51 protein-coding genes (2 of these 51 cut by a window edge) are annotated in these 57,671 nt (G+C 33.0%); 28 read left to right on the top strand and 23 right to left on the bottom strand.

The window, feature by feature from the left end:
- Nucleotides 1–101, top strand: partial view of a valine--tRNA ligase gene (locus DZ60_RS0112085; RefSeq protein WP_025742329.1) — the final stretch only. It extends 2,530 nt beyond the left edge of the window; 101 of the gene's 2,631 nt are visible here — the last part of the coding sequence; the start codon falls outside the window, past its left edge; its stop codon occupies nt 99–101.
- A gap of 286 nt (nt 102–387) precedes the next feature.
- Here the strand turns inward: DZ60_RS0112085 and DZ60_RS0112080 are convergent, their stop codons facing one another.
- The 6 genes from DZ60_RS0112080 to rsfS form a co-directional block, all read right to left on the bottom strand.
- The gene (locus DZ60_RS0112080) at nt 388–654 is read right to left on the bottom strand and encodes an acyl-CoA-binding protein (RefSeq protein WP_025742328.1); all 267 of its coding nucleotides are present in this window, start codon (nt 652–654) and stop codon (nt 388–390) included.
- 12 nt (nt 655–666) lie between these two features.
- Complete coding sequence (locus tag DZ60_RS0112075; protein WP_025742327.1) at nt 667–1,314, bottom strand: phosphatidylserine decarboxylase family protein; 648 nt, start codon at nt 1,312–1,314, stop codon at nt 667–669.
- Nucleotides 1,304–2,113, bottom strand: a complete 810-nt coding sequence (locus DZ60_RS0112070) for a phosphatidate cytidylyltransferase (protein ID WP_025742326.1) — start codon at nt 2,111–2,113, stop codon at nt 1,304–1,306. Before DZ60_RS0112070 ends, DZ60_RS0112075 begins: the two co-directional genes overlap by 11 nt.
- Nucleotide 2,114: 1 nt before the next feature.
- A complete protein-coding gene (locus DZ60_RS0112065; RefSeq protein ID WP_025742325.1) occupies nt 2,115–2,729 on the bottom strand; it encodes an LUD domain-containing protein in 615 nt (204 codons plus the stop codon).
- A 118-nt stretch (nt 2,730–2,847) separates the two neighbouring features.
- Entirely contained in the window at nt 2,848–4,800 is a 1,953-nt protein-coding gene (gene ftsH, locus DZ60_RS0112060; RefSeq protein WP_025742324.1) for an ATP-dependent zinc metalloprotease FtsH, read from the bottom strand.
- Between the two features lie 14 nt (nt 4,801–4,814).
- Nucleotides 4,815–5,186, bottom strand: coding sequence for a ribosome silencing factor (gene rsfS, locus DZ60_RS0112055; protein ID WP_025742323.1), 372 nt, complete (start codon nt 5,184–5,186; stop codon nt 4,815–4,817).
- 87 nt (nt 5,187–5,273) lie between these two features.
- Between rsfS and DZ60_RS0112050 the strand changes: the two genes are divergently transcribed.
- Entirely contained in the window at nt 5,274–6,005 is a 732-nt protein-coding gene (locus tag DZ60_RS0112050; RefSeq protein ID WP_025742322.1) for a biotin--[acetyl-CoA-carboxylase] ligase, read from the top strand.
- A 78-nt stretch (nt 6,006–6,083) separates the two neighbouring features.
- Here the strand turns inward: DZ60_RS0112050 and DZ60_RS0112045 are convergent, their stop codons facing one another.
- Both DZ60_RS0112045 and pyrE read right to left on the bottom strand, forming a co-directional pair.
- The gene (locus DZ60_RS0112045) at nt 6,084–6,476 is read right to left on the bottom strand and encodes an SRPBCC family protein (protein WP_025742321.1); all 393 of its coding nucleotides are present in this window, start codon (nt 6,474–6,476) and stop codon (nt 6,084–6,086) included.
- 15 nt (nt 6,477–6,491) lie between these two features.
- On the bottom strand, nt 6,492–7,133 hold the full coding sequence (pyrE, locus tag DZ60_RS0112040; protein WP_025742320.1) for an orotate phosphoribosyltransferase: 642 nt from the start codon (nt 7,131–7,133) through the stop codon (nt 6,492–6,494).
- Nucleotides 7,134–7,141: 8 nt separating this feature from the next.
- Here pyrE and DZ60_RS0112035 point away from each other — a divergent pair, with 8 nt between their 5' ends.
- Entirely contained in the window at nt 7,142–7,750 is a 609-nt protein-coding gene (locus tag DZ60_RS0112035; protein ID WP_025742319.1) for an NUDIX hydrolase, read from the top strand.
- A 392-nt stretch (nt 7,751–8,142) separates the two neighbouring features.
- On the opposite strand, the gene DZ60_RS0112030 is transcribed toward DZ60_RS0112035, so the two are convergent.
- Nucleotides 8,143–9,888 carry a M14 family metallopeptidase gene (locus tag DZ60_RS0112030; RefSeq protein WP_025742318.1) on the bottom strand — a complete coding sequence of 582 codons (1,746 nt, stop codon included), beginning with the start codon at nt 9,886–9,888 and terminating at the stop codon, nt 8,143–8,145.
- Between the two features lie 277 nt (nt 9,889–10,165).
- Between DZ60_RS0112030 and DZ60_RS0112025 the strand changes: the two genes are divergently transcribed.
- The 4 genes from DZ60_RS0112025 (at nt 10,166) to DZ60_RS0112005 (ending at nt 14,437) form a co-directional block, all read left to right on the top strand.
- The gene (locus tag DZ60_RS0112025; protein ID WP_025742317.1) at nt 10,166–11,764 is read left to right on the top strand and encodes a SulP family inorganic anion transporter; all 1,599 of its coding nucleotides are present in this window, start codon (nt 10,166–10,168) and stop codon (nt 11,762–11,764) included.
- Between the two features lie 81 nt (nt 11,765–11,845).
- Nucleotides 11,846–12,607, top strand: coding sequence for a prolipoprotein diacylglyceryl transferase family protein (locus tag DZ60_RS0112020; RefSeq protein ID WP_025742316.1), 762 nt, complete (start codon nt 11,846–11,848; stop codon nt 12,605–12,607).
- The gene (locus DZ60_RS0112015) at nt 12,579–13,973 is read left to right on the top strand and encodes a radical SAM protein (RefSeq protein ID WP_025742315.1); all 1,395 of its coding nucleotides are present in this window, start codon (nt 12,579–12,581) and stop codon (nt 13,971–13,973) included. The genes DZ60_RS0112020 and DZ60_RS0112015 overlap by 29 nt, the downstream gene beginning before the upstream one ends.
- 245 nt (nt 13,974–14,218) lie before the next feature.
- Nucleotides 14,219–14,437, top strand: coding sequence for a hypothetical protein (locus DZ60_RS0112005; RefSeq protein ID WP_025742313.1), 219 nt, complete (start codon nt 14,219–14,221; stop codon nt 14,435–14,437).
- A gap of 241 nt (nt 14,438–14,678) precedes the next feature.
- Here the strand turns inward: DZ60_RS0112005 and DZ60_RS0112000 are convergent, their stop codons facing one another.
- The 5 genes from DZ60_RS0112000 to DZ60_RS0111980 all read right to left on the bottom strand — a co-directional run bounded on the left by DZ60_RS0112000 (nt 14,679) and on the right by DZ60_RS0111980 (nt 20,264).
- Complete coding sequence (locus DZ60_RS0112000; protein WP_025742312.1) at nt 14,679–15,872, bottom strand: DUF1501 domain-containing protein; 1,194 nt, start codon at nt 15,870–15,872, stop codon at nt 14,679–14,681.
- Nucleotides 15,873–15,883: 11 nt separating this feature from the next.
- On the bottom strand, nt 15,884–17,284 hold the full coding sequence (locus DZ60_RS0111995; RefSeq protein ID WP_034229546.1) for a DUF1800 domain-containing protein: 1,401 nt from the start codon (nt 17,282–17,284) through the stop codon (nt 15,884–15,886).
- 143 nt (nt 17,285–17,427) lie between these two features.
- A complete protein-coding gene (locus DZ60_RS0111990) occupies nt 17,428–18,633 on the bottom strand; it encodes a porin family protein (protein WP_025742310.1) in 1,206 nt (401 codons plus the stop codon).
- 110 nt (nt 18,634–18,743) lie between these two features.
- Nucleotides 18,744–19,211, bottom strand: coding sequence for a pantetheine-phosphate adenylyltransferase (gene coaD, locus DZ60_RS0111985; protein ID WP_025742309.1), 468 nt, complete (start codon nt 19,209–19,211; stop codon nt 18,744–18,746).
- Between the two features lie 78 nt (nt 19,212–19,289).
- Nucleotides 19,290–20,264, bottom strand: a complete 975-nt coding sequence (locus tag DZ60_RS0111980; RefSeq protein ID WP_034229544.1) for a D-alanine--D-alanine ligase — start codon at nt 20,262–20,264, stop codon at nt 19,290–19,292.
- 173 nt (nt 20,265–20,437) lie between these two features.
- Between DZ60_RS0111980 and DZ60_RS0111975 the strand changes: the two genes are divergently transcribed.
- The 7 genes from DZ60_RS0111975 (at nt 20,438) to DZ60_RS0111945 (ending at nt 26,680) form a co-directional block, all read left to right on the top strand.
- Nucleotides 20,438–21,034: a PASTA domain-containing protein gene (locus DZ60_RS0111975; protein WP_025742307.1), complete on the top strand. Its 597-nt coding sequence runs from the start codon at nt 20,438–20,440 to the stop codon at nt 21,032–21,034.
- Between the two features lie 20 nt (nt 21,035–21,054).
- Nucleotides 21,055–22,104 (top strand): RluA family pseudouridine synthase, encoded by a 1,050-nt coding sequence (locus DZ60_RS0111970; protein ID WP_034229542.1) that lies wholly within the window; start codon nt 21,055–21,057, stop codon nt 22,102–22,104.
- A 241-nt stretch (nt 22,105–22,345) separates the two neighbouring features.
- Nucleotides 22,346–22,537: a cold-shock protein gene (locus DZ60_RS0111965; protein ID WP_024770737.1), complete on the top strand. Its 192-nt coding sequence runs from the start codon at nt 22,346–22,348 to the stop codon at nt 22,535–22,537.
- Between the two features lie 214 nt (nt 22,538–22,751).
- Complete coding sequence (yaaA, locus tag DZ60_RS0111960; protein ID WP_025742305.1) at nt 22,752–23,513, top strand: peroxide stress protein YaaA; 762 nt, start codon at nt 22,752–22,754, stop codon at nt 23,511–23,513.
- A 129-nt stretch (nt 23,514–23,642) separates the two neighbouring features.
- A complete protein-coding gene (locus DZ60_RS0111955) occupies nt 23,643–24,140 on the top strand; it encodes a TRAP transporter small permease subunit (RefSeq protein WP_034229541.1) in 498 nt (165 codons plus the stop codon).
- Entirely contained in the window at nt 24,140–25,486 is a 1,347-nt protein-coding gene (locus DZ60_RS0111950) for a TRAP transporter large permease (RefSeq protein ID WP_025742303.1), read from the top strand. Before DZ60_RS0111955 ends, DZ60_RS0111950 begins: the two co-directional genes overlap by 1 nt.
- A gap of 90 nt (nt 25,487–25,576) precedes the next feature.
- Nucleotides 25,577–26,680 (top strand): TRAP transporter substrate-binding protein, encoded by a 1,104-nt coding sequence (locus tag DZ60_RS0111945; protein ID WP_152537423.1) that lies wholly within the window; start codon nt 25,577–25,579, stop codon nt 26,678–26,680.
- Between the two features lie 65 nt (nt 26,681–26,745).
- Here the strand turns inward: DZ60_RS0111945 and DZ60_RS0111940 are convergent, their stop codons facing one another.
- A complete protein-coding gene (locus tag DZ60_RS0111940) occupies nt 26,746–27,657 on the bottom strand; it encodes a hypothetical protein (RefSeq protein WP_025742301.1) in 912 nt (303 codons plus the stop codon).
- 695 nt (nt 27,658–28,352) lie between these two features.
- On the opposite strand from DZ60_RS0111940, the gene DZ60_RS0111935 reads away from it, so the two are divergent.
- From DZ60_RS0111935 to DZ60_RS0111905, 7 genes are all read left to right on the top strand, one after another.
- A complete protein-coding gene (locus DZ60_RS0111935; protein WP_025742300.1) occupies nt 28,353–31,805 on the top strand; it encodes a pyruvate carboxylase in 3,453 nt (1,150 codons plus the stop codon).
- Nucleotides 31,806–31,982: 177 nt separating this feature from the next.
- Nucleotides 31,983–32,546: a CDC27 family protein gene (locus DZ60_RS0111930; RefSeq protein ID WP_161634397.1), complete on the top strand. Its 564-nt coding sequence runs from the start codon at nt 31,983–31,985 to the stop codon at nt 32,544–32,546.
- A 555-nt stretch (nt 32,547–33,101) separates the two neighbouring features.
- A complete protein-coding gene (tssD, locus tag DZ60_RS0111925) occupies nt 33,102–33,803 on the top strand; it encodes a type VI secretion system tube protein TssD (RefSeq protein WP_025742298.1) in 702 nt (233 codons plus the stop codon).
- Between the two features lie 8 nt (nt 33,804–33,811).
- Nucleotides 33,812–35,293, top strand: a complete 1,482-nt coding sequence (locus DZ60_RS0111920; protein ID WP_025742297.1) for a hypothetical protein — start codon at nt 33,812–33,814, stop codon at nt 35,291–35,293.
- A 10-nt stretch (nt 35,294–35,303) separates the two neighbouring features.
- Nucleotides 35,304–36,365, top strand: a complete 1,062-nt coding sequence (locus DZ60_RS0111915; RefSeq protein ID WP_025742296.1) for a hypothetical protein — start codon at nt 35,304–35,306, stop codon at nt 36,363–36,365.
- Between the two features lie 197 nt (nt 36,366–36,562).
- Nucleotides 36,563–37,285, top strand: a complete 723-nt coding sequence (locus DZ60_RS0111910) for a hypothetical protein (protein WP_025742295.1) — start codon at nt 36,563–36,565, stop codon at nt 37,283–37,285.
- Between the two features lie 233 nt (nt 37,286–37,518).
- A complete protein-coding gene (locus tag DZ60_RS0111905) occupies nt 37,519–38,022 on the top strand; it encodes a hypothetical protein (protein ID WP_025742294.1) in 504 nt (167 codons plus the stop codon).
- 632 nt (nt 38,023–38,654) lie between these two features.
- Here the strand turns inward: DZ60_RS0111905 and DZ60_RS0111900 are convergent.
- From DZ60_RS0111900 to DZ60_RS0111885, 3 genes are all read right to left on the bottom strand, one after another.
- Entirely contained in the window at nt 38,655–39,284 is a 630-nt protein-coding gene (locus tag DZ60_RS0111900) for a hypothetical protein (RefSeq protein WP_025742293.1), read from the bottom strand.
- Between the two features lie 424 nt (nt 39,285–39,708).
- On the bottom strand, nt 39,709–40,869 hold the full coding sequence (locus DZ60_RS0111890; protein ID WP_025742291.1) for a T9SS type A sorting domain-containing protein: 1,161 nt from the start codon (nt 40,867–40,869) through the stop codon (nt 39,709–39,711).
- A 127-nt stretch (nt 40,870–40,996) separates the two neighbouring features.
- Nucleotides 40,997–42,679: a tetratricopeptide repeat protein gene (locus tag DZ60_RS0111885; RefSeq protein ID WP_025742290.1), complete on the bottom strand. Its 1,683-nt coding sequence runs from the start codon at nt 42,677–42,679 to the stop codon at nt 40,997–40,999.
- A 404-nt stretch (nt 42,680–43,083) separates the two neighbouring features.
- Between DZ60_RS0111885 and DZ60_RS0111880 the strand changes: the two genes are divergently transcribed.
- The 4 genes from DZ60_RS0111880 (at nt 43,084) to DZ60_RS24260 (ending at nt 49,219) form a co-directional block, all read left to right on the top strand.
- Nucleotides 43,084–44,592, top strand: coding sequence for an SGNH/GDSL hydrolase family protein (locus DZ60_RS0111880; RefSeq protein ID WP_152537420.1), 1,509 nt, complete (start codon nt 43,084–43,086; stop codon nt 44,590–44,592).
- Entirely contained in the window at nt 44,579–45,859 is a 1,281-nt protein-coding gene (locus DZ60_RS24265; RefSeq protein ID WP_081740482.1) for a GDSL-type esterase/lipase family protein, read from the top strand. The genes DZ60_RS0111880 and DZ60_RS24265 overlap by 14 nt, the downstream gene beginning before the upstream one ends.
- A complete protein-coding gene (locus tag DZ60_RS0111870; RefSeq protein ID WP_025742287.1) occupies nt 45,852–47,510 on the top strand; it encodes an MBOAT family O-acyltransferase in 1,659 nt (552 codons plus the stop codon). The genes DZ60_RS24265 and DZ60_RS0111870 overlap by 8 nt, the downstream gene beginning before the upstream one ends.
- A 404-nt stretch (nt 47,511–47,914) precedes the next feature.
- A complete protein-coding gene (locus DZ60_RS24260; protein ID WP_025742286.1) occupies nt 47,915–49,219 on the top strand; it encodes an RICIN domain-containing protein in 1,305 nt (434 codons plus the stop codon).
- Between the two features lie 422 nt (nt 49,220–49,641).
- Here DZ60_RS24260 and DZ60_RS0111860 read toward each other — a convergent pair whose 3' ends face one another.
- Nucleotides 49,642–51,270, bottom strand: coding sequence for an RICIN domain-containing protein (locus DZ60_RS0111860; protein ID WP_025742285.1), 1,629 nt, complete (start codon nt 51,268–51,270; stop codon nt 49,642–49,644).
- A 300-nt stretch (nt 51,271–51,570) separates the two neighbouring features.
- On the opposite strand from DZ60_RS0111860, the gene DZ60_RS0111855 reads away from it, so the two are divergent.
- From DZ60_RS0111855 to DZ60_RS0111845, 3 genes are all read left to right on the top strand, one after another.
- Entirely contained in the window at nt 51,571–52,224 is a 654-nt protein-coding gene (locus DZ60_RS0111855; protein WP_025742284.1) for a uracil-DNA glycosylase family protein, read from the top strand.
- A gap of 234 nt (nt 52,225–52,458) precedes the next feature.
- Nucleotides 52,459–53,340, top strand: coding sequence for a hypothetical protein (locus tag DZ60_RS0111850; RefSeq protein ID WP_025742283.1), 882 nt, complete (start codon nt 52,459–52,461; stop codon nt 53,338–53,340).
- Between the two features lie 277 nt (nt 53,341–53,617).
- Nucleotides 53,618–54,484, top strand: a complete 867-nt coding sequence (locus DZ60_RS0111845) for a hypothetical protein (RefSeq protein WP_025742282.1) — start codon at nt 53,618–53,620, stop codon at nt 54,482–54,484.
- A 120-nt stretch (nt 54,485–54,604) separates the two neighbouring features.
- Here the strand turns inward: DZ60_RS0111845 and trpA are convergent, their stop codons facing one another.
- From trpA to trpC, 4 genes are all read right to left on the bottom strand, one after another.
- Nucleotides 54,605–55,366 carry a tryptophan synthase subunit alpha gene (trpA, locus tag DZ60_RS0111840; protein ID WP_025742281.1) on the bottom strand — a complete coding sequence of 254 codons (762 nt, stop codon included), beginning with the start codon at nt 55,364–55,366 and terminating at the stop codon, nt 54,605–54,607.
- Nucleotides 55,367–55,485: 119 nt separating this feature from the next.
- The gene (gene trpB / locus DZ60_RS0111835; protein WP_025742280.1) at nt 55,486–56,667 is read right to left on the bottom strand and encodes a tryptophan synthase subunit beta; all 1,182 of its coding nucleotides are present in this window, start codon (nt 56,665–56,667) and stop codon (nt 55,486–55,488) included.
- 56 nt (nt 56,668–56,723) lie between these two features.
- Nucleotides 56,724–57,386 carry a phosphoribosylanthranilate isomerase gene (locus DZ60_RS0111830; RefSeq protein ID WP_034229538.1) on the bottom strand — a complete coding sequence of 221 codons (663 nt, stop codon included), beginning with the start codon at nt 57,384–57,386 and terminating at the stop codon, nt 56,724–56,726.
- On the bottom strand, nt 57,383–57,671 hold the end of the coding sequence (gene trpC, locus DZ60_RS0111825) for an indole-3-glycerol phosphate synthase TrpC (RefSeq protein ID WP_025742278.1). It continues 497 nt past the right edge of the window; only the last 289 of its 786 coding nucleotides appear in the window; its start codon lies off the right edge, out of view — the gene reads right to left on this strand; the stop codon is at nt 57,383–57,385. The genes DZ60_RS0111830 and trpC overlap by 4 nt, the downstream gene beginning before the upstream one ends.

Raw genomic sequence — 57,671 nt, 5'->3', positions numbered from 1 at the left:
CGAATGCCCCTGAGAAGGTAATTGCAATTGAAAGAAAAAAAGAGGCAGATGCAGAAGCTAAAATTGCTACTATAAAATCTAGTTTGGCTAGCTTAAAATAGAGTTTCTAAATCATTTTTTTTATTTCTTTTGCAAGATTACTATGTATAATACCATTTTAAATCAGAAATGGTATAAATAGCGCTAGCTTGCGTAGTAAGATAATTTAATAAAAGAATACGTTTAAAAAAGGAGTATGTCAAACATGCTCCTTTTGTTTTTTTTCTTTTTGTAAATATCCCAAAACAGTTGGTTTTTGATTTTATTATTGCACTTAAAAAGTGTAAAGGTTGCTATGTTTAAAATGAAGGTGTAAAAATATTGCTCTGGAAATAGGGTAGAGAAGAATTAGTCAATAATGTATTTTTCAACTAGTTCTATATATTTTTTTTTGGCTTCTTGAGGAGTGATATTTTGAGTTTGAAAAAAAGCATTTAGTTTAAAAGCATTTCTAAGCTGACTATCTCCAGAGGGGGTGTAAAATCCTTCTGTATGTGTGGCGCGCTTGTAATATGCATAAAAATAGAGCATAACATCAGGGGGCAGTTGTATTTTTGTGCTAGAGGCACGATGATAGGCATTGTCGAAGGCTATATTTAATTCTTCTTCAGTCATCGTTACGTTAAATTAGAGGTTTGCAATCACACTTTCTCCTCCCTTTACTTTTTGATTAAGTTCAACACTTATTTCAGTACCTATTGGTAAAAATAAGTCCACTCTAGAGCCGAATTTTATAAATCCGCTATCAGAACCCTGAACAACTTTTTCGCCCTCTTTGGCGTAGTTGACAATTCGTTTTGCGAGAGCACCAGCTATTTGACGGTATAATACCTCTATCGAGTTGTTTTTTACAACTACGGTAGTTCTTTCATTTTCTTCTGAAGCTTTAGGATGCCAAGCAACTAAATATTTTCCGGGATGATATTTACTTAGAACTACTTCTCCGTTAATAGGGTGTCTAGTAACATGTACATTTATAGGGGACATAAAAACCGAAACCTGTAGTCTTTTTTCATTAAAAAATTCTTTTTCAAATACTTCTTCTATAACAACAACTTTTCCGTCTACAGGAGAAACGACCGTTTTTTCGCTAACAGAAGTTGTTCTTTTTGGGTTTCTAAAAAATTGTAAAATTAACAGTAAAAAAACCAATGTCACTACAGTGATAGCAATTCGAATTTCTTCTACTTGAATTGCTAAATACGAAGCTACATTAATACCTAAGAACAGGACTAATGTGATAGATATTATTTTAAATCCTTCTTTATGAAACATGTGCTAAGATTTGTAAAAATGCATATAAAAACGGGCTTGCAAAGATTACACTATCAAGTCGATCATAGATGCCTCCATGACCGGGCATTATGGTGCCGCTATCTTTGACTCCTGCTTGTCTTTTAAACTTTGATTGGATAAGATCACCCAACATTCCAAAAATACTCATAATAATGCTTATAATCAACCAAATGCCTATAGATAAAGTATGAGAAAAAATGGCTATCAAGTATCCTGCTAGTATTGAGAATATAAACCCGCCAATAAAGCCTTCTATTGTCTTTTTCGGAGATATTCGTTCTAACAACTTATTTTTTCCAAAATTTTTGCCCACTAAGTAGGCAAATGTATCATTTACCCATGTGATTAAGAAAGCTCCCGCTATAATCAATGGTTGATATTTTCCTGAATAATTAGGGATAAGTGTTAAAAATATAATCGAGGTAATAAGATAAAAAATACTCGTGAAGTATTTTCTTTTCTCAAACATTGGAATAATTCGAATAGTGACTAGGTCTTTTACCAGAAATAATTCTGTAATAATTGTAAGCGTCAAAACCGGAAGAGTTACATAAAAATAAATTTTATCTTCGAAAATGTGTAAGATTGCCAAAAGGCCTATAAATATTATATACAGTCTTTTGTTTTTGAGATGAATTAATTTTTGAAATTCATATATAGCGATGATTCCAAAAATTAAAAATATGCCTATAAAGGTGTATTTGTTTATAAAAATAGATACGAGTAATAAAGAGATATATAGAAATCCCGATAAAGCCCTTGTAAGTAATTCTTTCATGTTATAAATCTTCCAAGAGGAGCAAATATAAATTTTTTGAACTACTTCCGTAGCTTAAGAAATCCTTTTCTTTTTGAGGTTCGAAATCCTTGATGGTAGTTATATTAGAAGGTATTGCATTTTTGTTTTTACTTTTAATACCCTTTAACCCTTCTCCGATACTTTTAACTAGTTGACTTGTAGCAGCCAGAATCACGAAATTATCAGGTAATTCTGTTAGTTTTTTTTCTTTTAATTGATTTGAGGAGATTAAAATAGCTCCGCTGTCGGCAATTAAATATTCACAAGTAGCAAAAAAGAAAGAGGAGGAGGTAGCTTGTTTTGTGTAATTTAGATTAAAGCCTGAAAATTTGTGTTCTAAACTTATTTCAAAAGTACATACATCTTTTTCATACCAATCATTTTCCAAAAGAATTTTGTCAAAAGAGTCTAAAACTTCATTGTCATTGTCACAATATAAAAATTTGCCTCCATTTCTTTTAAAATTGATCATGAAACTTTCGTCAACAGGTAGATCAATCTCCGGCATATATTTACTACGATCTTCAACGTGTCGTTCTTTATTCTTTTGGTCTGATTTAGATTTTGATGAAAAGATTCTTCTAAATAGACTCATTTGTTTGATCTAGTGTTGGGGATTACGAATTTACTGTACGAACAAAGGTAAAAAAAATCTTAACCTAAAATTCTGTTAGGTTAAGATTTTTTATATTATTCTAGAAAATAGTATGCTTTTAAGATGGTTCAGGGATAATTTCTTCCTCTTTTTTCCCAAAAGGTCTTTCTCCGAAGATTTTTTCTAAATTATCTTTAAAAATAACTTCCTTTTCTAATAAGACTTCTGCAAGTTCTGTAAGTTTATCCTTGTGGTTTTCTAATAAATCGATGGCTCTTTGATACTGAGCTTCTACAATGTTAGAAATTTCTTTGTCGATAAGTTCACTTGTTTGTTCACTATATGGTTTTGTAAAGTTGTATTCACTTTGCCCCGAAGAGTCATAATACGTAAGGTTACCAACTTTTTCGTTTAATCCATAAATAGTAACCATTGCTCTTGCTTGCTTTGTTACTTTCTCTAGATCACTTAAAGCTCCTGTCGAAATTTCGTTGAATATTACTTTTTCTGCTGCACGTCCACCTAATGCGGCACACATTTCATCAAGCATTTGATTAGGTCGTACAATGAGTCGTTCTTCTGGTAAATACCATGCTGCTCCCAAAGATTGTCCTCGTGGTACGATAGTAACTTTTACTAACGGTGCTGCATGTTCAAGCATCCAGCTAACAGTTGCGTGTCCAGCTTCATGAAAGGCTATGGCTCTTTTTTCTTCTGGAGTTATAATTTTATTCTTCTTTTCTAGACCTCCAACAATTCTGTCAACGGCATCTAGAAAATCTTGTTTTCCTACTGCACTGTTTCCTTTTCTAGCAGCAATAAGTGCAGCTTCGTTACAAACATTGGCAATGTCTGCTCCCGAAAATCCAGGAGTTTGTTTTGCCATGAATTCTGTGTCTAGCTCATTTTCTACCTTTTTGAGGGGTTTTAAATGAACATCAAATATTTCTTTACGTTCTCTTATATCTGGTAAATCTACATATATCTGGCGGTCAAAACGACCTGCACGAAGTAATGCTTTATCTAGTACGTCGGCACGGTTAGTTGCGGCAATAACTATTACGTTTGTATTTGTTCCAAAACCATCCATTTCTGTAAGGAGTTGGTTTAAGGTATTCTCTCTTTCGTCGTTTGATCCAGAAAAATTGCTTTTTCCCCTCGCTCGTCCAACAGCATCAATTTCATCAATAAATATAATTGCAGGAGACTTTTCTTTAGCTTGTTTGAATAAGTCTCTTACACGTGAAGCTCCTACACCTACAAACATTTCTACAAAGTCAGATCCTGATAACGAGAAGAAAGGTACTTTTGCTTCTCCGGCTACAGCTTTTGCTAATAAAGTTTTCCCTGTTCCTGGAGGTCCAACTAAAAGAGCTCCTTTGGGAATTTTTCCTCCTAAAGAGGTGTATTTTTCTGGATTTTTTAGGAAATCTACAATCTCTTGTACTTCTTCTTTTGCACCTTCAAGGCCCGCTACATTTTCAAAAGAAACTTTTACTTCTGTATTTTGATCAAAAAGCTTTGCTTTTGATTTTCCTATGTTAAAAATTTGACCACCAGCTCCACCACCAGAACCACCACTCATTCTACGCATAATGAATATCCATACACCAATAATAAGGGCAAAAGGTAATAGAGTAATTAATATTTCACCCCAAACATTGCTTTCGGTATCATAGTTTACTTGTGTACTTAAACCATTTTCATTTTTAATGGTAGCAATTTTGTTTTCAAAATTTTGTAAGTCACCAAATTCAAATTGATAATCGGGATCACTAGGAGTTGCTGGTAAAATAGAGTTTTTCTTGTTCTTTTTGTGCTTTTCTAAGGCTTTAGCTTCTTGTGTTAGAAAAACTTTGGCTTGTCTACGATTGATTATTACAACTTTATCAATCTCTCCATTGCTTAAAAACTTCTGAAACTCAGAAGGGGAGGTTGTAGGAGCAGATCCTAACCCACTGCCACCAACAAAATTCAATACCAAAAAGCCAATTATAATAACGGCATAAATCCAGTAGGCATTAAATTTTGGTTTTTTACTCGGTTCTATTTTCTTATTTTCTTTGGCCATCTAAGGTTTTCTTTTTAATAATTTGTTTCAATGATTGTGGTTTTCGCATCTCCCCAAAGTCCTTCTATATCATAGAATTCTCTTATGTGCTTTTGAAAAACATGTACGACCACATTTACATAATCTATTAATACCCATTCTGCATTATCACTCCCTTCTACATGCCAAGGTTTGTCTTTAAGTGCTTTGCTTACTGTTTTCTGGATAGAGTTAACAATTGCATTTACCTGTGTATTAGAAGTTCCATTACAAATTACGAAGTAACTGCAAACTGTATTTTCGATTTCTCTGAGATCTAGAATGTTAATGTCATTACCCTTAACCTCTTCAATACCTTTCAATATTTGGGCAATTAATTGATCGTTTCCGATTTCTTTTTTAGTCATGCATTTTTTTAATTTGCGTAAAGTTATTACTTTTTATGATTTTAATGTCGGTATTAAGACGACATTTGTAAATTTTTACACATTTATATGCATATAATCAAAGTTGATGCCATTGACTCAACAAATACATATCTTAGAGATCTTCATAGGAAAAAGGGATTAACTACTCCTGTATGCGTTATAGCAAGACAACAATTGGCAGGAAAAGGACAGATGGGAACTGTTTGGGAAAGTAATGCTGGTGAAAACCTTACATGTAGTGTGTTTATGGTAGTTCCCGAATTAAGGTTGAAAGATCAGTTCTTTATTTCGATAGCAACATCTTTGGCTATTTGGGATGTTTTAGATGGATTTATGGTACCCAAACTATCGATAAAATGGCCTAACGACATTCTGTCATACAAACAAAAAATTTGTGGTATTTTGATAGAAAATGTGGTGAAAAATGGCAGACTAACCGGAGCTATTTTAGGAATAGGAATGAATATTAATCAAATTACTTTTGATAATCTTCCTCAGGCAGGGTCTCTTAAACAAATTTTCGGACGAAATTTTGATATTGATGAAGTAGCGAATTTAATACTTTCTAGATTAAAATACAGGTTCGATACCCTATATGATTCTAATTTTGAAAAACTTAAAAAAGAATACGAGAGTTTGCTTTTTAGAAAAAATAAACCCTCTACATTTCTAGATATAGAGGGAGATCCTTTTGTTGGAATTATTCAAACCATTACAAATGAAGGTAAACTTCAAGTTCTGTTAGAGGATGAAATAATTTCTGACTTTGATCTTAAAGAAATTAAACTTTTATATTGAAGAAGTTTATACTTTTTTAATGAATTACGTTTAGATTCTTTGTTTTCAGTGAAACAAAAACGTTTACATGAATTCTGACTAAAGTTTTCCTATATTTTCACTAAGAGTATTAATAAAATTCTGAATAGGTTTTTTGATCATCATAGCCATCATTGCATTAAACTCTCCATCAAATGTTAGTTTCGTGTTGCTTGTGCCATCTCCGCAGTCTGTTATATCCGCGGTTAATGTAAAAGGAAGTTTGTCACTTGCTGCTCCTAATACTACTTGGCTCGAAGGGGTATTTCCTTTTTGATCTAAAACAAGTTCTGGCATTCCTTTCAATTGAAAAAGAAAACGAGAATCACTTATTTTTTCAAATTTTTCTTTACTCTCAGGCATTAATTGCTCGAAGTTTTCAACTTTGGTTAAGAATTCAAATACTTCTTGAGGAGATTTATTAACTACTACGGTAGGGCTTTCTAAGTTCATTATATGTTCTAAAAATTATATATTCCATTCTGCTGGGTTTGTTCGCCAGCTTTGTAATGTTTTTTGTTGTTCTTGTGTTATGTACGAACTCTCAAGTGCTTGATCAAGTAAGTTATCATAATTACTTAATGTGTGCAATGATAGTTGTGCATTGTCAAAGTTCTGAACCGCGATATCAAAACCATAATCAAATATTGCTACCATACCTTTTACATCTGCATTTTCTTCTTTTAAGGCTTTAACCGCATTAAGACTGCTTTTTCCTGTACTGATAAGATCTTCTACAACTACTACACTCTTATTTTTGGGAATAATACCTTCAATTTGATTTTTTCGCCCGTGTTTTTTGGGTTCAGGTCGAACATATATAAAAGGAAGATCTAATTGCTCAGCTACAAGCATACCTATACCAATAGCACCAGTCGCTACACCTGCTATTACATCAGGCTTCCCATATTTTTCTTCAATATATTGAGCAAGATTTTTACTTAAAAAATTTCTTATATCTGGATAAGAAAGGGTAATTCGATTATCGCAGTAAATCGGAGATTTCCATCCTGAAGCCCATGTAAAAGGATCTTGTGGTTGTAATTTAATTGCATTTATTTGCAATAGTAATTCAGCGGTTTTTTTTGCCGTATCTTTATCAAAAATCATAGTTGCAAATGTATAAAGTTTTTGTGAATAATACGCCTATTATTCTATCGACAAAAAAGAGTATTGAAGGGTATATCAAAATTTCTATAAAAGAGGTTGATTTGCCTTCAGTTATTAGAGATATTTTACAAAAGGAGGCGGCAAAAATTGAGGTGAAATATCATTTATATCACAAAAGTGAAGACAAACTTATAGAACAATTGTATACAAAGCTTCCTGTGGTTGTTGCCGGAGGCGGAAAAGTATATAATGATAAAAAGGAGGTTTTGTTTATTCGTCGAAATGATAAATGGGATCTGCCTAAAGGTAAAGCAGAAAAAAAAGAAGATATGGAAACTGCGGCTATAAGAGAAGTAGAGGAGGAGACAGGTGTTACGGGTCTAGAGATTACTAAATTTTTATATCGTACACATCATATTTTTAAAAGGAATGGCGAGTTTCGTCTTAAAGTAACCTATTGGTTTGAAATGAAAACGGACTATAAGGGAGAATTAATTCCGCAACTGAATGAAGGAATTACAAAAGTGAAGTGGAAAGATAGGAAGAAAGCAAAGAAGGCACTATTAGATTCTTATGAGAATATTAAACAATTGTTTTCTTATGAATATTTAGGTTGAATCCTGTAAGGAATTGTTAATGAAATAAAGTAAATAGCGACCATAAAATTTCTTCCAGTATTTTGAAATTGTATGATTTTAGTATTGTTTTTTTTCTGATCCTGATTATTTCTTGTAAAAATGAGAGCCCAAAAAATAGTGTTTAAAAAATACGATACCATTCAAAAAGGGGGACATAATTATATATATCAGAAGAATTTTCTACATATAAATTTACTACAGAGGACCGACGGATAGTTTGCTTATCAAATTTTAGAGCTAAGGATAATGGGTTTTTTGGGATAATCCAAAAGCACTTATAGATAATGTGTTCTCTGTAAAACAATATAAATCAATGGTTTAGGGGTGTTTAATCTAATAAAGTATTACTTACTTGTGGTCTGTCTATTAGTTTAGTCACCTATCCTGTAAACTGGATATCTCATATGCGCATTTTCGTAATGATTTGATTGCTTATGTAGCCAATCTAATTGTTTATACCAGTTATTTGCAAAAGAAGTGTCTTTTCTCTTTTCTTCAAATTCAAGTCTTATTGTATCGTTACTACGCAGTAAATCATAAGCCTTGTCTTCCCATACATAAGGTGAAAAGTTTTCTTTTTGTTGCAGTATAGTGTCAAAAAAATTCCAATTAAAGAATGAATCTGGAGCTTCGGGCTCTAGGGTTTCGATAAGATATCTACATCCTTTTTGATTTGTATACACAATTATATCACCTTTTGATAATCTGACGGTTTGTACGTTTTTTTTGATAGAGGTATCATAATGCAAAAAATGTCCTTCGTATGGTGTATCTCGGCTTTTGAACTCTTCGATATAGTATACTTCGACGGTGGCGCTCGAGTCTTTTTCTAGCACATGGTACTCAATCTTATTAGATGTTAGTTTTTCAAGAATATTCCACCATCCTTTAGGAATTATATAGGCTTTAGGTATAGATACTTGTCTAGTAGGGCGAAAGTAGTTTTTATAAGAGACTTCTTTGGTATATGGAATATTTCTATCATATTTTAATCTTAATGCTCCTGTTACTTTACTTTGGATATATTGACCTTCATATCCTTTGAAATCAAACTTAGTAATTTGAGTACTATCGACTTGCCAATTTAGAGTATAAGTTTTTTGTTTTGTTAGGTTTTGAAAGGCTTGTTCCCGTAATGATCTGATTTTTTCTCCATCTTTTTCTGTAATTTCGATCATTGATTTCATCAATTCATAGGTTCCTTCAACCCTTTGTTTATAAGGTTTAAGCATATGTGTTTCTACCATCATTCCTAAGGTGTTCCATAGTGTTGTATATCCTGTAGAATATCTTGGTGAATCCATAAATTGTGTCCACCCTTTGTCTGGTGTTGTTCCCCACACATTTACATAGGGAGTGATGTCCCATTTTTTTGCAGCGAGTAATTTTTCTAGTTGGGGTTGCATTTCTTTATGTAAGTAGGTACCTAGTTTTCCACCTAATTTATTGTGCTGAGTAAATAAATGTGTCAATGTATATTGATAGTCGGCACCATTACTTACATGATTATCAATGAAAACATCTGGCTGTATTTTATGAAATATTTCTGCAAACGTCTGTGCATTTTTTGTGTCATTTTTTATAAAGTCTCTGTTTAAATCATAATTACGTGCATTTCCTCTAAAACCATATTCAATAGGACCATTTTGATTCGTTCTGGTTCCCGAATTTCTATTTAGAGAACCGCCAATATTGTAAACCGGTATTGCAACCAATACCGTGTTTTTTGGTGGGTCTATAGTTCCTTGAACAATATCTCTAAAAAGTAACATAGTAGCATCAATACCATCACTTTCTCCGGGGTGAATGCCATTGTTAATAAGTAAGATACGTTTGTGTTTGCGAATCTTTTTAAAGTCAAAATTTTGATCTGAATCCCAGGTGAGTATATGTAATGGGTATCCACTATCTGTGTTTCCTATTTTTTGCAAATTGATTTCTGGATAAGTAGCTGCAAGCTTTTGATAAAATTCAATTATTTCGGGATAAGTAGGGGTTTCTGTACCCGTACTTTTTTCAAACTTTGTTGTAAAGTCTGTTTCAATACTTGTTTTTTTTTCGGAAGTATGGCAAGATAAAATAGTAATAAAACTAATGATGAGTATAAAGCTTCGCATAACCTGTATATAAAAAGGTATAAATATAATAATACCATACATAATATGATAAGCTTGCAGCCGCTAGTTTATCTGAATTTTCTATACATTTTTTTGAATAAAAAAATGATACTCTTTGATTTTCTGTTCTATCTGATAATATGTTGACTCAAAATACCCTTGAAAATAAAATAAGGTTATAACGTTTGAGTTTGTCATAATATGTTGATTAGCCTAGCATTTTCTTGTGAAGCTACAAAATAACCGTATTTTTGCAGCCTGAAAAACTGACTGAATTATGACCGAATTTGTAAAGAAACGAGTGGCTAATGCCAAAAATGATATTTTATCAGGATTAACAGTTGCACTAGCACTAGTCCCAGAGGCAGTTGCTTTTGCATTTGTAGCTGGTGTAGATCCTTTGGTAGGTCTGTATGCTGCCTTTATGATAGGGTTAATTACTTCTGTTTTTGGCGGACGTCCTGGTATGATTTCTGGGGCTACCGGAGCATTGGCAGTTGTGATGGTAAGTTTGGTAGCCGAAGGGAATGCTATGGGAGCTCCTGATGAAGGTTTGGGGTTATACTATTTATTTGTGACTGTAATTTTGATGGGTGTTATACAAATGTTGGCAGGAGTACTTAGGCTTGGTAAATTTGTACGTTTGATTCCGCATCCTGTGATGATGGGGTTTGTAAATGGTCTTGCTATCGTGATTTTTTTATCTCAGTTGGGAATGTTTAAAGAGAATATTGGTGGCGAAAAGGTATTTATGCAAGGAACCAATCTTTTTTTGATGATCGGATTGGTGTTACTTACCATGGCAATTATGTGGGGATTACCCAAAATAAAAGCAACAGCAAAGTTACCAGAAGCACTTATTGGCATTGTGGTTGTATCTGCAATTGTAATTTTAGGAAAACTTGATGTAGCAACCGTCGGTAGTTTTATTAGAGATGGAGGAGGAGAAGGTCTTAAAGGAGGTTTGCCACAGTTTCAGTTTGATATTTTTACTAAAATACCAATGAACTGGGAAACGTTTAAGTTTATAGCTCCTTATTCATTGATACTTGCGGCAATAGGGTTGATAGAGTCCTTAATGACCTTGAACCTTATTGATGAGCTGACCGAAACTCGAGGAAATTCTAATAGAGAATGTTTGGCGCAAGGAGGTGCTAATATTATTACAGGACTTTTTGGCGGAATGGGTGGTTGTGCAATGATCGGTCAATCTATTATAAATATTAAAGGAGGCGGTAGAACTCGACTTTCTGGGATTGTAGCCGCAGTTACCTTGCTTTTGTTTATTTTATTTGCTTCTGGATTGATAGAACAAGTTCCTATAGCTGCATTAGTAGGCGTAATGTTTATGGTAGTTATTGGTACTTTTGCTTGGTCAAGTTTTAGGATTTTGAATAAAATTCCTTTAGCAGATGCAGTTGTATTGATTGCAGTTTCTTTATTAACTGTATTTTTTGATTTGGCGATTGCTGTTATTGCTGGGGTTATCATATCTGCATTAGTATTTGCTTGGGAAAATGCAAAACGTATTAGAGCACGCAAGCATGTGCGCGAAGATGGGACAAAGGTATATGAAATTTGGGGTCCACTTTTCTTTGGCAGTATACAAGCATTTAATAATAAGTTTGATGTGGCAAATGATCCAAATAATGTAGAAATTGATTTTATCGAATCTAGAGTAAGTGATCATTCTGCCTTAGAAGCCATTTTTAATCTTGTTGGAAAATATGAAGAAGCGGGTAAAAGAGTACGTATAAAACATCTGAGTGAAGAGTGTCAAGCGTTGATGATCAAAAGTTCCCCTAAGTTAGCAAGTGTTATTGAACACGATATCGAGGATCCTAGATATCATGTGATGGCCGATGTAATGAAATAATATATTTTTTACTCTATTAAAACCCAGAATCTCTTTAAAAATAGAAGAATCGTTTAACTTATTTGTAACAACTATTTACTTATGGATATTCCTTTTGAGCCTATTGTTTTTGGTGTCAAAGTGAATGTTCATCTGATTTTAGAATACGCTGCTTTTTTTATTGGTTTTAGATACTATGTATATCTTAAAAAACGTAGTGTTGATCCCATCTCTTCGTCTCATCGACTATCTATAATTTTGGGAGCAATTTTTGGAGCCTTCTTTGGATCTAGATTTTTTGGTTTTTTAGAAAACCCAGTATTTTCTTTTGGTCTCGAACAGCTTATTAACCTCTTAAGTGTCAAAACGATTATGGGAGGTCTGTTTGGTGGATTACTTGGTGTAGAATTAGCAAAGAAAATTATTGGTGAAAAGAATTCTTCGGGGGATTTATTTACTTTTCCTATTATTTTGGGAATTATTATTGGAAGAATAGGTTGTTTTTTATCCGGAATACGGGAGTTTACTTATGGGAAAGAGACAATTACTATGTTTGGAATGGATCTAGGAGATGGTCTCAATAGATATCCATTAGCTCTGTTTGAAGTTGTTTTTTTAATGATTTTATGGTTTTTTCTAAATCGTTTTTCACGGAAAGTAAATTTAGAAAGTGGCTTGGTGTTTAAAGGGTTTATGATCTGCTATTTTTCTTTTAGGTTTTTTATAGAATTTTTGAAACCTAATGTTTTTTACGTATTTGGCCTAAGTAGTATTCAGTATTTATGTATCTTATGCATTATATATTACTACAAGACAATCAAACGATTCATTATTTATGCCAGTAAGAGATTATACGTATTATGATTTTACATTAAGTCTATGCCCCTCGTGCCTCAAGAGAGTAGATGCCAAAATAGTTTTTGAAAATGATAAGGTCTTCATGCTAAAAAGATGCAAGGAGCATGGTAGGTCGAAGGTGTTGATTGCTGATGATGTTGAATATTACAAAAACATCAGAAATTACAACAAACCATCAGAATTTCCTTATAAATTTGATGCCGTAACGGATTATGGTTGTCCTTATGATTGCGGATTATGTCCAGATCATGAACAACATTCTTGTTTGACTATTGTAGAAGTCACTGATCGATGCAATTTAACATGTCCTACATGCTATGCCTCTTCCTCACCACATTACGGAAGACATCGATCTTTTGATGAAATAAAGAAGATGCTTGATACTATTGTTGCTAACGAGAAAGAGCCGGATGTTGTACAAATTAGTGGAGGAGAACCAACAATACATCCTCAGTTTTTCGAAATTTTGGATTATGCAAAGCAATTGCCTATTAGGCACCTTATGGTTAATACGAATGGTATTCGGATTGCGAAGGATATTGGTTTTGTTGAGCGATTAGCAACATATATGCCTGATTTTGAAATTTATTTGCAATTTGATTCTTTGCAAGCAGGCGTTTTAGAAAAGTTGAGGGGAGAAGATCTTACTAATATAAGAAAACAGGCCATTGAGCATCTTAATCAATTTAATTTGTCAACAACATTGGTAGTAACCTTAGAAAAAGGGTTAAATGATAATGAAATAGGAGAGATACTAGACTTTGCTACCAAGCAATCATGTATTCGCGGAGTTACTTTTCAGCCAACACAAATAGCAGGGAGGTTAGAAGATTTCGATACACAAACCAATAGAATTACTTTGACTGAAGTTCGACGTAAAATACTCGAACAGTTTCCTGTTTTTGAGTCCGATGATCTTATTCCCGTGCCTTGTAACCCTGATGCATTGGTCATGGGGTATGCATTAAAAAATGAAGATGGAATTCTACCATTGACACGTTATATTAATCCTTCTGATTTATTAGATAATGGTAAAAATACGATTGTATATGAACAGGATGAAGAACTTCATGGCAAAGTACTAGAACTTTTTAGTACAGGTAATTCTGTAGAAACAGCTTCAGAAAACTTACAATCAATTATGTGTTGTCTACCCGAAATTGATGCACCCGATCTGGGATATCAAAATCTATTCAGGATTATTATTATGCAATTTATAGATGCATATAACTTTGATGTTAGATCAATAAAGAAATCATGTGTGCATATTGTAAATAAAGATTATAAAATAATTCCTTTTGAAACCATGAATTTATTTTATCGAGATGATAAACAAGAACGATTAGAAAAATTACGAAATGAGTCTTTATAGTGCTATCATTCTTGAACCTAGCTTCAGCAAGTCATTAGATTATGCTCTTAGTTTTTTATTAGTGAGCACTGTTATAGTATTGGTAATGTCTATAACATGCATTATTCTCTTCATAAAGAAAAAAAACAAAGAGGGAGTTAGAGTTTTAATAGCTATGGGAATCTATTTGATAGTAGGATTCGGAGTATGTGCTACATTAATACTGTAGAAACTAGATTAGTTAAATATTTAAGTAATTATACCATATGATATTAGATTTACTTTTTGTCGAAGGAGGTAATTATGATGCTATCCTTTATTTTTTTATTCTCATTCTTTTGGGACCACCTGCTTTATTGGCTTTAATTGGTTTTATTGTTTTCACAAACAAAAAACGTAAAGCTGCAAAAGTACTTTTTATTTTGAGTGGTGTTTATTTAGTTATAGGCCTAGGGATTTGTGGGATGTTGATGTCTGGTTTTTGATTATGTAAGTTAAGTTATATATGTGTATTAATATACTTCGAGTATATCAGTTTTGATTGTATTTAATGATTTAGAATTGTTTATCTGTGGAGTATTTGGTATTTCTATAAACTACATGGCAAAGTATTGTTTCATTATGTTTTTTAATATACTACTAGTAATGTTATACTAAAACAAAGAAAATACTGATGGTTATTTTACTTTTGAGCCTCATTAAAAAGTTTGAATGCATAATGTAGAATCAAACAAACTTTAATTTTTTAAAATTGTTATTCAAGATTGTTTGATCATTTACTTCAAGCCAATTATGAAGTATTGTTGCATAAATACTTCTAAAGTCAATCGTGTACTTGATATCACCATTATTATCAAGATCATTAAGGTTGGGTAATTCGTTATAAACCCCAACTTTCTTTAAACCTCCTCCAATAGCGAGAATAGTATTCGCAGCTCCATGATCCGTTCCTTGACTAGCATTTTGTTTTACTCGGCGACCAAATTCTGAAAAGGTAAGAATTAAAGTGTTTTTAAAACGATTATTTTTTTTGAGATCGGTAACCAAGGCACCAATAGATTGTGAGTAGATACTCAATAGTCTATCTTGACTTTTAAGTTGGTTTACATGACTATCAAAACCACCTAGAGCACTATAATACACTCTGGTTTTGAGTCCAGAGACAATAAAATCAGCAATTGTTTTAAGGTTTTTTGCAAACGCATTTCTGGGGTATTCTGTAGTAGTTGTATATATTTTAGAAGTTTTATGAATGTAAGAAGCAGAAGAATATGTTTCTAACATCGTTTTATAAAGATATCCCTGATTATCCTCATCAAGCATTTCTTTTTGTGTATGATCTACTAATGAGTTAAAAAAAGGCTCTCTTGTAGTTTGGTATAATTGATTAGGGTTAGAAACCGCAATACCATTTAACGAGTTTCCTTTCAAGGCAAGTGATAGAGAGTTATCTACTTCTAGTGCCTGATATGGATGTTGGCAATTAGAATCTAAATAGCGACCAATCCAACCTGTATGCAAATACTCTTGTGTATTGCTAGCTGTTTGCCAGATATCGGTGCTCCTGAAATGGGATCGATTCGGATTCGGATACCCTACATTATTCAGAATCGATACCTCTCCCAAATCGTATAATTTTTTAATTTCTTTTAAACGGTTATTAAAAGCAAGATGATCCGTGATTTTGAGAGTTTCGCTTTGCTTTTTTGCTATTTCTGGTCGAAGTCTATGATAGATGTCGTTACTGATGGGGATAATAGTATTGAGCCCATCATTTCCTCCAGAAAGTTGGATGATTATTACGTTTTTATAACCAGATAATTGATCCGGGGATAAGAATTCCATTCCCTTTAAGAACGATGGGATTAATGTCATTCCTGATGCAAAAACAGATTGTTTTAAAAAATTTCTTCTTTTCATAGGATACAATGTTAGCAAAGTTGATATTCCGGAAGACTAAGTAATTCGATAACAAAGTTTTTTATAGTATTGTTACTCGAATTTGCAATCATAAGCTCAGCTCCTTTTGATGGTTTTGGTTGCAGTACAAGAGAGGCTATATAGTTTTTATCATTGGTCTCGAGGGTGTTTAGGAAAATATCCCAGTTAGGCTGAGCTTTTACTTTTTTTTGAATTTTAGAGGTTACTTTTCTGTAGTGTTCTTGTCTCATCGCAATCACCGTTTCGGGTTCGTTTTTACTTTCATGCCATTCGATTACCCCATTATTTAATACTACCGAGGATAGTTTTAATCGAAGCATAAGTGTAGAATTATCAATCCATGATTTTCCTCCGGGCCATCCCGCTACGTTTGGCGGAAAAAATAACATTTGGTTTAATACACGTTGTAAATAGAGTAGTACTTTTGGATCTTCATAGTGTATGTCAAATGATTTACTGATTCCTACAATAAGTTCTACAGGAGATTTAATTTTGGATCCAATATTTTTTGTGCTATAGAATTTATCACTACTAATAATTTTTCTTAGCAAGGTCTCTAAATTATAATTAGAGTTATAAAAGGTCTCTGTTAGAGTTGCAATATGCTTTGGGTTTATGGTGTCGTTTACAAAATATCGATAGATTTTTTGTGTCAAATATCTGGCGGTTTGCTTTTCTTTTAAAAGAATTTTAATAATATCCTCTCCGGTAAAATTTCCGGTATTTCCGAGAAAGGTTTTGACCCCAAAGTCATGCTGCTTTGTTCTAAAGGAGAAAACACCTTCTTTGTTAAAGTTCCAGCCAGTAAAGGCTCTTGCTGCCTCTTTGATATCAGTTTCGGTATACCTATTGTCTCGTCCTAGTGTAAAAAGCTCCATTACCTCACGAGCAAAATTCTCATTGGGACTATTTTTTTTATTTTGTCTGTTATTTAAAAATAAAAGCATGGCCGGAGATTTTGATACCTCCATCAGCATTTCTCCGAAATTACCAAGGGCATGTTTTCTAATTACATTATTTAGATGTAAACAGGCTCTGGGACTTTTTAATCGTACAGAGAAATGATCATGAAAAAACAGTGTCATTTTTTCACGAAGGGTTTCCTTACCATGAATTAGTTGTTGAATCCACAAGTGATTTAGTTCAAACATTTTTTGGTTACGTAGTTTTCGTAACTCTTTTTTCTCCTCTCGAGTTAAACTTTTTTTGTCTTTTTGTAAGAAAGAGAAATCCATAGAAAGCATAGAAGCATGTTGACTTTCTTCAAATAGTTGATCTATGATTTTGTCTTTAGAGAGATTTCGTAATACTTTTAGTTTTGGAGAAGAAATACCAAAACCACATCGCCAATAAAGATGTTGTATCTGTTTGTCTGTCAGTAGATCTTTCATGTGGTCGCTTTTGAATAAGACTAAAGATACACAGAAAGGTTTAGTTTTTAGGATGGTGCTTTTGTACTATACAATAAAAAAGATGAACTACTTAATGTGATAAAACAAATTAAGTAGTTCATCATACGCAAGGTGTTTTTTCCTTAAAATATTTGATATCCCAGTATAAAAGAAGTTTTTTTAAGTAAGGAATCTCTCCAATCATAATCATATTTAATAAGGGCTTTTGGTGTATAAAAGCGAAGTTCGCTACTCCATCTTTTATATTTATATCCAAGACCAAAGGTAATCGAACTATAATTGAATCTTTTGTCAATAGGTAATGTAATTCCTGATTGGTTTAATTCTGAACTTAGGTTCATGCCCATTAGAGCACCTGCATTAAAAAAAAGTTTAGAATTATCATTAAAGAATGCATAATGTCTGAGTCCAAAAACAAATTCTAGAGAAGAATAATCTATTATAGCCTGTTCCCCATTAGAAGTCGTTCCTTTTTCAGAATTAAATGATGTATATGTAGGTTCTATAGTAATACTCCATTTATTTTTTTTCATCGGAAGTATGAATTCAAATTCGGCCCCTAATCTCCATTTTATTTCAGAGTCAAATTTAGAATTTAATCTACTACGCCGATCATGACGAATTTCAACAGAGGTGTAATCAATACCTGGTCTAATGTTCAGGTTTACAAAATTTCGATTTTTCGATCTTTCATAGTCCTTAAAATTTTGTCCATGGCATTCATTAAAAGATCTGAAATATTTTGTCAATTCATTTTTGTAGTAGTTGAGGTTGTTAATTTTTGTTAGTGAAATGTCTTCACAATACACATCTGATGTAAGTTGCTGCCTATACCTATAATTTGTTCTAATGTTTAGATTGTCAGTTGAATACTTCTTGAAAATAAGTTGATTTATTTCGGTGTTCTCTGTTTTGTAGAAAAATACATTTAGGGCATTAGAGGTATATTTATACAGTGATGCTTTGCCTTCTATCAAAACTTCTAACATTATTTCCCTTTCTTCAGACCATTCAGGGCTTCTTTTTTTACTTAAGTTAGTCAGGTCTGTTTTTGAAGTGTCAATTTTTACTCTAGCCTTAATGTATTTTGAAAATTGATCAATTTGAAACTCTTTTATATTAGTAGTTTCGATTGTCTTTTCATCACTGTCTTCAGTTAGTTTATAAACTAGTTTAGAAGGTGCATACTCCCAGTCAACATTTTTGATAAGACAATCTGTTTTAAGTCCGTTATTGAATATAAAGGAACCTTTTTCAAATTTGATTTGCGCATACGAGTTTATGGCAAACAAAATTAGAAATGCGAACAAAGCATTTGTTTTTGTCATGAATTTTTAACTTATAGAAATTAGTTTTTAAAAATGCATAAGGGTAGGAAACATTCTATGCAGCTGCAAAAATATGAAAAAATAATAGGATTATATAAAGAGAAATAGTTTTATCTCTTATTACTTTTTATTCTAACCGTATCGGGTACTAATCCTGTATAATCTCCATTATTACGAATTACGTCACGCACAATAGAGGATGAGATGTAGCTTTTCCCTGAAGATGTTAATAAAAAAACAGTTTCTATTTCGGTAAGTTGTCTGTTAGTATGTGCAATTGCTTTTTCGAATTCAAAGTCTGCAGGATTTCTTAATCCTCTTAAGATAAATTCTGAATTTTGCTGTTTACAAAAGTCTACTGTAAGCCCCTTGTAGGTCATTACTTTGATTTTTGGTTCATTTTTGAACGCTTCTTTAATAAAATACATACGCTCATCGAGCGAGAACATATATTTTTTTTCAGCATTTACACCAATAGCAAGTATAATTTCATCAAACAATGTAAGGCCCCTTTCTATAATATCATAGTGTCCTAAAGTTATAGGATCAAATGATCCGGGAAAAACGGCTCTTCTCATTACTGAATGATTTTTCGATATATTACAAATATAAAACTACTAATCTATATTTTTAGTTCTTAAGAGAGATTTTTAGTTTTACTTAGTCAAGCATTCCTCTATCACACTAGATAGTAGCTCCTGTAATGAGATACCATGCGCTTGTGCTTGTTGTGGTAAAATACTAGCTTCACTCAATCCTGGATTGGTATTCATTTCTACAAAATGGGGTTCTCCGTTATGAAATATATACTCACTCCTAGAAAACCCTTTCATTTTTAAGATTTGATACACCTGAAGCGCAAGGTTTTTTACCTTTTTAGTGTCTTCATCAGAGAGACGCGCAGGAGTAATTTCTTCGGACTTTCCTAAATACTTTGCTTCAAAATCAAAAAAATCATTTTCGGTAACAATTTCGGTGATTGGCAAAACTGTATCTTTTCCTTTGTACTTAATAACACCAACAGAAACTTCAGTTCCGCTTAGAAAAGATTCAATAATAATTTCATCATCCTCTTTGTAGGCGACTTCAATAGCAGGTAGTAATTCTTCAGCTTTTTTTACTTTAGAAACCCCATAACTACTCCCTGCCTTATTTGCTTTTACAAAACAAGGTAGACCAACTGTATCTATAATTTCTTGTTCATTAACAGCATCTCCTTTATTAAGAAAGTAATTGGTGGCGGTAGGGATCCCATAAGGTTTTAAGGTACTAATGCAATCACGTTTATTAAAGGTAAGCGCCGCTTGATAAAAATCACAGGATGTCTGAGGGATTCCTATTAATTCTAGATATGCTTGAAGCAAACCATCTTCTCCCGGAGAACCATGAACCGTATTAAAAGCAGCATCAAAAGTAATTTTAGAAGTGCCTAACATCAAAGAAAAATCATTTTTATCTATCGCATGCTTTTGGTCATTATCATCAACATAATACCAGTCTTTTTGAGTGATATGAATACGAAACGGAACGTATTTATTTCTATTTAGGTTTTTGTAGACCACGTTTCCACTCTGGATAGAGATTTCAAATTCACTTGAATATCCTCCCATCAAAATGGCTATGTTTTTCATGATTAAATTAGTTTAGAAAAAAACAAAAATATCATTTATCTAATAAGAAAAGGGTATAACTTTCCGTTTTTATATATTTGTCGAAAATATTGAAGATATATTGTTAATAAACATTAACGAGTATCAAAATATAGAAAAACAGTTTCTACTCTACTAAAAAATAGTAATAACCAATGGATACATTTATTAATTTCTTTAAAGGTCTTTTTAAGTTTATATATAGTAAAATGTTTTTAGTTCAATTGGTTTTAGGTATAGCAATGCTTGTTATTTTATCATACATAGCTTTGCAATGGTTAGAAAGTACAACGAATCACAATCAGCATATTGTGGTGCCAAGTTTAAGTAAAAGTACATTAGATGAAGTAAGTAAAATACTTGAAGCAAAACAATTGAGATATGAGGTTCAGGATTCTGCTAATTTTAATCCTGATTTTCCGAAATATTCTGTAGTAGAACAAAATCCTGTTGCAGGGAGTGAGGTAAAAGAAAACCGTAAAATCTATGTTACACTTAACCCTTCGGGTTATCGAAAAATTGAAGTGCCAGATGTAATCCAAAGAACCAGAAGACAAGCGCAACCAAAGTTGATTGCTCTTGGATTTAAAATAGGTGAAATTACCTATTTACCAAACATTGCAAAAGATATGGTTTTGGAGCTTCGTCATAAAGGTAAAAGATTAAAGCCAGGAACAAAACTAATGAAAACATCTACGATAGATTTGGTTCTGGGAGATGGTGAAAGAGCAACAATAAACCTTTCTAATTAATTTAATATACAACGATCATTTTGGAAGAACAAAAAGGTAGCGGCGATTTTGATGCAAATGAAGATGATTTATATGAACATCATCGTTTTGTTGCAGGACCTGGCCAAGTGCCTCTAAGGGTTGATAAATTTTTAATGAATTTTGTCGAAAACGCAACAAGAAACAAGATACAGCAAGCAGCCAAAGATGGAAGTGTATTTGTTAATGATATTCCTGTAAAATCTAATTACAAGGTAAAACCTAATGATGTAGTTCGCGTATTATTTGCATACCCTCCTTATGAGAATTTATTAACACCAGAAAATATTCCTTTAGATATTGTATATGAAGATGATGTATTATTGGTAGTTAATAAACCTGCAGGAATGGTAGTGCATCCCGGTCATGGTAATTATTCAGGAACCTTAATTAATGCATTGATTTATCATTTTGATAATTTACCTAATAATAGTAGTGATCGTCCAGGTTTAGTACATCGTATTGACAAAGATACTAGTGGGTTGTTAGTGATTGCAAAAACAGAGGAAGCAATGACACATTTGTCTAGACAGTTTTTTAATAAGACTAGTAGACGAGAATATGTAGCTCTTGTTTGGGGTAATATAGAGGAAGAAGAAGGAACTATTGAGGGAAATATAGGTCGTCATCCAAAGAATAGACTTCAAAATACCGTTTTTGAAGGTGACGATGCCGAGAAAGGAAAACCAGCAATAACACATTATAAGGTATTAGAACGATTGGGATATGTAACTTTGGTCTCTTGTAGATTAGAGACAGGGCGAACCCATCAAATTAGAGTACATATGAAGTATATCGGTCATACTCTTTTTAATGATGAACGATATGGCGGCGAAAAAATACTAAAGGGTACCACATTTACAAAATATAAACAGTTTGTAGAAAATTGTTTTAAAATATTACCCAGACAAGCACTTCATGCCCGAACACTTGGTTTTGAACACCCTATCACAGGAGAATCTATGCATTTTGAGTCTACGATTCCTGATGATATACAGCAATGTGTAGAACGGTGGAGTAATTATGCAAAAAATCAATTAGATCAAAAATAGATATAATAATCAAATGGTATCAAAAGCTTTTGGTACTTGTTTGTTTTTTTAGAGTGCATGTTATCTGTGATTTGTATGTTTTTTTTGAGGTTGTACGTAATGTGTGTTTTTAAAATAATGATGATATGAAGTGCTATCTATTATTTAGAAAACATTAAATTAAAGTTATTAAGAACTTTAATTTGAAATAAATAGAGATTACTCGGGAAATAATGGTACATTCGCGTTTTAATAAATTATAATGAACAAAGGAACAGTAAAATTTTTTAATGACTCCAAAGGATTTGGATTCATAACAGAAGAAGGATCGAACAAAGATCATTTTGTACACATTTCAGGATTAATCGACGAAGTGCGTGAAGGTGATGAAGTAGAGTTTGATCTACAAGAAGGAAAAAAAGGATTAAACGCGGTAAACGTGAAAGTATTATAATATACATTTGACTCTTTTAAAGAAAAAAGCCTGTCTCTCGGAGACAGGCTTTTTTTATGAAGAATACCCCAGAACTTATTATAGGTGTTAAATTAGTAGTACAAAGTATCTAGTTGATATAGCTTTTATAAATTGTACAATAGATAAGAAATACGTTGGTAGATTTTAATATTCAATACACAATTGTATTTTTGAATAAGAAAAAATAATTTCAATGAAAATAGTTGTATCTCCAGCAAAGTCCCTAGATTTTGAAACCCAGTTGCCTACTAAAAAGTATACGGAACCTGTTTTTTTATCAGAAGCAGAAAAATTAAATATTCTATTACAAAAAAAATCCCCTAAAAAGCTTTCTGAATTAATGAGTATCAGTGATAAACTGGCACAACTCAATTGGCAGCGTAATCAGGATTGGAAACTTCCTTTTACTAACCAAAATGCGCGACAGGCAGTATATGCATTTAATGGTGATGTGTACACTGGTCTAGATGCTTACACGATTCCCGAAGAAAAATTGGATATGCTTCAAGATAGATTACGAATTCTTTCAGGTCTATACGGAATTATAAAACCATTAGACCTGATACAACCATATCGATTAGAAATGGGTACAAAGCTAAAGGTAGGTCGTAAAAATAACCTATACGAATTCTGGAAAAAGGAAGTTACTCAACATCTTAATGACGAGCTTGCAGAGGATGAATTATTTGTAAACCTTGCGAGCAACGAATATTTTAGTGTGATAGACAAGAAATTGTTGAAAGTACCTATTATAACACCACAGTTTAAGGACTGGAAAGGTGACAAGTTAAAGATGATTAGTTTTTTTGCAAAAAAAGCAAGAGGTATGATGGTTCGCTACATCATTGATACAAATGCCGAAACTATCGAGGATCTAAAAGGATTTAATTATGAGGGGTATGGTTTTAGTGAAGAACATACAACTAAACCTGGGGAGTTGGTTTTTGTGAGATAGTATTTCATATGTAGTAACTATAAATCATTTTATAGTTGATATCTACCACATAGTATACTATATGATGAAATGAAATACATCTAAATTTTAGTATCTTCATCCTGAAAAAATCACAACATAGATCATTGGATGCAGAAATTAATAAGTTTTCTTGATTGGCTTGGAGAAAAAATTGGTGTCGTAGTAAGTTGGACTTCAGTATTATTGGCAGTTGTTATTAGTTTGGATGTTGTTATTAGATATGTTTTTGAGTTTACATATGTATGGATGATCGAATTAGAAATATATCTCTTTGGGATGCTATTTTTATTATCATCAGGATATACTTTTAAATATGAAAAGCATGTTCGAGTTGATGTGTTTTATACCCGATTATCAGATAAAAGAAAAGCTTGGATAGACCTTTTAGGAGGTGTTTTTTTATTGATTCCTTGGTGTTATGTTGTAATAGTTTCATCTTGGTATTATGGTATGTCTTCTTTTTTGATGGGCGAAAGTTCTCCACAACCAGGAGGACTCCCAGCATTATATGTACTTAAATTTTGTATCACTTTGGGGTTTACGTTTTTGTTGCTTCAGGGGGTGTCCCATATGCTTAAATCTATTCAAATAATAAGTAAGAAGTAATGGGGTATCTCGCAATAGTATTATTTGCAGCTGTTTTTATTCTTATTTTGAGAGGATATCCTGTGGCCTTTACTTTAGGAGGGGTTTCTATTGCTTTTGCTTTTGCAGTATCAATTTTTGCTCCCGAAATATTCCAAATGTCAATATTTTATTTATTACCCTCAAGAATCATGGGAGTAGTTAATAATTATGTATTGATGGCGGTTCCTTTATTTGTATTCATGGGGATCATGTTAGAAAAATCTGGATTAGCGCAAAGTTTGTTAGAAACGATGGCCATGTTATTTGGTCGCATCCCAGGAGGTCTCGCAATTTCGGTTGTTATTGTAGGGGCATTATTAGCAGCATCTACTGGTATTGTAGGAGCAACTGTGGTCACTATGGGACTTATTAGTTTGCCCACAATGCTTAAGCGAGGGTATAAAACAGAACTAGCAACAGGAGTAATTGCTTCGTCAGGAACACTAGGGCAAATTATTCCTCCGTCTATAGTATTGGTCTTGTTAGCCGACACCATAAACAGCTCATCAAGAGGAGCGGCTTCGGTTGATGTGGGGACCTTATTTTCTGTAGCTATTGTGCCAGGAATACTTCTTGTTACTTTATACAGTATCTACATACTAATTATATCGTTTATACATAAAGAGTATGCCCCAAGTATTCCGAAAGAAGAGATTTTAGAATTTAGAGACCATCATTTTGTGTCTAAAATAATAAAAGTGATGGTGCTTCCTATAGTTTTGATTATGTTGGTTTTAGGTTCTATTTTTTTAGGAATTGCATCGCCGACAGAAGCTTCGGCGATAGGGGCACTAGGTGCTACTATGTTGACAATATTTCAAAAAAAATTCTCCATAAAAATATTAAAAGAAGTTGTACAAGAAACAGCTCGGCTAACATCCATGGTGTTTTTTATATTATTGGGGGCGACAACATTTACATTAGTATTTAGAACTTTGGGAGGAGATGCATATTTACAAGAAGTAATAATGAACTCTGAGTTAACACCAGTATTATTCTTGTTATTGGTTATGGTAATTATTTTTATTGCTGGGTTCTTTATTGATTTTATAGAGATTATTTTTATTATCGTTCCCGTAGTAACGCCGATTTTTAATGCTTTTGGTATGGATATGCTATGGGTCGGTGTGCTGATTGCGCTAAATTTACAAACCTCTTTTTTGACACCGCCTTTTGGATTTGCATTATTTTATCTCAAAGGTGTAGCACCAGAAGAAGTGAAAACCAGTCAGATTTACAAAGGGATTATTCCGTTTATAGGGATTCAACTATTGATTTTGGGGATTGTATTCTTTTTCCCTGAGATTATTTTGACTACCCAATAGGATAGCCTTTAAAGTACTTTGATTAAGTAAAAAATAGATAAAAAATACGTTATGAAATTTAGTGTGGTCCATAAAAATATAAAGAATAAAATGGTACGGTACTTTGCGTTAGTTATCATAATATCTTTCTTTCTTTCGTGTCTCGGAGATCCTCCTGCGAGTATGAATACGACATCTTATGATGTTACAAAACCGGATAAGGTTTTTTATTGGAAAATGACCACAACATGGCCTCCGAATTTTCCTGTTTTGGGAGAGGTGGCGGTAAAATATTCTGAGTGGGTAGAGGAATTATCCAACGGACAAATTAAAATAAAGGTATATGGTGGTGGTGAGCTTGTTCCGCCTTTAGAAGCTTTTGATGCTGTTTCTAACGGAACCATAGAAATGGGATCTGGTGCATCATACTATTGGGCAGGGAAAACGCCAGCTGCACAATTTTTTGCAGCAGTACCCTTTGGCATGAATAGCCAGCAGATTACAGCATGGTTAGAAACTGGTGGCGGATATGAGCTCTGGAAAAAAACATATGCTAAATTTAATCTAGTTCCTTTTATGGGAGGAAATACTGGTGTTCAGATGGGAGGGTGGTTTAATCGAGAAATAAATTCTGCCGAAGACCTAAAGGGGTTAAAAATGCGCTTACCTGGTATTGGGGGTAAAGTTTTAGAAAAAGCTGGCGGGGCTGCTGTATTGGTTTCGGGAGGAGAGATTTATACTAGTTTAGAACGTGGTGTTATTGATGCTACAGAATGGATTGGTCCTTATCATGATTATAAAATGGGGTTTCATAAAATTGCAAAATACTATTACACACCAGGATGGCATGAACCTGGTTCTCAAATGGAGTTTTTTATTAATAAAAATTTATATGATGGACTGCCAATACATTTGCAGGCCGCATTACAAGCCGCATCAAAACGAGCACAAGTATGGGTGTTATCAGAGTTTGATAAACAAAATGGAATCTATCTAGATAAATTAGTAAAAGAAGAAAGCGTAGAAATCAGAGAATTTTCTAAAGAAACGCTGGATTCACTCCGTAAGTATACTGATGAAGCTTTGAAAGAAATGATAGGCAATGATCCACTTTCCAAAGAAGTCTATGAGAGTTATTCTAATTTTCAAACTAGAGTTTCTAAATGGTCAGAGGTTACCGAAAAAGCATATTATAATAAGATACAAAAACAATAATGTGATCAAAAAATACCGCCCAAGTATGTACTTAGGCGGTGTGATTTTTTATGAATTTGTAGAGACTAAATTATTACCTCTTCAGTATCAAGGTCTATCGTTGTTTTATTCCCATCAGCATCTGTTTCTATAGCAATACTGTCACATTCTCCATTTCCAAAATCTAAGGTCGTAGTGATTGTGTTTTCAGTATTTAAGATAATACCGCTTAATGGATATTCACAATTAAGATCCAGAATTATAGGTATTGAGGTAGTAAAAGAGTAGGTGTCTCCATTACTAAATTTTGTTGAGCCAATACCTCGAATAGTAATACTGCTTCCAGAATCATTAGGGTTAGAAAAGTCAAAAGATTGAATAATTTCTTCATCCATTGTTTCTTCTATAGAGGCTGTAAGCCCATCTTCCCACTCAAAAGACAATTTAGTAATAAATTCAATACTTGTTTTGAACTCATCAATATTCTCATCAAAAAAGTCAAAAGTAGGCATTACCATAGTCATTGTAGATGTTCCACTAACAGACATATCATCAATAGTTAGGTTTTCCATAGTCTGTGTAGAGGTAATTAAAATACCATCTTCTGTATCTTCATAAACGAAAGACATTAAGATTTTTCCTGAAATGGTGGATCCATCCTCAAGCTCACAACCATCTCCAAAATCTATTGTCGCCGTTCCAGAATTCAAATCATTTTCATTTATATTTTCCTCAATAGAAGCACAGTCACTTGCTGTTTTTAGACGGAGTTTTTTAGAAGAGCGATCACTAGAACTATCAAATGAATTTTGACTTATTTCATTGATTTGATTAGTAGCTTCTTCGATACTCTTGTGTTGTTTAGAAGTAGTTACTTCTGTATCGGGTATTAACCCATCTAAATCATTATCGCTGTTAGAATCGTCATCTTTGCTACAGCTAAATAAAAATGTACTTGCAGTTATCAGCCCCGTTAAAAGAAAAATTTTGTTTTTCATAAATTAAAAAGTTTAAAAATTAGTGAGTTGTTTATTAATATTAAAAATTGTTTGTATTAAAAGTTTGTTGTTTTAATTCTGTTAAGCAACTATAGTGCCGAAAAAAAATAATTGGTTCTTTTTTTTAGAATTACTTCTTTTATAATAAGATGATTTTACTTCTATGTCGTTTAGAAAGAGTGTAATGCGTGTTTGGTTTTTTAAAGGTGATTTCTTCAAAATAAAATATTTGTTACTTGATTTGTAGTTGTAATATTATCCGAGCTCTACAGAAGAAGAGCTGATGCGGGTATAATTTCTATACGCTATTGTTGTTTATAAAAAGACCTTGCTGTTTTCAGAAATTACAGCTTCGATATTTTGAGAGGGAGTTAATAATGTATTGACCATATATAATGAATAACTACATATATCCAAGATATTTGTGATAGAAGAAAAAATGTTTTGCATACTTAAAAAAATTAGATAATTTATTTTTATAAGCAATTTGTGAAGGTGTGTGTTTACAGGCCGCAAACCTATCAAAACAAAATCGCTAGGAGCGTTAAGTAAATGTTAATATTTTTGTTGCGAGAAAAGCAAGAATAAAGAATTGATGGCACTGAATTTTTTAAAATGCTATTGCAAAGATTATTTCTTATCGATATCTTCGTGCGAATACGCACTACTGTGTTAATGAATTAATATTAGATATAATGAAAATCAAAAAAGTTTTAGTAGCCAATAGAGGAGAAATAGCCATTCGAATTTTTAGAGCTTGTACAGAAATTGGTTTACAAACGGTGGGTATATATACATACGAAGATCGATATTCATTACACAGATATAAAGCAGATGAGGCGTATCAAATAGGAGAGGATAATGATCCTCTCAAACCTTATTTGAATATTCAGGGAATTATTAAAGTAGCGAAAGAAAATAATGTCGACGCTATTCATCCGGGGTACGGATTTCTCTCAGAAAATGCAGATTTTGCAGAGCAATGTCTGAAAAACGATATTATTTTTATTGGTCCAAAAGTGTCAGTGCTTCGTTCATTAGGAGATAAGATAACTGCAAAAAAAGTTGCTATAGATAATGATATACCTATCATACAAAGTAATAAGGAGGAACTTAAAAATGTAACAGTAGCCTTAAAAGAAGCAAAACGTATTGGTTTTCCGGTAATGCTCAAAGCAGCTTCAGGAGGAGGTGGACGAGGGATGCGTGTTATAAGAAATGAAGAAGAATTAGAGAAGGCATATCCAGAATCGCAGAGAGAAGCACTCAATGCTTTTGGAGACGATACCGTGTTTCTCGAAAAATTTGTAGCGAATCCAAAACATATAGAAGTACAAATTGTAGCTGATGAGCATGGTAATATGGTTCATCTTTTTGAAAGAGATTGCTCTGTGCAAAGGAGGTATCAAAAAGTTATTGAGTATGCTCCCTCCTTTGGAGTGTCAGAACAAATAAAACAAGATTTATATAATTATGCCATTAAGATCTGTACTGCTGTAAACTATGATAATATAGGGACCGTAGAGTTTTTGGTAGATGATGATGAAAGTATTTATTTTATCGAAGTAAATCCAAGAGTACAGGTAGAGCATACTGTTACAGAGGTGGTAACCGGCGTTGATTTGATTAAAACCCAGATATTTATCGCAGGAGGGTATAAGTTGTCTGATCAGCAAATTAAAATAGATAGTCAAGAAAGTCTTACTACAAATGGATTTGCATTGCAATGCAGAATTACAACCGAAGATCCAGAAAATGATTTTAAACCTGATTATGGCACGATTACAACTTATAGAAGTGCATCAGGATTTGGGATTAGATTAGATGCAGGGAGTGTGTATCAAGGGGTAACGATTTCTCCATTTTTTGATTCGATGTTGGTAAAGATTTCTGCGAATAGTAGAACACTAGATGGAGCTTGTAGAAAAATGCGAAGAGCACTTTCTGAATTTAGAATTCGAGGTGTAAAAACCAATATGCCATTTCTAGATAATATTCTGAAACACGAAACTTTTAGAAAAGGAGCTGTTACTGTTAATTTTATTCAGGATACGAAGTCGTTGTTTGTTATCAAAGAAGCACGTAATAGAGCTACCAAATTGGTTAACTTTTTAGGGGATGTTATAGTTAATGGTAATCCAGATGTAAAAAAGATGGATCCGACAAAAAAGTTTATAACGCCTGTTATTCCTAAATTTGATGAAAGTATAGCACACCCCAAAGGAACTAAAAACCTTCTAACAGATTTAGGACCTGAGAAATTCGCAGAATGGTTAAAAAACGAACAGAAAATTCATTTTACAGATACCACTATGCGCGATGCGCATCAGAGTTTGTTGGCTACCAGAATGCGTACATACGACATGGTAAAGATTGCCGAAGGATTTTCTAAGAATCATCCCGAAATTTTTAGCATGGAAGTTTGGGGAGGAGCTACCTTTGATGTGTGCCTGAGGTTCCTCAAAGAAAATCCATGGGAGCGATTACGAGCATTGCGTGCAGCTATGCCCAATCTATTGTTACAAATGTTGATTCGTGGATCAAATGGTGTCGGGTACACAGCCTATCCAGATAATATGGTGGGTAAGTTTGTAGAGCAATCTTGGGAAAATGGTGTAGATGTATTCAGAATTTTTGATTCATTAAACTGGATGAAATCAATAGCCCCTTGTATCGAGCATGTTCGTACCAGAACACAAGGCTTGGCAGAAGGCTCTCTGTGTTACACAGGTGATATTTTAGATACAAAAAGAACAAAATACACGTTGGATTATTATATCCAATTGGCAAAAGATATAGAAAATGCAGGAGCTCATATTTTAGGAATTAAAGATATGGCCGGATTATTAAAACCATATGCAGCCTATGAATTAGTTTCGGCATTAAAATCAGAAATTAATATTCCTATTCATTTACATACACACGATACATCTTCTGTACAATCAGCAACTTATCTTAAAGCCATCGAAGCGGGTGTCGATGTTGTCGATGTAGCAATGGGAGGATTGTCGGGACTTACCTCACAACCTAACTTTAATGCAGTGATGGAAATGATGAAATTTCATGAACGCGAAAATAAGATGGATACCAAAAAATTAAATGAATATTCGAATTATTGGGAAGCCGTAAGAGAGTATTACTATGTTTTTGAGTCTGGACTAAAAGCAGGAACAGGAGAGGTGTATCAACATGAAATTCCGGGAGGACAATATTCTAATCTAAAACCGCAAGCACAAGCATTGGGGTTATCAGATCGTTTTCATGAAATTACCAAAATGTATGGAGAAGTGAATGAACTCTTTGGTGATATTGTTAAAGTAACTCCGAGCTCCAAAGTTGTAGGAGATATGGCGCAATATCTGGTAAGTAATAATTTGACTATAGAGGATGTAAAAGAAAGAGGAGAAATGATTTCTTTTCCGCAATCGGTGATTAATTTCTTTAAAGGAGAACTAGGGCAACCCGAAGGAGGCTTTCCTAAATTAATACAAAAATCAGTACTTAAGGATCAAAAACCTTTTACAGATAGGCCTAACGCCCATCTTAAACCTGTAGATTTTGAAGAAGAGTTTAAGGATTTTGTAAAAATATTTAAAAAAGGTATGGGGAGAGAACTAGATATTACTGATTTTCTTTCCTATAAATTATATCCCAAAGTATTTACCGGAGCATATAACCATCACCTTAAATATGGAAATGTAGTTACCATACCTACAAAAAATTTCTTTTATGGTATGACACCCGGAGAAGAGATCATAGTACAACTTGATAAAGGAAAAACATTACTGATACAACTAATCTCGGTAGGAGATCCAAATGATGAAGGTAAGGTGACTGTTTTCTTTAAGATCAATGGACAAACTCGAAATGTAGAAATACAAGATACTTCTGTAAAAGTTACAAAAGTAGCACACGCCAAAGTAGACAAAGCAGATAAAAAGCAAATAGGAGCGCCATTGCAAGGGTCATTGTCATCTGTATTGGTAAAAACGGGTCAGGAAATTAAGAAAAACGACCCTTTATTTATTATAGAAGCCATGAAGATGGAAACTACAATTACAGCTAATGAATCGGGAATAATAAAAAAAATAGTTTTAAAATCAGGTACGATGGTCAATGCAGATGATTTGGTACTTATTCTAAAATAAATTCATATACCATATCTGATGCATTATGCTTTAATTATAGCCTTACAGGGGTTTTGTATATATCATGTGTTTAAGAATAACAAAAATTACTATTGGTATTTTGTTATTATGCTTTTGCCCGTGTTAGGTAGTATTATTTATATCTGTACCCAAGTCTTCTCTAAAAAAGATTTAGATGTGGTACAGAACGAAATTACACACGTTATTAATCCAACAAAGAAGATTACAGATTTGCAAAAACAACTCGATTTTGCAGACACTTTTCAGAATCGGATCAATTTGGCAAATGCCTTATTCGAAATAAAAGACTATCATAATGCGTTAGGTGCCTATGAAAACGTTTTGGATGCTGATAGAAATGGTGATGCTGGAGTTATCAAAAAAATTATAGAAAGCTATTCGCAGATCAATAACTCAGAAAAAGTTATTTTTTATGCTGAAAAAATTAAAGAAAATTCGGATTTTAGGGGCTCGAGAAGTCAGTTTTTGTACGGATTGGCTTTAGAAGAGCAAGGAGAATCAGACAGGGCAGAAGGACAATTAAGAGGTATAGATCAGCGATATTCTCATTATAGAGAACGGTTTGTACTTGCTGAATTTTTAGTTAAAAAAGGAAAAGTAGAAGAGGCAAAAGAGATTCTGCATTCAATCCAAAATGAAGCGCAGCACATGTCCAAACCCAATAAAAATTTATATAAGTCAGTTGTTCAGGATGTTAATACATTAGCGTCTTCTTTATAGCAACATGTAATTGTTTTTTTTGGATAGAGTATGATATCGGGTGTTGTAAGACCGAAGTTTGGTTTCGAGTTTCTTTAAATTAGCTAAAGTTAGTTTTTGCAGTTCGATAAATATCATGCTACCACAAATTTTAGCACATACGCAAGTTTTTTCTGCCAATAGAGAGGGTTAGGTTAGGGGACTTTTTCTTTGTAAACGCTATATTTTACAATGTAGATTGATACTGCTGTACAGAAGATAAGTATAGCAAAATGAATTAGCACCACTCACACTTTCCAAATCAAGGGTCTGACCCTGGGACGGGATACTCTAAATCGAACTTCCTATATCAGTCTTCAAGCATGAGACATCCAAACCAGAAATTTTTTCCAAGGGTAAAACATTCTCAATTATTTTACGTTTCTTTATAACTCCCAAAACCTGTTTTGTAGGCTAACTAGAAATGTAATCGAACAGCAATAACAAAATAATAAAATGTGTTATTCAATATACGTCGATCGAATCCATTGATGCGTAGTAATGAAAACATCTGGTATGCTATATAATAAGAACTAAATGAGTGCCAAAGCCGAACTTCATCTCTTTGATCAAGAATTTACGATTTTATATTTTAATTCTGGACTTCATACCCCGACAGACTATCGCGGTCAGCCTTGGGGAACCCCAGATGGTGGTGTTATTTCTGTAGTGATTCCTACACCCAGAAAACCACAAGAGTTTCTAGAATCGATGCAATCCGACCGAATGATTCGTGGTAAAATACGCTTTCATAAATGGGATGGCATTCATATCGATGCAGAGCTCGAGTTTGCCAACGCCTATATCATAGAGCGCGAAACCTCTTTTTATAGCCAGGGGACCGATAATTATACGATGCGTGTAGTCATTAGTCCCGGGATACAACGTTATCGAGGTGTTACTTTCGAAAAATCATGGAACCCCAGCGACCCCTTTATAGAAGATACAACACCAGTGATGATGCGGGAGGAGAATGTAGAGCCAGAACTAATAGATAGCTATTACCAAGACAAAAATGGGAATAGAATTCCTGAAAATAGGCTAAAGGCGGGAAGTGAAATTTATTATGTGATTAAATCATCAAGTGCTATCGGAAAAGAAGCGTCTATTGATTTGAATAATAATAAACTAGATTTTGAGTATAATGGAAGTGTCCTTGAAGATGATATTTTAACTATTAATGTTACCTCGGATACTATGAAATTATCGTTAAAAGCAATAAAACAACAAAAAAAATAACCTTAGATATGGGAAGAGTATGGCTTACAGACTATCCACATATAAGTTTGGATTTTGAAGATTTAACAATTGTTACTCCTCGTATTACAAATGCATATTTTGCGAAAAAAGTAGTAACTGGGGGCGCGGTTCCAGCAACAACACCAACGGTGGCTTTCGATGAAATTAATGAAGGGATTTTGGGGCGTGATGTATATATTATAGTTGAAACCGAAAATTTTACTCCCCCCAACCAAAGCTTAATCTCTACAGAAAGAGCAAGTTTGGTGGTTGCTCTAAAAACAGGAGACTGCAATCTTACGGGAGTAGCGGATGAGACATTACAAATTACTAATGGTACAACTGATGTAGATAGTATAACAGTGCAAGTAGGAGATACTACAGCTCTTAATGATATAGAAGGAAATTGTGATTATGGCAATCTAGATGATTTCATAGATACTGCAATTATTAAAGTTTCATTACGCCCCAATGCAAGAACCGATTTTGATACGTGGGCAGAAAATATTAATAATTCTGGTTCTGATTTACCAACAATAGAAATAGATGTTGTCCCGGAAGATAAGAACATGATTGTAGACTATGGGCCTGAGGATAATACACAGGGTCCCCCTCTTAAGATTGGACGATTTATGAATTCTGAAGGGCACGAGTTTACGTTGGAGAATAAAAATGTTTATGAGATTTATCATGGGGATAATTTATTTAATTCTCTTGGAACCCATACCCATAATGAAGAAGTAGTGAGAAGGAGAATTTCTTTTATTGAAAATGACTTTTCGACGGAGGTAAAATATTTTTTTTATAATTTAATAGATAATTGTTACGAAATTTGTGAATGTACTCAAACTAGAGTAAGAAGAAGAAATAATGGGCAAAGAATTACTTCTACCAATTTCCAGAGTAATTACAACAATTATACAAGTTCAGTAGCCGCACCCCAAGGAGGAGATGCAGAAACAAATTATTACTATGCTGATGGCTCAATTATTTCTTACGGACAAGCATATGGGTATAGAAGATATGCTCTAACAAGCCCAAATGACCCAAATGATTTAGTAGACCTAATTAGAATGCCTGATGATTTGAATATTAATTTTGAAACTGGATTGAATAATGTTAGGGCAACATTTTCTTACAGAAATACCGCTAGGAGGTATTGTAATCCAGCATGTTTTGCTGGCTTTATTGGTGTTTTGATTCAACTGGGAAGAACCGATGTTGTTTGTACGGGAATGTGTTTTGGAGACGCTACAAGTTATCCAAGTGTAACACATCCAAATGGAGATAGTGTTGATACAGCTTATCTTTCAACATTAGCAATAGAACAACTTAAAGTGGATGCATTTAGAGACTATTATTTTACCAATATATTACGTGGAAATATAAGTTGGTATCCTCAACTTACTGATACGGCTTATAGTAATGGTCATAACGATCATCTACATTCGGGAGATTTTAATCTTGAAAGGGTGGTGACAATCAATTAATAAAAATGGTATGAAATATATTCTCATTATTTTCAAGTCTCTGGTTATTTTTTCATCCTGTAATTTTCAAGAGAAGGATATTAAAAAACGAATCGAAGCTTCTATTGATACAGAAAAGCCTAAAGAAATTACTGAAATCGATAGTGTTTTGTATTTCAATCAAAGTGCAACTATCAAAAAAAACTTTTCTTTCATTGATACGATTGAACCATTACAATTATCAATAGGTAATAAGTTGTTAATAGACTTCAAATTCCCTGTAGAATGGAACTTTGGTGATATCTATGATAGAAATAGGATTATAAATGAAAATGAAAAATCCATCAATAAACTACTAGGCTTCTACGAAGGCTATATACCCGAAAACTATAAGATAAAAAAGAAAAGAACTTATAGTATTGATTATTTTTTAGATGTAAAGCATGATTATAGAAATGCAATAACAGAAAATGGTCAGATAAAAGACTATGGAATTGCAAGACTTCCTGATACTGGTGATTCAATTAAAGTTTTAGGGATATGGTTTTCTAAAGACAATTTAGATCAAGGAAGAGAGTTTCCTTGGAGTGTTGCTTATGGAGATATAATAACTATTAAAAATGGTGAAGTTTTGGATAGGTTGACTATTGAACGTTTTGAAGGAAATCATAGTCTTGGAGGTGATTATAGGCGTATGTATATAGATGAAAACTATATTATTCATACAAAAGATTTTTATTATGGTGAAAATCAAGGAAATTTTATTCGATATTGTAAATGGAAAATTAAAGAAAATGGTAAAATTGTAGAATACCTTGATGAGGATAAATTAGGAATAAAAAAAGAAGGAGAAATAAAAAACAGAATGAAAACTGGCATGTGGAAGGAGATTACTCCGAATAAATTTTTTGCTGCCCTAAAAAAAAGTATGAGAATCGAAAGTTGTAATACTTTTTCTGAAGGGAATTACAATGAAGGAGAAAAAATAGGAGAATGGAAGTACTATTCCTTTGATAACTTTAAAAAAGGGATTTTAATTTATAAAGAGACTTATAAAGGAGGAGAACTAGTGAAAAGAACTTTTGTAGAATAGGTTTATTAGGGAAAAAGATTTAACTAATTATAGTTTTATTCCATTTCTACAACATTACTCTTCACAAAAAGAGTACTTCGTTCCGCATAAAAATAGTAGTTTGATTCTCTAACGGACTGAAAATAAATTAAACAAAAGTAAAAAGGGCAAAATCTTGAGAGTTTGTAATGTAAGGACAGACTAATTAATAATTACTGATGAGATATCTTAAAAATGTTATTACATTAAAAATTTTACTATTATTTACGGTAATAGTTAATGGACAATCAAAGTGCTCTTTTACTGAAGTTTTGAACAATTTTATTCAACCTGATGTAAAATATACGATACTTAAATCTGATTTGAATTTGACAGAAGCCCTAAGAAATAATGAGACTGAATTTCTAGGGTTTATTGGTGAAAACAGAAAAAGGTTAAGAATAAAGTTTACTACTATTAATAAAGATAGTATTGATACCAATTGTTATCATATTCAAGGAGAAACCACAGTAATGAATAAAAACTTAAGAAAATTCAATGGAGAATTTAATGTTGAAAAGCATTATGTGTTTTCCGAGTTTTTAGAATACACTAATCCTAAAATTGTAAAAAAACAAGGTTTTAGTGTTCTGAACTACACTTTATCCGAAAATGAAGAGCTAACTTCTACGGGAAAATTTAAAGGTAAATTAATGATTTTATGGAGTCAAAATAAGAATGGAGATATCCTTTATGATACCACATTAGATGATTATGATAGCTATAATAATTATCAATTTTATGGCATCTGGACAAGTTATACAACTAAGAAAAGTACTCTCTGTTGCTGGGGACATTATAGAATACCTTGTTCAGGAGATCTGGATTGGGGAGCTTCTGAATTTTCTCCTAATGAAAAGTACCACAAATATGGTTGGGCAGATTATGAGTTTCCACGTTAATTTTTTTTATTCGATCATTTTAATAAGCATATTTTCTTGCAAAGGAAAAAGTAATATTATTGCCGAGTCTAATAGTGTCTCACCAGAAAATTCAGAAAAAGACAGTGCCGAGATTATATTGAACCAAGTCAAGATTCTGAAGTTTTTCTGAGAGAAGAGTTTGAAGAAATTAAGACTAATCAATTAGCAGAGGACAAGAAGTTTGTTTTTAATGATTTGAAAAAATTTCCATTATGATAAAAAATATTATCTTGATTTGTTTTGCATTTTTATCACTAAATGCCTGTTCTCAAAAAAATAATATTGTAGCATCTAGATCAATCACTATTGTTGATAGCTTAAAATTTGTTAAAAACCTCCCTGATGAAAATTTTTATCCTAGTGGAGATGAAATTATAGCTAAAATACTCTCTTCTGATAAAAAAACTATATCACCTGCACTCATTGAAAAAATTGATGATACAACAAGTTCGCAATATAGATATGCAGATTATTTTAATTACAAATCTGGTGACATTGCTTTAGAATTATTATATCTAATTAACAAAGAACAAAATCTTTCTATAAGAATGTTAATTCAACAAGAGTTTACTTTAGAAAGAGATATAAGTAATGATACATTTAATATGCTATTTTATGAGTTATTTCATCAAAATAATGCAGATGTCAATATGGTTAATAGAAAAAAAATGAAAGCTGTAATTTTAAATTGGTATGATAAAAATTTAAAAAATTAACAGTACCCAAAACCAAAAATCGGATGATTTCGAAAAATTTATCACGAAACAGACAGATTAAGAACTATAAAGGAGTATGCTAAAAGTGCTTCCCATACTCCATATGTCGGAAGAGGATTAATGCAGCTTACTTGGGAATCCAACTATGAAAAATATAAGATTACAGTGATGTAGACTGTATTGTAGATCCAGAATTAATAGCAAAGGATTTAGGGAATTCATTTGATTCTGCTGGTTGGTTTTGGAAACAAGCTGTAATTTTAAGTATTGGAACAACTTGGTCAGCTCCAAAAATGGGGAAGACTACATTTAAGGAAATCAAAAATGATTGATTCACCTAAGAATTAAAGCCATATTTTTTTGTTGATTTACATTTATGCATAATCCGGGCAATGTTGTTAAGTTAAGCGGTCCTTTGTTAGACTGAGCGTGCTGAAGTCTATTAAAGAACTTATTGTTAATATCACTTCAACAGGCTCTGTGTGACAGTAGCATTACGCTTTTTTATTAACCTAACAACATTGATTATCCGGATTAAAATGTATTATACCAATTCTTTTATATGATGATGGTATTAGTACCTACTTGAGGTATTTCATACCACAAACGATCCCTATTGATTTTGATTTTATTTATGGACAGATTGGATTGCATGGCGGATCGATGGGATCAATACTTCCGGGTCTTTTTACGACTCTTCCGTCAGCCCATTTTCTAGCTATTGGGTTTACTACCCAAATTCGGAGACCATTACCAGCAAATTGACTTCGTTCGTAACTAGATCCTAATCGTAATGTAATAACTTGTTCCCCTTGAGCATTTGTTGTTAAAGTACGGTTGGCTCCTCGATAGGTTCCAATGATTGTAGAACCCGTTGTAGTTCGAATGTCTACATAGGAACTACTTTCAAAATTAGTACCCTTGATCCAAATACAATAGTTGTCACTGCAGCCGGGTCCTGCACTAATAATTTTTGGAGTTCCGTCCCGTTTTACAATGGCTGCATTATATTGACCAAAAAATAGATTAATATTAGGACATTCACTACTATAGTTTATATATTCTAGAACTGTATATCCATTAGGGATTCCATCTACAGAACATACAATTAGAATATCAGGGCTACTTTTTGTAACATCTGGGAGAGAGGTTTCTTTTTCAAGAGAAAGTTCTTGATCATACATACTGTCATCCTCTTTTTGACAACTATAGATTCCAACAAATAGAAAGGCTAGTATTAATGTTTTTAAATAATTTTTCATGTTTTACGTATGTTTTTAAAATGATTTATGATTCTTGTCGACTAGAATGCATTGATAAAATTATATGTAAATCATTGATTATAAAAAGGAAGAAAAGTCAATTTTATAAATTTGACACTTTTCTTAATCAGGAGGTATTACTACAGATATATACAAAAGCAGATAGATGTTCTTGTAATAGTGATGCCCCTATTCACGTTACTCATACCATTTCCTATAAGAACTGGTATAATCTTACGCTTCGCGTATTATAAATGGTATTATTGGTAGCATATAGAATTGGTCTCTATTTTTAAGACGATGAAAAGAAGTTCTTTGCTCTTCAATTCAATTCATAAACGTTTAGGCAGGATAAGAAAAATCAATTAGGTTGCTTAAAAGACGATCTCAAAGAAAGGGATTGGTCAAACAGGTCTAAAATATATTATTGTTTTATAATAGTACCTGTTTGATTTTTTTCGCCTATTTGCAAAACATAGAAATATGTTCCTTTGGGCAGTGTATCGTTTGTATACATTAAAGACTGTGTATCTCCATTACCGGCATTTAGGATTTTATGATCAATTAATATTCCGCTACTATTATAAATAGAAAGTATTCCTTCTGAACTAGTAAACTTGTTATTAATAGAAAATGTAATCGACTCTCGAAATGGATTTGGAGAAGCTACTGTATTTTGCGCATTAGTTTGGGGTATTGTCAAATTACTTTCGATACCGATAGTAGTATTAGCAGGAAGTACGAACACATTATTAGTCTCATCTATTTCATCAATATTATTTTGACTATCTACTTTAATAAGTATGTAACCATCCAAAACAATATCGTTATTTGGTGCACCAAGAATACTATATTGTTGAGTTTCTGATTGATTTCTGAGTAGTGTTCTGGTTCCCCTCGAAAAAAGTTTTTTATCATCTTTATCTAAATAAACGTCGGATGAATAATACGTACTGGTGTAGAAGGAAAAAGAGGATGAGCTTATTGAATTGGCTTTGATGTCATTACTTGAATTTACGATCACTATTTGCATGTCAATTTTTCCTGAATTGGTAGAAAAATTAGCATCTTTTATAAAAAGTTCGCTTTCGTCATAGAAAATCATAAAATGATTCGTTAATGTTTGAAGCGTATTATTATTCCCTACGTTTATTAATTTAGTAGTTAGTGTACCTTCATTTGAAGGTTTTATATGGTCTCTTTTAATAGATGCTATTTCCTTGCCAACACCATTTTTTCCTGGTTTTATCGGTGGTATAATAATAGGATTGATTCCGCCAAAAATAGTATTGTTCGAAATGGTACGACTCGATCCTACATAGTTTTCTATGCGGAGTTCAGGACTTTCGCTTGAGGAATTATTATGCGCTATAGCTTTTATGTATATATCAGGAACATCAAGAACTTCCGGAAAATCTCCATCGTATTCGATATAAATTCCATCATTTTCAATAAGGACTTCTAATCTCAGCGTGTCTTGAATAAAAGCAGCTCCTTCTGATGTGTTAAAAGCAATAGTTTGAGCACAAAAGACTTGATGTCCAAAGAAAAGTACCGATAAATAAAGTAAATATAGATGTCTCATTAATTATATTAATATTGTTGTCCGAATCTTAAAATTAGAATTATCAAAAATGTATTCAAATAGATATATAGTCAATTTTATAAATTTGATGCTTTTATATCAATTTAGTTATATGGCTACATTGATATTATACCTGAGATAACTCTTTTTTCTTGATCTGTTTTACATAAAAGCTGGGGCTCAAGTTGGTTGCTTTTTTAAACGCAGTATTAAATGTATTCACACTTTTGTATCCTAGATCTTCAGAAATTCCTTTGACAGAGTATGATTTGTATTTTCCACCATTATTTAGTTGTTCTATCGCATAGGATATTCTTAAGTCATTGATATAATTAGTAAAGGTTTGGTTTTTGTATTTATTAATTATTTTAGATAAATACGTTGTATTCGTGTGTAGACGTTTTGCTGTGCTGTGCAATGTACATTCTGCATCAATGTAAAAAAGGGATTCTTCTAATTTTTCTAATTCGTGGATAATATTGTTAGTTTTCTTATCTGATAGTATAGCATTATTAGTCAGAATTGTACTTGTTTGTTGTTCAGATACCTTTTCTACTTCTTGTAAATTTCTTGTAAATTTTTCAAATAAGATGTTGTTCTTTTTTCTTTGTTTTTTGTTGTGAAAGAATAATCCAATACTGGCTATACATGTAACAATGAGGATAAAACGTAGGTATATTTTATTTTTTCTATTGCTAAAAAAAAGTTTTTCCTTATCCTCTTCTAATTCGTCTATTTGTTTGTCGAATAATAAATCTTTAGATCTATTTCTATCTAGGTATAGATCTTTTTGAATACTAGTTAGAAGTTTTGTGTACTTCATTTCTGACTGAAGATCATTCAGGTGTTCGGCATTTTTAATGGCTAGTTCCATCATTTCTACAGCATTCTCTGTTTTTTTATTACGTTCTAAAATGGGTATACCTTCATCTAAAATTTTTTTAGCCTCAGCATACTCCGATTTTTTAAATAGACAATTGGCTAATAAGTAGCTAGTCATTATAAAATTCTCATTCTTGAGCTCTAATTCGATGAATAGACCTCTGGATAATCGTAAATTTTGTTCCGCCTTTTTACAGTCATCCATCGCATAATAGGTTTTTCCTATATTAAGATATGTGAGACTTAGATTTGTTTTAGGACCATATTCTTTTATCTGTTCAAAATTTTCTAAAAAAACCTGAATGGCTTTTTCATACATTCCTAATTCTCTATAACAAATTCCCATAGCATTATAGGTAGTAAACGGAATTTCTTGTTGATTGTGTTCGGTGAGTTTTTGTATCACCGAAGGATCACTTATATGTTTTTTGATAGATAGTAAATCGTTTAGGGCATCTTGGTATCTTTTAATTCTTATTTTACATTGGGCTATATTGAGTTTTATGGATAAACTAGCTTCATTAATATCGGGAGTATCGATATATGAATTTGCTTTGAGATACGTGCTTATTGCTTTTTCATATTCACTATTATTCATATAAGCAGAACCTTTTAGGAGAAGTACCTTAAACGCGTTATTTTTTTTATTTTCCGCTGGTAAGAACTTCATAGCATTATCTACACTGATACTTACATCAGAAGTTTTTTGCTGTAAATAATAGAGATACGCGAGATAATAATAGGAGTTGTATCTAATCCTGTTATCATTTTTTTCTTCTCCTTTTTTTAGGTATAATTTAGTATAGGATATCGCAAGATCATATTTCTGATTACCTATTGTTTTATTAATAAGTTCTATTATTTCGTCATTAGATAAGTCAGAATTCTTAATTGCGTCACCAAGAGTATCTAAGACTATTCCTGACATAGTTTGCAACGACTGCTCTTGTAAAACAATATCATATGAATAACAAGTACTATTGTCAATGAATAATAAACATAGAAAAAAACATATGGGTATGGTTCTCATAGGGGGAATCATTTCTAAGAACGGAAGATAAGTATTCGAAGGATTATGTGCCGTTGCAATAATCATAAAAAATACAAAATAGTCGCTTATATCAATCTAGGGAATGCATATTAGGCAATAAGGAAAAGACAAGGGATTACTATATCATATATCAAGAACTGATGAAAAAATTGGTAAGGAGAGAAAAATACCTGCAAAAATGTTTACAACTATTGTCTTCTGTTAATGACTAACTATTAATCTGACTTTGTAGTTTAGAAAATCTTTCTATTTTTACGATACGTTAATATTTCTGGGAAACATTGAATATCAAACCAATTCAAATATCAGTATTTATCCTATTAGTTTTGGGAGGGTTGTTTGGACTTATGTTTTTAAGTCAAGAGGACGGGGTTCAAAAAGAACAGACCCAAGATGATGGTTTTTCTTATAAAGAAATAGCAATCAAATACCCAACATATGCTACTTTTTTGGGTCTAAAAAAAGATTCAACACTTAAGCGCGAGGATGTCCTTGAGGTGACACAAATTGTTACTCCGTTGGATATAGAGACTACAGAAGATAAAAGTGATATCGAGCTTACTAAGGAAATACAAAAATTACCAGACTTTTCTAAAATAGATACTACCCAGATTGTTCGAATAAAGTATCCAGAAGACAATCCTGATTTTGTAAACGAGTTACGAGATAAATTGTCATCAAGATCCTGCCGGATTATTCATTATGGGGATTCACAGATCGAAGGAGATCGGATTACGGGATATTTGCGAAATAGGTTACAACATATGTTTGGGGGTAGTGGTCCAGGGTTTATACCTGTATTACCAGTGTACAGACAAATAAGTGCTATAGTAGAACCAAGTGAACATTGGGAACGATATGCATTTTTTGACCCGACTAAGAAAAAGTTTTCACATAGAAAATATGGTTCCTATTTATCAACATCAAGGTTCACGAAATATCAAAAAGTACAGCCAGATAGTATTGCAATAGATACATTGCCTATCGTTAAAGCAACTGTAAAAATAGGTAAATCAAAAAAAACCTATGCTAAGTTCAGAAGGTTTAGTAAAATAGGATTACACTATGGTAATTGTAATTTTCCGATACGAATATCGGTTTTTAATGATAACATCTTAATTCAGCAAGATAGTTTAATCACGGATGGGCAATACCACCAATATCAAATTAATACTTCTGTTACCCCTACAGATCTTAGGATCGAACTAGAAGGTAAAATTAGTGCTGATTTTTATGGTTTTACATTGGATAGTGGCTCTGGAGTTCAGATAGATAATGTAGCTATGCGGGGGGCGTCGGGAACTATTTTTGCTAATTCAAGTGCTCAAACATATGCACAAATGATGAAAAAATTATCACCAAAGATTGTTATTATGCAATATGGAGGTAATACAATGCCATATCTCAAGGATTCGACAGATGTCGAAAAGTATACCAAACGTATGTCGAATCAGATTAATTGGATTCGAAAGAGAACCAAAAACATCAGTTTTATATTCATAGGCCCTACAGATATGTGTCTTCCCGTAAATGGAAAAATGGAAACATATCCGATGTTACCATATCTTAATCAAAGGTTGATAGAGACTTGTATGCAGAACAATGTTGCTTATTGGAGTATGTATGATGCAATGGGAGGCAAGGGATCTATGAAGTTATGGGTGGATGAAAAATTAACGGCAAAAGATTATATGCATTTTACATGGAAAGGAACAAAAATCATTTCGGAGCTATTGTTTACTTCCTTATACCTTGACCTCAAAGAACCTAAAACCAATGATGAGACATAGTTATCTACTTGTATACTTATGGCTTCTTGCAGTACCCTGCATGGCGCAAACATATGTGTTAGACACATTACAAAGCAAGTATCCTTTTGTAAACTGGAAAGCCAATACCATAAAAATGGCAGAGGATTCTCCTGCATTTAAGAAACTTTTTTGCAAATTAGATACCATTGCTCGCGGAGGAAAAGAAAAAGTACATGTGTTTCATATAGGAGGCTCACATATTCAGGCAGATATTTATTCGAATCGCCTAAGATCCTATTTGCAGACGATGAGTTCTACCTCAAAAGGGCAGAGAGGGTTTATTTATCCTTATAGTATGGCCAAAACCAATAATCCAGGAAACTATAGAGTAGCTTTTGATGGAGAGTGGAGCGGATATAGGTGTTCGGTAAGAAAAGATAGTGTCGCATGGGGACTTGCAGGAGTGACAGCCATTTTTAAAGATTCTTTGGCGAATGTAAAAATAAAAGTGAACGGTAATAATTATCATGAGGATATGTATGATTTTAACAAAATCAGAATTTTTTATGATAACTGGACTACAGATTATAAAGTATCCCTTAAACAAGACTCTATAGTCACCAATATGGTAGAAAATAAAAAAGCTCATTTTATCGAATATACACTTGCTAATAGTGTCGAAGAAATTGAGTTCTGTGTAGAGAAAATTGCAGATACGACAAATGCAGAATTCTTAATGATGGGTATAGAATTAATGAATGATAATGAAGGGGTTCAATACACATCTATAGGTGTAAACGGAGGTAGTTTTTCATACTATAACCGATGTCGTTATTTTGATGAGCAATTACTGTTGTATAAGCCCGACCTGTTTATCATATCTATCGGTACAAATGATGCATATCATCCGGATTTTAAACCAGAAGCCTATAAAAGGTATTATACCGATATGATAAAATTAATACAAAAAGCGAACCCCGATTGCGCCGTATTACTGACGGTGCCAAATGATTCGTATTATAAACGTAAAATACCAAACCCAAGAACTAGAGAAGCACAAAAAATAATTTATGAAGTAGCTCAAGAACAAAAAATGGCAGTTTGGGATTTTTACGAGATTATGGGAGGTTTTAATTCCTCTCAGAGTTGGTATACACATAAATTAATGCCCAGAGATCGTATACATTTTACGGTAATGGGATATAGAATAAAAGCAGACCTTTTATTACAAGCATTGGCGAATTCATGGGAAAAAGAAATGCAATTAGAGCCCAATGCTATTTTGAATCAAATTATTAATGAATAGACTCTTTGATATATTTTCTTTTTCTGAAGATTTTCCACTGATATTCACACAAGCGAATTTCTGGATTTTCTTTTCGGTAGTGTATTTTCTATATGCAATAGTGTATAGTAAAAAAAGTTTGAGAAGTGCATATCTTTTTGCCATAAGTCTTCTTTTTTACTATAAGACTAGCGGACTTTTTATAGGAATACTGTTGTTTAGTACCGTTAATGATTTCTTTTTGGGTAAAGCCATTTACAATAGCAAATCTATTGCTGTTCAGAAAGGGTTGGTTGCTATCAGTGTTATTATTAATCTGGGCACGTTGTGCTATTTTAAGTATGCCTATTTTTTTACAGATTCATATAATTATTTGTTTCAGACAGATTATGAAGTGATTAATTATCTGGCACACTGGGCAAATACTTGGGGGGCTGTTGATTATTTTACAGTAGATAAAATTATACTTCCGGTAGGAATTTCCTTTTATACATTTCAGACCATTAGCTATAGTGTTGATATCTACAGGAAACAGATTAAGCCTCTAGATTCTATATTAGATTTTGGTTTTTTTGTAAGTTTCTTTCCGCAATTAGTTGCTGGGCCTATAGTAAGAGCTGCAGATTTCGTTCCTCAGATTCGTAAGGATATTACGATTACCAAACAAGAATTCGGACGAGCCACTTTTATGATCCTAAAAGGACTTATCAAGAAAATGTTATTTGCAGATTATATAGCCGCCAATTTTATGGATCGGGTTTTTGACGTTCCCGAAATGTTCTCAGGATTTACCAATATTATGGCGATGTTTGGGTATTCATTACAGATTTATGGTGATTTTTCTGGATATACAGATATTGCAATAGGGCTGGCTCTGCTTATGGGATATAAACTCCCAGTCAATTTTAACTCACCCTATAAAGCAATTCATTGTGGCGATTTCTGGAAACGATGGCATATTTCTCTTTCGAGTTGGCTCAAGGATTATTTATACATTCCTATAGGAGGAAATCGAAATGGAACTATCTTTTCGTACACTTTTATATTGATTTTTACATTTCTGGGAGTTTTTGCAGTATCTAATTATATGATAGCCCTACTGGCCATCTCTGGAGTTGGAGTGCTTTTAATTATAACGCTATTTTCTCCTAAAATGGCAAAACATTTTAATACCAATGTCAATATTAGTATTACGATGCTGATAGGAGGACTATGGCATGGTGCTTCCTGGAAATATGTAATATGGGGAGGGCTTAATGGTTTAGGGATAATAACTTATAAATATTGGCGTAAGATAAGTCCGTATGAAGATTCAAAAGCTTGGTATGCACTATTATGGAGAATAGGGATTACCTTTGTTTTTATAACATTTACGCGTATTTATTTTAGGGGAAATAGCATGGATCATATTGATCGATTTTATCAGCAGGTGATAACCAACATGGATTGGCCCAACGCATTGGCAGTACTCTGGGAATATCGTTTGGTTTTTATAGTAATGGCCATAGGATATATAACACATTGGTTACCCTATCGCACCAAAGGATGGATAGAAAATAAATTCATACAAAGTAATATAGTTTTAAAGGGAGTTGTTGTATTTGTAGTTGCGATTATATGTTATCAGACATATGCAGCCGATTTTCAGCCTTTTATTTATTTTCAGTTTTAGATCACAATAATTTTTGTAGTTACTAATCTTTCCTGAGCACCTAAAACATTCTTGTTTTTGGGGTATTATCCCCACGCTATACTTCGGGAAATACTTTATTCATTATATCTTTTTCATTTTATTGTTCCTTGAGAAGTCGAAGGGAATAAAAAGATGAAATGAGGATGTTGTTATTATCTCTATAGCCAAAAGAGTGTTTTGTTGCGAAAAATTTAAAATTTAAACAGTTTTATTTCATAAAAGCTTGATTTTCTTTACCGAAATGTTCTCCTGTTTAACAGGAAATCATCGGGCATTTACATAAAGTTCAATTTTGCACTTTTTTTTTAAGGTAAATTTAACAGATGGTTCAAAATCAGTTGCGAATCAACAGTATTACACAAATTACTTAAAACTTAATTAAAATGAAAAGACTTAAAAAACTATTTGATCGTTCCAAAACGATCAAATCAAGAATGATCCTCAAATCAATATTTGCGGGATTTTTTGTTATGTATGCCGTTAGTTGTTCTAACGAAGAGTTTGCAGAATCCGAAAGCGAAGTCCAGGATACCTCAATTCAGGATACAGCAATTAGCGTAAAAACAATTACAGCCGGAGAAATTTATAAGATCAAGGGCGTTCAAAGTGACAAGTATCTAGAAGTAAGTGCATATAGCCACCAAAATGGAGCTAATATTCAAATATGGAGTGACAACAATGCAGCAAGTCAACAATGGGAGGTATTATCTGTCGGAGATGGAATCTTTCGTTTTAAAAATGTTGAAAGCGGAAAATGCCTTGATGTAGAACGATATTCTACCGAGAATGGTGGTAATATACATCAATGGGAATACAGAGGTACAACCAATCAACAATGGACGCTTGTTGATGATGGGTCAGGAATATATGGGATTATAAATGTCAATAGCGGAAAAGGATTGGATGTAGAAAATCGATCAAGCACTGATGGCGCAAATGTGCAGCAGTGGAACTACTACGGGACTACAAACCAAAGTTGGGTGTTCGAAGAAGTCGATGATAACGTAAGTACGGGTTCTGGAACACCAATGGAAGCTTTTGATGAATTTAACCCAGATTCAGTAACCATTTCATTTGATGGTGATGATATTACTATTGAATCAACTGGTTTGCCTAATCATACGTCTCCATATTGGGAGGATACAAATCCTCTATATATTGAGCCCGTAGTAGCTACTCGTTTAACTCCTGGTCGTATTGGTGGTGATCGCAGTTATGTCCTTACCGTCTCTGCTGAGCCAGAAATAGCCGCATCAAGCACAGCTACAGGATTAGGTCCCATTGGTATTTCTGTAAGCGGAGTACCTATTTTTAATGATCAAGAAGGAAACAATAGGCCAATAGAAGAAATGATTGTAGAAACATTTGATTATGCAGGAGCTCACAACGGTCCTTCTGGTTATCACTACCATGTAGAGTCTTCAGATGTCCCCGAAAATACAGTACTTTCTAATAATGATGAAAAATTGGTAGGAATCATGGCAGATGGATTCTTATTATATGGTAGAAAATGTAATTCTGTAGGGGACTATCCTACAGACCTTGATGCGTCTGGGGGGCATATATCTTCTACACAACATGGGGATCATGAGTTCTATCATTATCATATAATCAATGAAATTTATATAGGTAGTAGTATAGTTCTTTTTGGACAGGATTATCAGGGTACTCCAAGTTCACTAATGTAACATCAACTTATTTATAAAAACTTTCTTGAATAAGAGGGTATTATAAAGAATATAGTTAGATGTAAAAAAGATTAGCAACGCTTTTGATTCATTTTTTAAATTATACCTTGTTTTTTAATGAGACGAGGTATAATTTATCAAAAAAAACATAAGAAGATAAGAGAATTTTATTTTTATTAATAGTAGTAATACCTCTTTTACTGGGGTGTGACATAGCAAAATCAAAAACGAAAGCAAGGGTATATAATTTGTTCGAGACGAACATACTATCCGATAAAGTGTATAATTAAAAACATAGGCTTGACTTTTTTTAAAAAACAAAAAATCCCAGTATTAAGTTTATCATACTGGGATTACTATATATGGGATTATTATAAGTATTGAATCTTGTTGTAAGAAACTGCTTATATTCTTAATATTAATTAATCAAATTGAATCATTTTGGTTATAAGCTTATCATTGATTGCAAGTTTTAGTATGTATACACCGGTCGTAGATATAGAATTTTGTAATTCACCAAGAGTTATAAGATTAGTGCCTGCCTCCAAATTTGAAAACTTCTTTTTGGCAAACACGCGTCCCAATACATCTAATATTTGAATTTCGACAGTCGAAACTTCATTCAAGATAACTCGTGCGCTTAACATTTCATCAGGACTAACAGGACTTGGATAAAATGTTGCCGAAGATTCATTGGTTTTTGGATCTAGGACTAATTGTTTAGAAGAATGCTCTTCTACCGAAGTAATTACAAATCGTTCCCAAGTACCGGCGTCTGATCTATCACAATTCATCGGAAATCGATTATTTTCATGGCTAAGATATAAATAGTCACCATTTCCATTTTTCCATTTGATAGCATATACATTAGGTGATTCTAAAAGCTCAAGTTCGAATCGTTCCCAACTACCGGGAGTTTCTGTATTTCTGTTACAGGTAACATAAGGTTGTCCATTTTCGCTTGAAATATAGTTGCCCGTGCTACTTTTAAAACTATACGTACTATCGTCTTCATTAAACTCCATTACAAAGGTGTTATTCGTTGTTCCATTATCTGCTCTTACATAATGAGGGTATGCATCATCATAGGTGATGTAACTGCTAATAGTTTCCCCCAAAATAGTAACAATAGTATTCGTTGTTATATTTTCTACAGGAGTAAGATTCCATTTTTGGTTACCGTTTGATGTTGAATGATTATAAATTATGGCTTCGGCACCTGCACTTCCCATATTTCTATCCATAGCTTTTGTATCACAATGCAATGGTAATAGGTTGTAGTTGCTACCATTAGCTACTACTTTCCATTTTTGATGTTCATCTTCATTTTTAAACCAAGTTCCTACATTAGCTGAATTAGTGCAGCTACCAGAATTAACTTCGAGGTATCTGTAATTAGTCTCGTTTCGGATACTATATATGTTATCTCCTCCTAGGTAAATAAAACTCCATACTTGATTTTCCCCAGAAGTATTTTCTACCTCCATTTTAGCATTATACCCAATTCCATAATCAGAATGTAGACGTTCTTGAAGATATGGACTCTCTATGTAGTATTTTCCATTTTCGATAATTTGATCAGAAATTAATGAACCATTCCCACCAAATCTTGATCTAGATGCCAACCAGGCAAGATCCCATGTCGGTCCAGTTACTGTACAACCTTCGTTTCCGTTGGTAACAATTCCTGGGCAATATGTTTCATCATTTCGACTATCATTATTAGCGGGACCATTACCGCATTGTATATCATTATAAAACGAATCTCCGCTTGCAGATGCTCTAAAAGATGGATGATTTTTTAATTCATCACAGATATCCTCGATATTTCTTTTCACTCCATTAATTACAAATGATATTGAATTTACATCATCAAGCCCATGATCAAAAGTGGATTCGCACCAGCATAAGCCGTTGGCCTGATAACTATCTGCCCAACTTTGTCCTCCGGGAGAAATATCATAATTAGAATCTAGGCTTTGGGCAAAAGCTCCTGTTATTATAAAAAAGAAAATTAGTAGTGAAACTGATGTTGTGAATTTTTTTTTCATAATTGTTTTTGGTTTACAAGGTTTTAAAAAGGTTTTATTGAGTCGTAAAGGTACTTTAAAATCACAACTTAAATGCTTAATTAAAGAATTGCATCAAAAAAAACTGAGTTAAGAATATGTTCATTTTTTCTAAATTATAGTAGATCAAAATTCAGTATCATAATTTTTATGCAAATTCGAAGTGAAAATAGTATGTTTGAAAGCATAAATAAAAAGAAATCGGCATCTTATATATAGTGGGCAAAATCTTTCTATTTTAGTATTATTATTGTAATTAGATAAACTTTAGGTTATAAATTCATGTTTCTTCACACACATCCATATGAACCTTTTTTTCCTAAAGGAGCCACCAAACTTATCGTTGGTACATTACCACCACCAAGATTTACCACAGGAGTATTAAAAGATGGAGATGTTAATTTTTGTTATGGTAGTATTAATGGGTTACTTTGGCCAGTTTTAGATAGGATTTTTGATTTAGAATTAAAGTTTGAAACCACAAAGGAAGCTGTAAATCAACGCAAAGAGTTTTTAGCTTCGAGGGGAATAGGGGTTTGTGATATTGTACATAGTTGTCAAAGAGAAAAAATTGATGCCTCTGACCTAGGAATGCAACATATAATGTTGAGAGATGTTATATCATTTTTGAAACAATACCCTAACATAAATACCTTATTATTTACTGGTGGTAATAGTAAAAATGGTCCAGAATACTTCTTTAGAAAACATATTAAGGCGTATGGTTTGGGATTAGAAGTTGTGTCTGATAAAGTGCCAAGAATACATCAGTTCAAGATTGAAGGAAGAACTGTTAGAACCGTATCCCTTACAGCACCTTCGGGAGCTGCAAACCGTGCAATCGGAAGCATGTCTGCATATAAATCCTTAAAGGATAAAAACCCTGAGTTCAATACTTTTGATTTTAGAGTACTACAGTATAGAGACTTTTTCTAAACCTTATCTCAATATAGTCATGTTTTTTAGGTGTTACTTGATAGAGTTAAGGTAATCCCATACTCAATACTCGGGAAAAAACCCCTGTGTAATAGGAGGTATAACTACTGATAAACAGTTGTTTGCATCTTGATTGTCTTCGCTAATACTTATAGATTTGCTCTTCAAACAGGTAATTCCGGAAACCTAATTCTTTAATTAAACACTTTTAAAACTTTTTAAAACTATCAAATTATGAAACATTCAATTTTTAAAACATTATCTATAATTACTGTATTTTCTTTATTGTTATTTTCTTGTGAGGATAAGGAAGAAGAGCTAAAAGAAGTACAAGAAGTACAGGAGCTTGAAGAAGTAAATGAAGCTCCAACAGAAGGTGCCATTTTTCCAACAGAAGTAAGTGAGGTATCAGAGCAAGTTGCATTAATTCAGAAAAATGGTCATGAGTATCAGTTCGTTTCTATAGGGGAAAATGATGATATGGTTATTTTAGAGAAACTATATGGGGATGCAGAAATAAACAATGATAAGAGCAGCCTTGAAGAAGGTCTGACACCATTTGATCTTTTTGTATCAATTACAGATAGTGGGCTTCCTGTTCCTGATCGTATTGCTAAAACTGCAAAAGGAACGGCATTAGAAGATTCTGGAAGAGAAATTCAGTTAGCTGAAAAATCGGTTCAGATTTTGGATCCTAATTATCAAGAAAGTATAGTGCAAAAAGCATGTTATGATGTAGGCTATACTGGGTTTAGAAATACGTATTGTGGTGGAGTACCTGTTACTTCTACACCTACAGATATTAGATTTTGTGATAATGGTCTTTGGTATTCAAATACTCGTAACTCATATTATGGCGGAAGCTGGAGAGAACGCGATGACGTATATACTTGGACAAATGTTGTATGCGGCTTAACAAGAGTGCAATTTTACGCCTGGAAAAGTAGTGGTATCTGGCCTTTTAACTCTTGGTCATGGCACTTACAATATCAGGTAGATTTTACCAACGGTATCTGGTATGCATATTATTACTCTTCTGAGTATACAGAGAGAGAAGTACGTAGAACACGACCAACCAGTAGTGGATCTTTTAGAGCATATACAAGGTTCTTCTAGTAGCTGATATAAATATATTATCAATAAGTAAGCGGCCCGCGATAGTTCATTAGAAATATCGTGGGTTTTTTTATTTTTTTAAACTTAACACCTAATTATTGAGGTTATTCCATACTTATATTTCGGAAAATAACCTTTTTTATAAGGAGGTATACCTTGTTATAAACCGTTTTTTACATCTTGATTGGTGACACTATTTCTAATAGATTTATCATATAAAGATAGTTCCGGAAAACCCAATTCTTATTAAAAATACTTTTTTTAAAATTTAAAAATTATGAGAAATTCAATTTTATATATGGTATTGATCGTCATTGTACTTTCGTTACTATTATCTTCTTGTGAAAATAAAGAAAATGAATTACAAGAAGTTCAGGAAATCGGGATAACTAATGAAGAACCAACAGAAGATGCAATATTCGCTACAGAGGTCAATGAAGAGTCGAAAGAAGTAGCTCTTGTTCAGAAAAATGGTCATGAATATCGTTTTATATCAGTGGGAGACAAGGATGATATGATCATTCTAGAGAAATTATATGGAGCCGCAGAAAAGAACAATGAAAAAAGTAATCTTAAGAAAGATCAAACTCCCTTTGATGTATTTGTCTCAATAACAGATAATGATCTAGAAGTACCTGAACGTATTGCTAAAACAGCCAAGGGATTTGCATTAGAGGTATCGCGAAGAGCTATTCGGTATAATCAAGAACCAATTGAAATACTTGATTTTAATCAGCAGGAGTATATTAATGATAGAGTGTCTGATGTTATTGCAGCTACAAAATGTAATGATTGTTGTTGTGACGGAACACCACTATCAACAGCCACTGATATCAAGTTTTGCGATAATGGCCCTTTAATTTCTCTAGTTCGAAATTCATATTATAACGGAGCATGGAGAGAAGTTGATGATATATATACCTGTACAAATGAATCTTTTGGAGTAGTAAGAGTGCAGTTCTATGCCTGGAAAAGTTCTGGTTTCTGGCCTTTTACTAATTGGTCATGGCATCTGCAATATCAGAACGATTTCTCTGACGGTCTTTGGTGGGCAACATATTATTCTTCAGAATACACAGAACGGCAAGTACGAAGAACTCAAATTGGAAGAGGATCATTTAGCGCGTATACACGTTTTTTTTAATATTATAGTATAACCAACATACAGTTAAATTTGAGACCAGCTGCAGGTTGTTTTTGAATATTTTTCTGTTCATAAAGATTACTAGTATTAGTAATCTTTATGAACAGAAAAATGCATTTATTATCGAATCTCTTTTATAAAAGAATCAATTGTATCTACACCTTTATTAGTCAAATGCTTTATGAATGCTGAGCCTATAATGGCACCTTTTGCTGTTTGAGTAGCTTGTCTAAAAGTTTCATTATTACTAATTCCAAAACCGACAATTTGTGGGTTTTTAAGCTGTAATGCATCAATGCGATCAAAGTATTGCTTTTGAGTATCACCAAATTCACTTTGAGCTCCAGTAGTACTTGCAGAACTTACCATGTAGATAAAACCATTAGATACGCTATCAATGAAACGAATTCGTTCGTCAGAAGTCTGTGGTGTGATCAAGAAAACATTGATTAACCCATATTTTTCGAATGTCTCTTGGTAATGCTCGTGATACTCTGCTACAGGCAGATCAGGGATAATCAATCCATCAATACCAATTTCTTGACATTTTGCACAAAAAGCTTCTACACCGTATTGCATCATAGGGTTAAAGTACCCCATAATGATTAAAGGGATATGAACAGACTTGCGTATATCTTTAAGCTGTTCGAATAGTACATTTGTTGTCATTCCGTTTTTAAGGGCAGCGGTAGAACTTTCCTGTATTGTTGGTCCATCTGCAAGAGGATCACTAAAGGGCAATCCGATTTCGATCATATCAACACCGCTTTTTTCGAGGTCTTCAATTACTTGTGCAGTATCGTTTAGTGATGGGTAGCCAGCAGTAAAATATATCGACAATAATTTTTTGTCTTCTTCTAGTTTTTGATTTATTCTATTCATTAGTATACACTATATTTTTTGTTTTCGCAAAAGCGAAAATCTTTAGATTCTATTTCGTAATTCAATTATATTCTAACTCGCGCATAAATGAGAAATGTGGTATTCAAAGATATTCGGTATTATAATTTAAAATAATCAATATATGTGTTCAAATCTTTGTCACCACGACCAGATAGACTTATAACCACTATATCATCAGCCTTAAATTTTTTATCATTAAAAATAGCCAATGCATGTGAGGTTTCGATTGCAGGAATAATACCTTCTAATTGTGATAACTCTAAGCCTGCTGTCATGGCATCATCATCTGTAACCGAATAAAATTCTCCTCGCCCTGTTTTATATAAATGAGAATGTAGTGGACCTACACCAGGATAATCTAAACCTGCCGAAATAGAGTAAGGTTCTGTTATCTGGCCATCAGGAGTTTGCATTAATAGCGTTCTGCAACCATGTATAATTCCCTCTTTACCCAATTGTGAAGTAGCAGCACTCTCTCCTGAGTTTACACCTTTACCTGCAGCTTCTACAGCGATAATACCAACATCAGGTTCATCTAAAAAATGGTAATATGTTCCTGCAGCATTACTACCGCCACCTATACATGCGACTACATAATCGGGGTTTTCTCTCCCTTCTTTTTCTTTAAGTTGCCATTTTATTTCTTCTGAAATAATAGACTGAAAACGGGTAACCATGTCTGGATAAGGGTGTGGGCCGATGGCAGAGCCAATAATGTAGTGCGTGTCTACGGGATTATTTATCCAATCTCTAATGGCTTCATTAGTAGCATCTTTAAGAGTTTTACTGCCTGATTTGGCAGGTCTTACCTCTGCACCAAGCATTTTCATACGAGCCACATTAGGAGCTTGTCTTTTGATGTCAATTTCTCCCATATACACAATACATTCTATCCCCATTAATGCGCATACGGTGGCTGTGGCAACCCCATGCTGTCCCGCTCCTGTTTCTGCAATAATTCTATTTTTACCTAATTTTTTGGCTACAAGAATTTGTCCGATTGTATTATTGACTTTATGCGCTCCTGTATGGTTGAGGTCTTCTCTTTTTAGATACACCTTCGTGTTATGCTTTTCTGAAAGTCGTTTGGCATAATATAATGGTGAGGGACGCCCCACATAATCTTTGAGTAACTGATTAAACTCTTCTTTAAAAGAAGGTTCATTCATAATGTCTAAATATGTAGTTCTTAGCTCTTCTACATTAGGGTAGAGCATTTCAGGAATATAGGCTCCTCCGAAATCACCATAATATCCTTTTTCATTAGCTTGGTACTTCATTTTTTTAGTTTTTAGTTGATTGGTGGTTGTGTTTTAATGCTAAAAGCAATTAGTGATTAACCAACCAATAATTTTTTAAATTCTTTTAAATCTTCTATGTTTTTTAGTCCAGGTTTGGTTTCAAATTTACTGTTCACATCAATACCATAAATGGGAAGCCCTGTTTTTAGGATAGCTTTTACTTTATTAATTTCATCTAGACCTATGCCTCCACTCAAAATAAATGGGGTAGTAGAGGGGTATTTTTCTAAAACACTCCAGTCAAATGTATATCCATTACCTCCTTTTTCTTTTCCTTTGGTATCGAATAAGAAAAAATCAACACTACCTTCGTAGGATTTTAACGTATCAAAATCAAATTGGTCTTTGATCGAGAATACTTTAAAAATTTCGGTAGTACTTTGATTTGAATCGAGAGGTTTTGGTGGATCGCTTAATATACTTAGCTCGCTTCTCAATCTATTACAGAACTCTGCAGTTTCATTTCCATGCAACTGAATAGCTCTGAAATGGTATTGTTGTTGTTTTTTGAGAATAAAATTGATAGAGGCGTCTACAAAAACTCCGGTTTTTTTTATGTTATTTGGTATTTCGGGAATTTCTCTGTCAAAATTTCTTGGAGATTTTTCATAAAAAATAAAACCAAGGTAGTCAGGTTGTAATGCTGCAACTGCCTTAATATTATCTTTATATTTCATTCCGCAAACCTTCAGCTTCATTTCTCAAGATTTTTAATAAATTCTATTGCACTTGCTCCAGGAGTTTCGGTTTTCATAAAATTTTCTCCGATTAGAAAACCTTTATACCCGTAGGGTTGTAAATCTTTAATCGCTTCGATGCTACTGATGCCACTTTCTGATACTTTCACAAAATCATCAGGTATTTGAGTACTTAATGTTTTACTTATATCGGTACTCACTTCAAAAGTTTTTAGATTTCGGTTGTTGACTCCTAACATATCCAGAGAAGGCATAATTGATTTTTCTAATTCTTCTTGATTATGT

This window comes from Aquimarina pacifica, assembly GCF_000520955.1.
GTDB classification, from domain to species: Bacteria; Bacteroidota; Bacteroidia; order Flavobacteriales; family Flavobacteriaceae; genus Aquimarina; species Aquimarina pacifica.
Note: the sequence above shows the minus strand (reverse complement) of the source record. Positions and strands in the feature narration are given on the sequence as shown.

Excerpts from the sequence above, each read along its gene's own strand:
- DZ60_RS0112080 (WP_025742328.1), bottom strand. The coding sequence starts at position 654 with ATGACTGAAGAAGAATTAAATATAGCCTTCGACAATGCCTATCATCGT.
- DZ60_RS0112075 (WP_025742327.1), bottom strand. The coding sequence starts at position 1,314 with ATGTTTCATAAAGAAGGATTTAAAATAATATCTATCACATTAGTCCTG.
- DZ60_RS0112070 (WP_025742326.1), bottom strand. The coding sequence starts at position 2,113 with ATGAAAGAATTACTTACAAGGGCTTTATCGGGATTTCTATATATCTCT.
- DZ60_RS0112065 (WP_025742325.1), bottom strand. The coding sequence starts at position 2,729 with ATGAGTCTATTTAGAAGAATCTTTTCATCAAAATCTAAATCAGACCAA.
- ftsH (WP_025742324.1), bottom strand. The coding sequence starts at position 4,800 with ATGGCCAAAGAAAATAAGAAAATAGAACCGAGTAAAAAACCAAAATTT.
- rsfS (WP_025742323.1), bottom strand. The coding sequence starts at position 5,186 with ATGACTAAAAAAGAAATCGGAAACGATCAATTAATTGCCCAAATATTG.
- DZ60_RS0112050 (WP_025742322.1), top strand. The coding sequence starts at position 5,274 with ATGCATATAATCAAAGTTGATGCCATTGACTCAACAAATACATATCTT.
- DZ60_RS0112045 (WP_025742321.1), bottom strand. The coding sequence starts at position 6,476 with ATGAACTTAGAAAGCCCTACCGTAGTAGTTAATAAATCTCCTCAAGAA.
- pyrE (WP_025742320.1), bottom strand. The coding sequence starts at position 7,133 with ATGATTTTTGATAAAGATACGGCAAAAAAAACCGCTGAATTACTATTG.
- DZ60_RS0112035 (WP_025742319.1), top strand. The coding sequence starts at position 7,142 with ATGTATAAAGTTTTTGTGAATAATACGCCTATTATTCTATCGACAAAA.
- DZ60_RS0112030 (WP_025742318.1), bottom strand. The coding sequence starts at position 9,888 with ATGCGAAGCTTTATACTCATCATTAGTTTTATTACTATTTTATCTTGC.
- DZ60_RS0112025 (WP_025742317.1), top strand. The coding sequence starts at position 10,166 with ATGACCGAATTTGTAAAGAAACGAGTGGCTAATGCCAAAAATGATATT.
- DZ60_RS0112020 (WP_025742316.1), top strand. The coding sequence starts at position 11,846 with ATGGATATTCCTTTTGAGCCTATTGTTTTTGGTGTCAAAGTGAATGTT.
- DZ60_RS0112015 (WP_025742315.1), top strand. The coding sequence starts at position 12,579 with ATGCCAGTAAGAGATTATACGTATTATGATTTTACATTAAGTCTATGC.
- DZ60_RS0112005 (WP_025742313.1), top strand. The coding sequence starts at position 14,219 with ATGATATTAGATTTACTTTTTGTCGAAGGAGGTAATTATGATGCTATC.
- DZ60_RS0112000 (WP_025742312.1), bottom strand. The coding sequence starts at position 15,872 with ATGAAAAGAAGAAATTTTTTAAAACAATCTGTTTTTGCATCAGGAATG.
- DZ60_RS0111995 (WP_034229546.1), bottom strand. The coding sequence starts at position 17,284 with ATGAAAGATCTACTGACAGACAAACAGATACAACATCTTTATTGGCGA.
- DZ60_RS0111990 (WP_025742310.1), bottom strand. The coding sequence starts at position 18,633 with ATGACAAAAACAAATGCTTTGTTCGCATTTCTAATTTTGTTTGCCATA.
- coaD (WP_025742309.1), bottom strand. The coding sequence starts at position 19,211 with ATGAGAAGAGCCGTTTTTCCCGGATCATTTGATCCTATAACTTTAGGA.
- DZ60_RS0111980 (WP_034229544.1), bottom strand. The coding sequence starts at position 20,264 with ATGAAAAACATAGCCATTTTGATGGGAGGATATTCAAGTGAATTTGAA.
- DZ60_RS0111975 (WP_025742307.1), top strand. The coding sequence starts at position 20,438 with ATGGATACATTTATTAATTTCTTTAAAGGTCTTTTTAAGTTTATATAT.
- DZ60_RS0111965 (WP_024770737.1), top strand. The coding sequence starts at position 22,346 with ATGAACAAAGGAACAGTAAAATTTTTTAATGACTCCAAAGGATTTGGA.
- yaaA (WP_025742305.1), top strand. The coding sequence starts at position 22,752 with ATGAAAATAGTTGTATCTCCAGCAAAGTCCCTAGATTTTGAAACCCAG.
- DZ60_RS0111955 (WP_034229541.1), top strand. The coding sequence starts at position 23,643 with ATGCAGAAATTAATAAGTTTTCTTGATTGGCTTGGAGAAAAAATTGGT.
- DZ60_RS0111950 (WP_025742303.1), top strand. The coding sequence starts at position 24,140 with ATGGGGTATCTCGCAATAGTATTATTTGCAGCTGTTTTTATTCTTATT.
- DZ60_RS0111945 (WP_152537423.1), top strand. The coding sequence starts at position 25,577 with ATGGTACGGTACTTTGCGTTAGTTATCATAATATCTTTCTTTCTTTCG.
- DZ60_RS0111940 (WP_025742301.1), bottom strand. The coding sequence starts at position 27,657 with ATGAAAAACAAAATTTTTCTTTTAACGGGGCTGATAACTGCAAGTACA.
- DZ60_RS0111935 (WP_025742300.1), top strand. The coding sequence starts at position 28,353 with ATGAAAATCAAAAAAGTTTTAGTAGCCAATAGAGGAGAAATAGCCATT.
- tssD (WP_025742298.1), top strand. The coding sequence starts at position 33,102 with ATGAGTGCCAAAGCCGAACTTCATCTCTTTGATCAAGAATTTACGATT.
- DZ60_RS0111920 (WP_025742297.1), top strand. The coding sequence starts at position 33,812 with ATGGGAAGAGTATGGCTTACAGACTATCCACATATAAGTTTGGATTTT.
- DZ60_RS0111915 (WP_025742296.1), top strand. The coding sequence starts at position 35,304 with ATGAAATATATTCTCATTATTTTCAAGTCTCTGGTTATTTTTTCATCC.
- DZ60_RS0111910 (WP_025742295.1), top strand. The coding sequence starts at position 36,563 with ATGAGATATCTTAAAAATGTTATTACATTAAAAATTTTACTATTATTT.
- DZ60_RS0111905 (WP_025742294.1), top strand. The coding sequence starts at position 37,519 with ATGATAAAAAATATTATCTTGATTTGTTTTGCATTTTTATCACTAAAT.
- DZ60_RS0111900 (WP_025742293.1), bottom strand. The coding sequence starts at position 39,284 with ATGAAAAATTATTTAAAAACATTAATACTAGCCTTTCTATTTGTTGGA.
- DZ60_RS0111890 (WP_025742291.1), bottom strand. The coding sequence starts at position 40,869 with ATGAGACATCTATATTTACTTTATTTATCGGTACTTTTCTTTGGACAT.
- DZ60_RS0111885 (WP_025742290.1), bottom strand. The coding sequence starts at position 42,679 with ATGTCAGGAATAGTCTTAGATACTCTTGGTGACGCAATTAAGAATTCT.
- DZ60_RS24265 (WP_081740482.1), top strand. The coding sequence starts at position 44,579 with ATGATGAGACATAGTTATCTACTTGTATACTTATGGCTTCTTGCAGTA.
- DZ60_RS0111870 (WP_025742287.1), top strand. The coding sequence starts at position 45,852 with ATGAATAGACTCTTTGATATATTTTCTTTTTCTGAAGATTTTCCACTG.
- DZ60_RS24260 (WP_025742286.1), top strand. The coding sequence starts at position 47,915 with ATGAAAAGACTTAAAAAACTATTTGATCGTTCCAAAACGATCAAATCA.
- DZ60_RS0111860 (WP_025742285.1), bottom strand. The coding sequence starts at position 51,270 with ATGAAAAAAAAATTCACAACATCAGTTTCACTACTAATTTTCTTTTTT.
- DZ60_RS0111855 (WP_025742284.1), top strand. The coding sequence starts at position 51,571 with ATGTTTCTTCACACACATCCATATGAACCTTTTTTTCCTAAAGGAGCC.
- DZ60_RS0111850 (WP_025742283.1), top strand. The coding sequence starts at position 52,459 with ATGAAACATTCAATTTTTAAAACATTATCTATAATTACTGTATTTTCT.
- DZ60_RS0111845 (WP_025742282.1), top strand. The coding sequence starts at position 53,618 with ATGAGAAATTCAATTTTATATATGGTATTGATCGTCATTGTACTTTCG.
- trpA (WP_025742281.1), bottom strand. The coding sequence starts at position 55,366 with ATGAATAGAATAAATCAAAAACTAGAAGAAGACAAAAAATTATTGTCG.
- trpB (WP_025742280.1), bottom strand. The coding sequence starts at position 56,667 with ATGAAGTACCAAGCTAATGAAAAAGGATATTATGGTGATTTCGGAGGA.
- DZ60_RS0111830 (WP_034229538.1), bottom strand. The coding sequence starts at position 57,386 with ATGAAGCTGAAGGTTTGCGGAATGAAATATAAAGATAATATTAAGGCA.